This is a genomic window from Acetobacterium sp. MES1 (genome assembly GCF_002237635.1).
Classification (GTDB): domain Bacteria; phylum Bacillota; class Clostridia; order Eubacteriales; family Eubacteriaceae; genus Acetobacterium; species Acetobacterium wieringae.
This window is the reverse complement of sequence record NZ_MJUY01000002.1, coordinates 1-57,671: the sequence shown is the minus strand read 5'-3', so window position 1 is coordinate 57,671 and position 57,671 is coordinate 1. Positions and strand designations below refer to the sequence as shown.

Genomic DNA, 57,671 nt, shown 5'->3' with positions numbered 1-57,671 from the left:
ACCACATTGCCAGGTTCGGCCGAGGCTGTCTTCCAGATGGAAGTCAATTTTAGGGCCATAGAAAGCCCCATCGCCAGGGTTTAAGCGATAGTTGATTTCTTTCTTTTCCAATGCGTTTCTTAAAGCATCGGTAGCGATTTCCCAGACTTCATCGGAACCAATGGCTTTTTCCGGCTTGGTTGATAATTCGACCTTATAGTTAAAACCAAACACCCGGTAAACATCATCAGCCAGATCAATCACCTTGATGACTTCGGCTTCGATTTGTTCGGGTGTCATAAAGATATGGGCATCATCCTGAGTAAAGTTTCGCACCCGCATCAAGCCATGAAGCGCCCCATGTAGTTCGTGGCGGTGAACCAGACCCAGTTCGGCCATCTTTAAGGGCAGATCCCGATAAGAATGGCCTTTGCGTTTATAGACCAGCATGCCGCCGGGGCAATTCATTGGTTTTACCGCATAGGAGGCGTCATCTATTTCAGTAAAATACATGTTTTCCTGATAATGATCCCAATGGCCGGAACGTTTCCACAGATCGGCATTTAAAATGATGGGCGTTTTAATTTCCTGATAGCCCCGCAACTGATGTTCCTGTCGCCAGAAATTCTCCAGTTCGTTGCGGATAATCATCCCCTTGGGGTGGAAAAATGGGAAGCCCGGGCCTTCTTCCTGAAGCGAGAAAAGATCCAGCTCTTTTCCCAACTTACGGTGATCCCGTTTTTTGGCTTCTTCCAACCGGGTTAAGTAGGCTTCCAGTTCACTTTTTTTAGGGAAGCTGATTCCATAGATCCGCTGTAGCATTTTATTTTTTTCATCTCCCCGCCAGTAGGCACCAGCCAGACTGAGCAGTTTAATGGCCTTAATCCCACTGAGGTTTTGAATATGGGGGCCAGCACACAGATCCGAGAATTCCCCCTGTGAATAGAAGCTGATAATGGCATCTTCCGGGAGGTTTTCGATCAGCTCGGCTTTGTAAATTTCGCCTTCAGCATTAACTTTAGCCAGCGCCTCATTACGGCTTAACTCGTAACGGTTGATTTCCAAGCCTTCCTTAACGATCTTGCCCATTTCCTTTTCAATTTTTTCCATGATTTCCGGGGTGATAATCACATCCACATCAATATCATAGTAAAAACCGTTCTCAATCGCCGGGCCAATGGCCAGTTTAGCTTGAGGATAAAGCCGTTTAACCGCCTGGGCCAGAAGATGGGAACCAGTATGCCAAAAGGCGTGCTTACCGCCCTCATCTTCAAATTTCAGCAGATTAAGGGTGGCGTCTTCATTAATGACCTGGCGGATATCAACAACCTCACCGTTTAGTTCTCCAGCCAGGGTATTTTTAGCTAATCCCGGACTAATATCATTGGCCACTTCAAGCACTGTAATTCCGGGTTCATAAGTCTTTATGGATCCGTCTTTTAACGTAATAGTAATCATTTTATTCTCCTTTGTTTTGGCGTTTATTTTGAGCATTCAGGGAATCTTAACGATCCGACTGATAAAACCATTTTAAATTAAAAAACAAAAAAGCCCCTTTGTCAAACAAAGGGACGTCTCAACGCGGTTCCACCCAATTTGATTCATTTTCATGAATCCACTTAAGTTCTGAATAACGGTCAGCACCGTAAAACCTTACTATATTGAAAGTACCCAAGGTAACATTTCAAATTATTTCAGGCTTCGACTCCAAGGTGGTTTTCAATTATCTGTTGTATAAGCAATTACAGCCAGGTTGCCTACTCTCTGAAACATCGGGATAACTTACTCGTCCTTATCAGCGTCTTTTTTTTATTTTTATTGTCTATCAGTATAACCTTTATCTAGCCGGGAATCAATACTTTTCAGAAAATTTAATATTTTATTCAACAACAATGTGCGATCCCGTTGCTGAAAAGACCACTAATCCCGTTTGCTCTGCTGTTGATAACGGCGCTCCGGAGAGGCTGCTAATAAAGGCTGCTGAAAAATATTGAAACTTGACCTGAGTATAAATCTTTTTAGGTGCCTGATCAATAAAATCAGACAGATATTTCTCAATATTCTGCGGCTCTTTTAAAAACTCAAAGATCCATTCTTTATCTGGAGTCTGATCACACATACCCATTGGCATTCTGAAATTTCCCTGGGTGAGCCAATCGTATCGAAGACACTCGCCAATCTGATCGACCTTTTTGTGATCCCTGAAAAATTCGTGCAAAATAGCAAAGAGTTGTTCCTTTGATTTGCCCACATCATAATAGCCCTGATCTTCCCAATGACAGGAAAACGCTTCAAAAAAATCAAAGGGCGTAAGAAAAATCTTGTCCGCAAAAATATAGTTCATGCTTTGTTTAAAGTCGCCACTATTGTAGTACCGATCGACTAATACTTCAATTTGACGTAATTGATAAAGCTCTTCCGCGCTAATATACTTATTTGAAATAATTTCATAGGGCGGAAAGCTGGCATACTGATACTGATGAATTAGCGCCTCGCTGCGAATCCGGGTACCTTTTAAACATTTAAGAAAGCCCACCTGCAGCATATCTGGGGCAAGAGCGATCACATGATTAAAGGATTCCTTGAAACTATCGTAGTTCTCAAAAGGTAAGCCGGCAATCAGATCCAGATGAATGTGGATATTCTGTGGCATTAGCAGTTTTTTTACATGGTCACCGGTTCGGGTCACACTGATTTTTCGGCCAATGGCAGCCAGGGTTTCCGGAGCCGTACTCTGGACGCCAATTTCAAATTGAATCAATCCCGACGGGGCCGTCTTAAGTAAATTAATCATCTCGTCATCAATCAAGTCGCCGGTCATTTCAAAGTGAAAATTTGTTGGCCCGCCACGCTTAATCAGATGGGCAAATATCCTTTTGGCCCGACCGACGTCGCAGTTAAAGGTGCGATCCACCAGTTTGACCTGCTTGACCCCCACCGCAATAAAGAAATCCAATTCTGCAAAGACCCGATCCAGTCCCAGCAAATTTAACCCTTGCTTAGCCGAAGACAAACAATAGGAACAACAAAACGGACAGCCCCGCATGGTTTCGTAGTAAATGATCTTATGCTTAAGGCTTGCCATATCCACATTACTATAAGGAAACACCAATTGACTTAGGGGTACCGCTTCAGTATCAGGATTTTCGACAACCTGCCCCGCTGAACTGCGATAACAAAGTCCCGGAATTTTTTTGAGGCCTTCGTGATAATTACCAGACTCCAGTAGCGCTTTTAGTTTGGCTTCCCCTTCGCCCTGTATAATCCGGTCACAAAAAAGATAAGCCTTTAGCAGCGCCACTCCATCAAAACTAACCTCGGGGCCGCCAAAAATAATCTCAACCTGGGGTTTCGCTTTTTTAATGACTTCTGCCAGCTTAACTACCATCTCCATATTCCAGATATAGCAGGAGAAACCAATTCGTCTGGTATTTTGATCCAGAAGCAACTTAACAATCCGATGAAAGGGATCATTAATTGACATTTCTACAATTTCGACATCAAAATTCGGCAGCTGCGCTTTTAAAGAACGCACCCCCAAATTCGTATGGATATATTTGGCATTAATAGCGACTAGGACAAGATCTTTCACGGTAACCTCCAGGTCTTCAGGGATTTAAGTCTGGGAATAAGTTAATAAAAAAATTCTTTGCTGCCGAGTTTTTACACCTCTTAATACTCTGCTTAGATGAATAGAAGCAGACAGTACCGTTTGCCCTGGATAGTAATTATCCAGCGTAAATGGCAGCAACGCTCACCGCAATTAAATAAATCAAACGATATTTGTTATACATTAAAGCGGAAAAAAGTTACGTCGCCATCTTTCATGACATACTCTTTACCTTCTACTCGGGTCACGCCACTTTCTTTGGCTTTTACTTCCGAACCGGCTTCAACCAGCTGATCGAAACTGGTGATTTCAGCTCGAATAAAACCCCGCTCAATATCGCTGTGTATTTTTCCGGCAGCCTGGGGTGCCTTCGTACCTTCGGTAACTGTCCAGGCCCGAATTTCCTGGGGGCCAGCGGTTAAAAAAGTAATCAGCCCCAGCAGTTTATAGCCAGAGCGAATAACCTGATCCAGGCCTGATTCGTCCAAACCCATATCAGATAAAAACTCCGTCTTTTCGACTTCGTCAAACTGGGCGATTTCTTCTTCAATTTTAGCCGATATTTTAATGATGTCTTTATGACTGCCGGAGTGGTTTTCCCGCACTGTTGCTTTTAAACGGGTTACCATATCATTATCTTCATGGAGATCATCTTCAGAAACGTTGGCGATATACAGTACCGGCTTGATGGAAATCAGCTGAATGGTTTGGATAAATTCCCATTCATCCGCAGAAAAATCCTCATCATTGGGCATTTTGCCACCTTCTAGGATTTCCCGCAGCCGCATCGCCACCTCAATATTTGCCTTTTCCTGAGGATTGGTCTTGGCCAACTTTTTATTTTTTTCTATCCGTCGATCCAGCATTTCAATGTCAGCAAAGATCAATTCCAGATTAATGGTTTCCAGATCATCAATGGGATCGATTTTTCCTTCCACATGCACCACGTTGTCATCTTCAAAACAACGAACCACATGGACTATGGCATCAACTTCCCGAATATGTGAAAGAAACTTGTTGCCCAGCCCTTCCCCCTTGCTGGCGCCTCGTACCAGACCAGCAATATCCACAAATTCGATGGTGGTGGGAATAACCTTTTTAGAACTGTACATTTTTTCCAAAATCGCCAGACGGGGGTCCGGTACAGTGACAACCCCGATATTGGGATCAATCGTACAAAATGGATAATTAGCAGACTCTGCTCCGGCCTTGGTTAATGCATTAAATATGGTGCTTTTCCCAACATTGGGTAAGCCAACGATTCCTATCTTCATTATTACCTCTTTCTTATTTTCGTCTAAAACATTTCTCCTGACATTTAAAAAGGTGGGTTTTCCCGTTCCCTTGGAACAAGAAATACCACCATTTCAAATTTGGTCAGCGCTTTTTTGTAAACAGACGTCTATCGATTGACAACAGTGTTTTTCCATAATTTTTCGAGATTATAAAACTCCCGTTCTTCAGCATGGAAGATATGGACAATCACATCGTAGTAGTCCAGCAAAATCCAGCGGGCTTCACGTAAACCTTCAACCCCTTTAGGAAAGATCTCCAGTTTTTGGGCCTCATACTCAATATTTTCGGCGATCGCCTTGACCTGTCGCTCAGAGCTACCACTGGCAATAACAAAATAGTTAGCAATGGAGGTCATCTCCGTAACATCGATGACTTCAATATCATCGCCATTTTTTGCTTCAATCCACTCTTTAATCTTTTGTGCAAATTCATCTGGATTAATAATGATCACTCACTTTCTTTTTTTAATTTCTTGATTACTTTTTTTTATAGATTTCTGGTTTTAATCAGCAAATCATTTCGTGCTTCAAGGGTATGCTTATGAAGCAGCGCACCAATTTTTACGACATGGCAGATACAATTGGATAATGCCAGTATAACAGCCTGATCAAGATCTGTTTTTGCTGCCGCTCGAATGGCCTCAACCCCAGGAAAAGATCGGTCTTTTTCGATATAATCAGCCAAATAAACAATCTTGTCCAGGGTGCTCATTTTCTTACACCCGGTGGTGTGATAACACACCGCATGTTGAATCGCCACATCGGTGATTCCATAGCGTTCTTCAACCAATACCGCACCCACCGGGCCATGAAGTAATTGGGGATCATGGCGACTGACCCGGTCGACTTTAATCTGATGCTTTTTGGCATAGCCGAGAAGCTTTTCGTCCGGCATATTTTTGGCACAGTCATGCAGTAGTGCCGCCAGTCTGGCCTGATTAAGGTCAACCCCAAAACGACTCGCCAGTTGTTCAGCCGCCGCAACCACGTTAATCGTATGGCGAAAGCGTTTTGGACTCAGCTTATTTTCAAGATCTGTAGTGATCTCAGTCCAGTTCATGTTGATCCCCATGTGTCCCATTCGGCAAATAGAGGCCCTGGTCGTGGATATAGGCTTCCACCGGATCGGGTAAGAGGTACCGGATGGAATAACCATTCTTAATCCGGGAGCGGATATCGGAAGAGGCGATGTCCATTTCCGTGGCGTAAAGCTTAAATATCGATGCCCCATAAATCTCCTGAAGTTCTTTGATCCGCATATCCAGGCGATCATGGCTATAGCCCGGGCGGAAGGTGGTAATGAACTTTACCGACTTAAGTAGCTCCGGCGCACCCTTCCACAAGGTAATCTCAAACATTAAATCGGCCCCGGCAATAAAATAAAAATCACAGTCCGGGTATATTTCTTTAATGCTATTAATCGTGTCAATGGTATAGGTGATGCCACTCTGGTCGATTTCATGGGTTAATATCTCAAAACGATCGTTGCCGGCAATGGCCAGTTCCACCATTTTTAACCGGTGTTCTCTGGCAATTTCATCTTGCGATAATTTAAATGGGTTATTCCCAGTGGGAATAAACAAAACCTTATCCAACTCATATTGATCCCGAGCCGACTCTGCCAACAGCAGATGACCCGTATGGATGGGATTAAAACTTCCTCCCAGAAGACCGATTTTTTTCTTCATCTCAAACCTTTACTTTTTATGAATTAGTGAATTTTCGTGATGGGCTTAATGATTTTTTCTTAACCCGTTTGATGGGTTTTGCATTTTTAGTGGGAACCTCAATTTTCGTTTTTAATAAATTCTTTTTATAAAGAATAAATTTGTTACCGATGGTGCAGACAATCTCCGCTTTGGTGGCAGCGGCCAATTCCCGGGCGACGTCACCAACTTCTTCCATGGAGTTATTCTGAACCTTTCCCTTGATTAACTCCCGGGCAATGATGGCATCTCTAGTCTGCACAATAACTTGCTCGGTAACGCCTTCCTTGCCAACGAAAATGATATCAGGGATATCCATGGCCAGCTTTCTTAAATAACTTCTTTGTTTACTTGTTAACATTTTTTCTCAACTTTCTACGACGCTATTATAGCATATTATTATGGGCAAAATCTATTTAAAATACTCAAATTCGATGTCTTCCAACTGAACGACATCCTCATCCTGAATGCCCATTTTTTCCAACTCTGCAAATACGCCTTTATCTTTTAGCACCCGCTGGAAGAAACCAACTGAATCCAAATCTTCAAAGTTAACGGATGTAATCAGTCGCTCCAGGAAATCGCCTTTAACAATATATAAATGATCACGTTTTTCAACAGTAAATTGTTTTTCCATAAAGTCAGGGGTATAAACGGATTCAGTCTCTGGTTCAATGTCAAAAATCGGTTCAACCTCACCGATTTCATCCAGCAAGGTTATCGTTCGGCTAAGCAGTTCGTTAAGCCCCTGGCCGGTTACTGCTGAAATTACAAAAACCTCGTAACCGAGTTTTTCGAGTTCGGCTTTGAGTTCAGCTGTTTCGCCAGCATCAGCGAGAAGATCAACCTTGTTCAAAGCGACAATCTGCACCCTCTGGGCTAGTTTTTCATTATACTTTTCCAACTCTAAATTAATCGCTTTAAAATCTTCCAGGGGATCCCGGCCTTCACTGCCAGCTGCGTCCAACAGATGGATCAGCAGCTTGGTTCGTTCCACATGACGGAGGAACTGGTCACCCAGTCCGGTTCCTTCATGAGCGCCCTCGATCAAACCGGGAATATCGGCAATCACAAAGGGATCAAAATTTCGCCATTCAACCACCCCCAGATTAGGGACAATGGTGGTAAAATGGTAATTGGCAATTTTGGGTTTGGCTTTGGTGATTACCGAGAGCAGTGTTGATTTCCCAACATTGGGAAATCCAATCAGACCCACATCAGCCAGCAGTTTCAGCTCAAGAATAACAGTTCGTTCCTGACCTTTTACTCCACCCTGAGCAAAACGAGGTGCCTGTCTGGTAGCTGTTGCAAAATTCATATTTCCACGACCACCCCGGCCGCCTTCTGCTACCCGGTATTTTTGTCCGTGTTCGGAAAGGTCGCAGATAATCCGTCCGGTATCCTTATCTTTAACAATCGTTCCAACCGGAACCTTAATGATCAGGTCTTCTCCGGTTTTACCGGTGGAGCGGCCGCCGGTGCCGTTTTCACCATTTTCTGCCTTGTGTTTTCTTTTATATTTAAATTCCATCAGGGTTCGAAAACCATTATCGGCCATAAACACAATATTGCCGCCATGACCTCCGTTCCCGCCATCGGGACCGCCGTTGGGGACATATTTTTCGCGCCGGAAACTCATTCCGCCATGTCCACCATTACCAGCCTTCAGAATAATCTCTGCTTTATCTACAAACATTGCTACCTCGCTTTTTTAGGGTACTTACCCGAACAACATAAAAATAAAACCTCTTATCTTGTCAAAACGAGCATAAGAGGTTTTATGGCTGTATTATTTTGTCACTGAGAAACTAGATGGCTTCCCGAGGATAAATACTTACTTGTTTTTTATCTCTGCCTTTTCGTTCAAAACGGACAATTCCATCTTCTAAAGCGAATAATGTATCATCGCCGCCTTTTCCAACGTTAGTACCAGGGTGAATCTTGGTTCCTCTTTGACGAACTAGAATATTTCCTGCCAGTACGAATTGACCATCGCCTCTTTTTACGCCAAGACGTTTCGATTCGCTGTCTCGACCATTTCTTGAACTACCAACCCCTTTTTTATGGGCAAATAGTTGAAGGTTCATTTTTAACATGTTGTTCACCTCCTATTTATATACTTCTTCAAACTGGATATAATCTCCATAAGCTTCCTTAATCCCCCGGATTCCCAGAAGATAAGTCGAAATAAGTGTTTCTGTTTTTGATTTCGTTGGTTCATCATTGATTTCGGGAATGATAAAACGGATATAGCCCTCTTCGATCACTTCGCCAAGATCTTTTCGCCCAACAATTTCGGTAAGTCCGTTTAAAATGCTGATGGTTAAAACCGAAACAGCCGCACAAACGATATCCTCGCCATGATCGGCAAAACCGGCATGACCAGACACAATTATTTCACTTGCTTTATTATGCTTACCACAAATCTTTACTGAAATCATAAATGCCTAGGCTTGAATGCCAGTAATTTTAACTTTCATGAATGGTTGTCGATGACCTTGTTTTTTCCGATAATCTTTTTTAGATTTATACTTGTAAATAATAACCTTAGGTCCTTTGGCAACTTCCAAAATTTCTGCTTTAACAACAGCATTTTCAACCACTGGCGTACCAATGATCATTTCGCCATCTTTGTTAACTGCTAAAACTTCAGTAAAAGTAATTTCTTTTACATCGGCTTCAGTGAAATTGATTTTTTCAATTTGAATCACATCATTTTCCTGAACGCGGTATTGTTTACCACCTGTTTTAATAATTGCATACATAGTTCTACACCTCCTCATACCAGACTCGCCACAAAAGGTGCTTTCGACTTAAAACCTTGTGTGTGCGGCTACATAACTTTATAAATATTAACACGGTGCGTTACTAAAGTCAATCAAAATATTAACAATGTTCATTTGACATGATAATACACCTAAAAAAACTGAAATCATTTATTTTATTTGGGGGTTTTCTCGTATGATGGGTATAATAAAATAAATTGAGCTTTAGGAGGAAAATGAAATTGCAAAAAAACATGCCTAGAATAAAAATTGTAGCTGTTGTTTTATTAGTTATCCTTGCTATGGGATTCATAATCTATAATTTTTATCCAATGATCAATCAAAACATGCAAAAGGATAAAATAATTGCCGTCGCCAAAGAAAACCGTACCGAGATTGCCGATCGAATTGATTTTAATGCCTTGCTGTCCATCAACCCCGATACCATTGGCTGGGTGCAAATCGAAGGGACACCCCTTGAATATCCGGTTACCCAAACCACCGATAACGATTTTTATCTGTCTCATAATTTTTTAAAGGAATCATCCTTCGAGGGCGCCATCTTCCGGGACTACTTGAGTGATCCGGTGACAACCCGGAATCACGTACTCTATGGTCATTATATGTCAGATGAATCGATGTTTGGCAGCTTATGGAATTATCAGGATCAGGCCTATTTTAAAGCCCATCCGGTGATTCAGTTTGATCAGCCTGGCAATCCCGGGGATTGGGAGATCTTCTCGGTTTATATTACCGAAGCCGAATACGATTATCGCCAGCCCAGTTTTTCAAGTGACACCGAGTTTATCAACTATATGAATCGGCTCAAAGCCCGTTCACTGTATGATACCGGTGTGGTTGTTTCCCCGGACGATGAAGTGCTGACCCTGTCCACCTGTATCTACACCTTCGATGATGCCCGCTTTGCGGTGCATGCCCGAAAAATCAAGTAAACATAAAAGTGTCCGCAGTTTGGATCTCGTTGAGAACATCCATTGACTGCGGACACTTTATTACATTTTAAGCACAGTTGCTATTCGTTATCAACAACTGCCTTTTTTCCCAATTTTCGCAATTCGCGTTCCGGCTTGATTACTTTATCTTCATAATCAAAACACTCTTTGGCAATGACATTACTTAAAACCAGTAATGAGATCAGATTAGGAATTGCCATTAATCCATTCATCGTATCCGAGAAATCCCAGACAATCTGCAGAGCAGTGGTGGCGCCGACAAAAGCAATTAAGCTGTAAAACAGTCGATAAACTTTCACTGCCATTGGCGCTTTAATCAGATATTCCAATGATTTTTCACCATAATACTCCCAGCCCAGAATTGTTGAAAAAGCAAACAGCATAATCCCAATGGTGACGATGTAGCCCCCGATCGGACCTAATGCTGATTCAAAGGCGGCAATCGTTAACGCTGCCCCACTGAGCAGTTTTCCGGCTTCGGTCATGGTACCAAGCATACCGGAAGAAGCAATTACCAGACCGGTAATGGAACATACAACCAAGGTATCGAAGAAGGTCCCAGTCATGTTAATGTAACCTTGACGGGAAGGATGATCCGTTTTAGCAGCGGCTGCCGCAATTGGCGCCGAACCTAAACCGGCTTCATTGGAGAAAACCCCCCGGGCAACCCCCCAACGCATGGCACTGAGCATGCTGGCAATCACCGTACCGCCAACCCCACCAGCCACCGCTGTGGGTGAAAAGGCCATTGTAAAGATTTGAGCCAGACCGGCAGGCAGGTTTTCAAAATTAATAATAATTACTAATATACCGGCCACAAAGTAAAAGACTGCCATAAAGGGAACAATGACACCACAGACCCGACCAATGCTCTTAATCCCACCTAATAGCACCACAATAGCTAAGATTGTAATGACTGCTCCAGTAACCCAAGTAGGTATGCCAAAGGTTCCAACTACAGCACTGGCAATGGAATTAGCCTGGGTCATGTTACCGATTCCAAACGAAGCGATCACTGCAAAGGCTGAGAACAGTACCGCCAGAATTGACCCGATCGTCTTATTCTTGAAACCATTTTTCATGGCATACATCGGTCCACCGGCCATTTCGCCTTCTTTGTTGGTTTCCCGGTATTTAACCGCCAGAACACTTTCGCCATATTTGGTGGAAAGACCAAACAAAGCACTGATCCACATCCACACTAACGCTCCGGGTCCTCCCAGAACCATGGCGGTCGCCACCCCGACAATGTTACCGGTACCAATAGTTGCTGCCAGCGCCGTCATTAAAGATTGGAAGGGTGAAATATCCCCGCTCGATTCTTTTTTTGCCGGATCCTGTTTAGCAAAAACCGATTTCAATGCATAACCCAAGTTTCGCCATGGCAGAAACTTTAACCGGACTGTCAAAAAGATCCCGGTTCCCATCAGTAACGCCAGCATTACAGGTCCCCAAACAAAATTGTTGACAGCTGCAATAATTTCCGAAAAATTCATCTTAACCCCCTTAAAATTATAGTGGGATCATTTTATCATTATTTATCTTGCTTCACAATACTAAACATTCTAAATGACAAGTATTTACCTTAAGCCTATCTTAAGCCCAGGCAAGAGGTAATTATTGTCATTTCCATAGATATTTTAACCCAATCCGGAAGCACTGCCCGGTAAATCACTCGAATTCAATTGAGCACTTGGATTAGCGACGCAAAGAGTTGATAGGTTTCCGGCGCAAACCAGAGTTTAAGTTCGGTTAGCAGAGCTTCGTTTGAATCACTGCAATGGATCAGATTGTTACAGCAGCGAGCTTCCCGGTCGGCATTCTCAAAGGAATCGGTTCCCAGATCACCCCGAATCGTTCCCGGTTCAGCCCGGGCCGGGTCGGTGGCGCCCGTTAATTCCCGGGCATTGCCGATGGCATTTTCCCCGTCCTGACTAAGAATAATGGGCATCATTGCTTTCCCAGCAAAAGCTGTGATGGCCATTTTTTTAAACGATTCTCCCAGTTTTTCAACTACGTGGGCGTAATGGGTTAAGATCAAGTCGTCACTGACGCTCTTATATCCGATCATCTCGATCCTGAAGTCATGCTCGATAAACCGTTTTATAATCGGTTCAACTAATTCCGTCTCCAACGCATCGGGTTTCATAATAATTAATACATATGATTTCATTGCAAATCCTCACCTTCTATGTTTTGTAGTTATAAAGTATAATACAATTACTGGATTAACATTTTTATACTAAAATAATTAATTAACCGCAAAAAACGCTGAAGCCGATCCCACAATAAATGCAGAACCGGCTTCAGCTTTCGATTTCAGATGTCATTCCTTTTGGACTCACCCCTTTCATTTCACCAAAAATCCACTTCTTCACTTTTCTAAAAGTAATAAACGCTTAACTGGCAAAATTCTTCAGGATAGTTTTTTATTCAATTCAAATTTTTACCGTTTCAGTGGCAAATCGTCATTTCCATTATGTGGTTAATTATCGTTGATCCATTATTATTTTTATGGTCACACCACTTAAAAAGTGATGCTCACGTCCATAATTAAATACCGATCGCCAATTAATCAGGCCATCAATGTCGATGCCGCCTACCCAATTTGGTTTTAAGAACTGCTGCATCTTTGGAAATGACAATCGATAAAATCTTATTCATCCATTCGGGTTATTTTAATTTTTATCTCTAAACAAATCACCGTCTTTCTAATCTTATCGGCTGTTAAGGTTTATTTACTTTTCAATGATCTTATTAATCAATTGTGAAAAGGATCGTGTTGATCTTTGATTTAGCTAAATTATAGCACGTTTCTTTGAAATGTAAAGGCATTTTTTGTAAACGTTTTTATTTCTTTTGTAAACCTTAAGCATCGGCTTTAAGCAGCAGTTTTTCCCGATGTAATTCGATCGTCGGATCGATCACAAAAACCGCTCTGATTTGATCGTTGAAACTCGCTAAGACCTGTTCCGGCTTGACACATTGCTGCTCGATATAAATCAGCGTCATCTTTACATTGACATGATCGATTTCGGCGTCTGCACATACCGAAATCGATTCAATAAAGGGTCGGATATTTTTTTGTACATATTTTCCTTTTTTATTTCTTTTCTGGATCAAAATCTGTGGAAGTTCCAGATACATGCGCACAGATGCTGCCAATTCGTTTAAATCCGTTTCTGGCATGACCTTGATGCGAATCCGATAGTCACTTTGATAAAGCGATGCCGACAGGGATTCGACCCCCTCACCGCAGATTTTTGCAGCAATAATTTCAAGACCCTTCGGTAGTGCCTGGTTCATCCGGTGAATAAAGGTGTCCACATCGATGTCCGTAGATACAATCACCTCACCATACTCCGCGTCACTGGTTAAACCCACCGACATCGCCAGCGCAAATGACATCCGGAGATGGGGGTTAAAACCCTGGGAGTATGCAACCGGGATATTCGCCCGGCGAAACGCCCGTTGAAACAATCGTTGTTGATCCAGATGGGATAAAAAACGCAGCGGGGTTGAGCGTTTAAACTGATAATGAATTTTAACCATTGCATTTCCATCCTTTCTTGAATTCCATAATGCCGCAATTCGAACATGCATCTGGACAAAACGGTGTTGTTAAAGCTGTCTCGGCTTTTTTTGCTTCGGTTTGTAAAAAGTCCTTGGTAATGCCAGTATTGATAAAATCCCAGGGCAGAATTTCTTCGTAGTCCCGGTTTCGTAAAGCATAAAAATCCGGATCAACCCCGGCCTCGTCAAAAGCATCCATCCATTTTTGCAGATCAAAGCATTCGCCCCAGCCATCAAAGCGGCAACCTTTTTGATGGGCTATCTCCAGCACCGAACCTAAACGACGGTCACCCCGGGCAAAGACTGCTTCCAAGAAGCTAACCCCGCTGTCATGCCAGCTGTAGGAAATCTTGCGATCTTTAATACTGGCTTTTAAATGACGTTGTTTCTGTTTAAATTCTTCCCGGGTATTCTGGCCCATCCACTGAAAAGGTGTAAATGGCTTGGGCACAAAGGAAGAGGTGCTTAAAACGACTTTCAAACTTTTGTTGCGGACTTCCCGATCAATTTTAAAGTATTCATCAACAACTTTTTGCCCTAAATCCGCAATGCCTTCGATATCTGTCAGCGTTTCCCCCGGCAAACCAATCATAAAATACAGTTTAACATGTCCCCAGCCCTTTTCAAAAGCCGTTCGTACCGTGTCAAGCAGGTTTTCCTCAGTAACACCTTTATTAATGACATCCCGCATCCGTTGGGTTCCAGCTTCTGGTGCCAGCGTCAAACCGGTTTTGCGAACTTTCTGGATTTCTTCCAACATCTCAATGCTTAAGGAGTCAATCCGCAGTGATGGCAAGGAAATACTGACTTTTCCATCCGCATAATCACAAACCAGGTTTTTAATCAGGGCTTCAATTTCGCTGTAATCACCAGTACTGAGCGATGACAGTGAAACCTCATCGTAGCCAGTGGCGTCGATCAGCGCTTTGATTTTTGCCTGGATAGTTGGCACGGTTTTTTCCCGGGTCGGGCGGTAGATCATCCCAGCCTGACAAAAACGGCAACCCCGGCCACAGCCTCTGAATATTTCATAACTGATCCGATCATGGACAGTTTCGGTATAGGATACTACAATTTTTTCCGGGAAGTAAGCCTGATCAAGGTTTTCAATAAATTGCTTGCGGATCGTTGGTGGTGCTTCTTTGACAATCGGGGAAAAGGCGGTAATTAGCCCGGTTTGCTTATCATAGCTGACCGCATAAAATGCCGGGACATAAACCCCGTCAATCTGAGCTGCCCTTTTTAGAAAGTCCTGGCGGTTACCACCAGCTTTTTTCCATTCCCGGTGGGCAGCCATAATTTTAAGAATCACCTCTTCCGCTTCACCAATGACAAAAAGATCAATAAAATCAGCCAGTGGCTCCGGGTTATAGGCGCAGGGGCCCCCGGCCATCACAAAGGGCTCGTCTTCCTCCCGCAAAGCGCTGCGCAAGGTGATCTTTCCTAATTCCAGCATGTTTAAAATATTACTGAAGCTCATTTCATATTGCAGTGTAAAGCCCACAAAATCGTAGACGTTCAAGGGCAGCATTGATTCCAGGCCATATAATGGCAAATCATGCTGACGCAACTGTTCTTCCATATCTACCCAGGGCGCAAAGACCCGCTCACACCAGACATCTTTTTCTTCGTTGAGTAACCCATAGAGTATTTTCATGCCCAAATGAGACATTCCCACCTCATAGGTGTCCGGGAAAGCAAAGGCAAAACGAATCATCTCCGGACTCGGAATCTTATGGACTGCGTTCACCTCATTACCAAGATAGGTGATTGGTTTTGTCACCAGGGGCAAAATATTTTTTTCGATATAATTATTCATTCATTTCCTCATATTTATAATTTTTAAACTGCCTAACTCATTTTAGCACACCTTATCTTACATGATTCTTATCAGCTTGTACAGTCCCCGTCCCAGAATAAATATTCAGTCCCATCGCCCCGCTCCAACAATTATTCTAAAAAGCGCATTTGATTAACGCAATCAATTATGATAGACTACACCCTGTTTGAAAAATTTAAGTCAGGTAATATCAAACGGTGAAACGTATTTATGAACTTTTTGCAATTATCTGAAATATTATGTTTATGAGAGGAGAAAAAATTGTTTGAAACAGTCGATGTGGGCATTTTGTCCATTATTCCACCAATGATTGCCATTGTTCTGGCGTTGATTACGAAAGAAGTTATCTCCGCCCTGCTAATCGGAATTCTATCCGGAACCCTAATCTATGTCGTCAGCATTGGCGGCGGTCTGGTTGAAATGGGTACGGTTGCTTTTGGCCTGATGGCTGAAACCGTTGGTGAACCGGGCAAGTTTAATATCATCTTATTTTTGGGGCTGCTGGGAGCCCTGGTTTATGTTGTAACCATTGCCGGAGGTTCTCGGGCTTATGGCAACTGGGCCGCCACCAAGCTTAAATCCCGCCGCAGTGCCCAGCTGGCCACCAGTGCTCTGGGCGTTATTATTTTTGTGGATGATTATTTTAACTGCCTCACCGTTGGCACGGTTATGAAACCGGTCACTGACAAATATCAGATTTCCAGGGCCAAGCTGGCCTACATCATCGATTCCACCGCAGCGCCAGTTTGCATCATCGCCCCGATTTCCAGTTGGGCGGCAGCTGTCGGCTCAACACTATATGAAACGGGAGCTTTCCAAAATGAACTGAGTGCTTTCGTGGCAACAATCCCTTACAATCTTTATGCATTGTTAAGTATCTTGATGGTTGTTATTATTTCTATTACCAATCTGGATTTCGGATCAATGGCCCGGGTTGAACAGCGAGCCACCGAAACCGGCGAACTGGGTGCCCTGGATACAGAACTGGAAGAAAAAATTCTGATGGATGGCAAGGGCACAATCTGGGATCTGATTATTCCAATCAGCTCACTGATTGCCTTTTCGATTCTCTCGATGCTCCAAAACGGTGGCTACTGGTCTGGTGAAGGCTTAACTTTATCGGAAGCCTTTGGCAATTGTGATGCATCTGCAGCACTGGTAATGGGCGCCTTCTGGGCCTTGGTTGTGACCTTTTTGCTGTTTATCCCCCGTAAACTGATTGATTTTAAAACCTTTATGGGAGGCATCGGCGAAGGAATCAAAACCATGGTTCCGGCCTACATTATTTTAACCCTTGCCTGGACCATCGGTGCCCTGTGTCAGGATCTGCTCGGTACCGGCCTCTTTATTGGCGAACTGGTTAAATCCAGCAGTATTCCAGTGGGGCTGATTCCAGCTATGATTTTCCTGGTTTCGGCCCTCTTGTCCTTTTCCATCGGAACGGCCTGGGGTACCTTTGGGATCTTCATTCCGATTGTCGTCATGATTTCCCAATACACCGCCCCGGAACTAATGGTCGTAACTTTGTCAGCAACACTGGCGGGATCCGTCTTCGGCGACCATTGTTCACCCATTTCGGATACAACCATTCTTTCTTCCACCGGGGCTGGCTGCGATCATATCCAGCACGTTTCAACCCAGATGCTTTATGCCCTGCTGGTGGCATCCTGCAGCTTTATCGGTTATCTGATAGCTGGTTTGAGCTATGGAAATCTTCCGCTGACCTGGTTAACCTCAGTCGGACTACTGATGGGATCGCTCATCGTCTTCCATCGGATTTCCCAAGCCCGCATCACAAAGCTGGATTTCTCCACATCGAATTGATACTGTCCATTTCAAATGTCCGCCATTTAGCAATAAAATGGCGGACATATTTATTCTACATCAAACTATTTCCCAGATCAGTTCGCCTTTTCGTTGTTGCAAAGCTTCAGTAACCACCCCATTTTCTGCCACTTTTTCCAAATATTGATGAACCCGCGCAAGCTGATCCGGATTATCTAAAACGGCAAGCTCCCGGCTATAAATCCCCTTTGCTTTTTCCAGTGGGAAAACTCGCTTGTGAAGCCCCGTTTCGTATGTCAGTTCCGGGAAAATACCCTTTGTCCATAAAATATTAAAAATATAGTTCAGCTTATTAAACTGGCGGATATAATGTTGATCTGTTAGTGTGTAGAGTGTTTCTTTCAGACAACTATGTCGTTCCACAAACGATGACAGATAACAAAAACCTCTGGAGGAGCCAATCATTTTATAAAGATGATCCGGTTTGCAAATCGCCGGTGACATGCTGGCAATCACCAGATCAAAAGATTCTAGGTAGTGAAAGCTGTCCCAATCCGAGAGAATAAACTCGGTATTTTGTAACCCCGCAGCTGCGGCATTTTCTCTGGCATAGTGCACCATCTTTTTAGAAAAATCCAGCCCCACCACTTTTTTTGTTTTTTTTGCCAACTCAACTGCAAATTGTCCCGGCCCACAACCGATATCCAGGACGGTTGTTTCACTCGTGATAATCCCTTTGTCAATCAAGGCCTGAACCTTGTCTTTACGATTTAACTGAGCGTCTCCGGTTGACGATGAAAGATTGTATTCCTCCGCCCGAAAGTCCCAAAATTCTGCAGTTGGTTCTTTTTTCTGGTTGTCACTTAACCAGAGCTCCTCAAAATATGCTGTTTTAAACTGCATCCGGCATTCGTCTCCTTATTTAAATTTAATGTAATTATCGATTAATAAAAAATAACCCTACCAGGCAAAGAGCAATACCTACCAGATGATTGGTGGTCAAAACCTCCTTGTATAGCAAGATACCAATGGGAATCAGTAAGATCGCCAATGAGATATTGGCAACCAGCGACCCCAGGCTAATATTCCAGCCAGCCCGATAGGCGGTTATGTAACCAAATTCCAGGGCGACAACCGAAATCCCCAGGGCAAAACTGGTCCAATTCAGTCGTTTAACCGACTGGACGATTCCTTCTTCCAAGCCATTGGCCAGCATCAGAATCAACGTCAATAACGCTGCCACCAGATACGTAACCAACAGTGATAAAAAAGGATTGACCGTCTCCGGTGTCGATTTCGTGCAGATGTTATAAAACACATTGGCGGTTACAATTAATAGAATGGGCAGATAATAGGTAAGTTCATTCAAAGCTCTCAGACACTCCCCTTCCTTATAATTTTTGTATGACTGCTCACAAACATGGAGCGATTCCCAAGCGCTGTTATGCACCTTTTTATGTCCAGTGCTGTTTAACGGCAGCTCTTAAAACCCGAAAATTCGGATAGGGCTTTTCAATGTGCAGTAACCGCTTGATCACCAAAAGCTCTTCCTCGGTTAGATCAAACTGTTCAATTCCGCCGTTATTGAAACTTGCTGTAATTTCCTCGCAGCTTAATGCCAGGCGCATAAAAACATCACCGATCCCCCAAAAATCCGGATTAAAGTGCGTATCAAATGACAACATCTTTCTGGCCGAACCAAAATCAATCAGAGACAGCTGATCACCGGTCCATAAAATATTGTCAGCTTTAATATCCCGATGGCTGATGCCAAGGTCTGCCAGATAATCCATAACCGCAATTAATTGAAAAAAAATAATGGCGATTTCGCTTTTACCAAAGGCATAGTCACACGCAAGCCAATCCTCGAGGGTCTGCCCCGGCATTTTTTGCATCACCAATCCAAAGCAACCATCCCGATCAATGACCTGGATCAATTTGGGAATGGCTGAATGGTCGATGGTTCTAAGAAACTTAATTTCCCAGTTCAGTTTTCTTTTGCGGCGCTTGACATCATTGGGGTGAAATATTTTAGCAACGTAGTCCTGATCTTCCCGGGATATCAGATAGCTGCATCCAAAGCGCCCCTGACCCAGGAGTTTTACCAGTGCAAACCCATCAAGCGCAAGCGCGCCCCGGAGGGTAGTGAGCCGACTACCATTCGATCTCGTCAACAGATAAGGGCTTTTCATTGAGATAACTCTTCTGAACCTGACCATTTTTCATGATAATAACCTTATCGGCCATCGGCGTAATGGCTTGATTATGGGTGATCAGAATTACCGTCATCTTTTCTTTGCGGCTGGTTTCCTGGAGCAGTTTTAAAATATTCTTGCCGGTATTATAATCCAGTGCTCCGGTCGGTTCATCACAAAGCAATAGTTTGGGGCGTTTAGCCAGAGCTCGGGCAATCGCCACCCGCTGCTGTTCGCCTCCGGAAAGCTGCGAAGGAAAATTTCCCAGTCGTTCTGCCAGGCCGACACTTTTTAAAACTGTTTCGGCATCCATCGGATCATGACAGATCTGGGTCGCCAACTCGACGTTTTCAACCGCCGTGAGATTTTGAATCAAATTATAAAATTGAAAAACAAAACCGGTGTCGTAACGCCGATATTCGGCCAACTCCCGACGGTTTAGGGCCGCAACATCTTTTTCGCCAACAATCACCTGGCCTTCATCACAATCGTCCATCCCACCCAGGATATTAAGAACCGTTGTTTTACCAGCTCCGCTGGGGCCCACAACCACTGCAAATTCGCCCTCATCAATAAAAAAATTGATCCCGTTAGCGGCATTAATGGTTACCTCCCCCATATGATAGCGCTTATGTACATCTTTAAATTCAATAAAATGTTTCATCTTTTTTGTCCTTCTTCAGTTAATTGAGGCACCGCACCCCTTGCAAACAATTATAGCTGCTACCAGTATAGCGAATAAACCTCTCAAAAGCCAGTCTGCTCGAAAAAAAAGAAAGGTTTCCCTTTCTTTTTAGTTATTTTTTGGCTGGTTCCCACTTGCAGCGCACCGGGGAGACAATAGCTTCTTCTTTTTTTAGCTGTTTGAAGGCTTTATCAACTTCTTTACGATCAACCTTCAAGGCTTTTTCAACTTCGCCAGCAGTCATCGGCGCTCCATGCTGTTCCATACAAGCTAAAATTTTATCCTTCAGTTCCATATTTGCCCTCCAAATTCATTCATTCTTATGACAAATTTTAACAGCTCATCCTTAATTTGGGTTTTAATTTGGCCAATTGCTGACCGCAGGTGGTGCTTAATTCTCGCCCACTGCGATAATTGAAGCCTGGCTTAGTTTTTTACTTTGTATCCCTAATATGTGGTTCAGCACCAAAGCAATGGCAGCGAAGACTATAATTACAATAAAGGTCGAACTATAGCTACCGCCAGAGTTCTGCAGTAAATAACTGGAGATCATTGGTCCGATAATAGCCGCCGGTACCAGTAAAAAATTGGACAAGCTGAAATTAAGGGGATAATTTTTTGAACCAAAACTGGAATTGATCACCACCGAGGATAAAGCTGGCACGCCACCATAGGTAACCCCAACCGATAAAAGCCCGATAAAGATGAAAATAACATTATTCATCGTGGCACCCATAAACAAGAAAACGCCAGCAACCAGCAGAAGTATGGTATTGATTCCCATAGCCTTCGCTCTGCCCATTTTGTCAAACACCGTTCCGATCACAACACGACCGCCACCATTAAAAACGGATACCAACAGCCCCAACTGGGCCGGTGCACCAAAGGCCACCGCAATGGTTGCTGCACTCCCAATAATCAGCAGTCCCGATGCGGTAATCATAATCCCCCAGAAGAAATAAGTCCAGAATACGCCGGTTTTTAACATTTCTCTGGCTGTATATTCTTTTTTCTGGCTGGTCTCACCCGCAACAGCTACCGCTTTTTTGGGCGCAGTTACCGGTTTTTTTATAAAGAAGGAGCCCAGAGCCATCACAATTGCTCCCATGATCGCCAGATAAAAGAAAGTGTTCAAAACGCCGACGTCGCCAATTAGAGAACTGATCATCGTTCCCAGAATCAAACCGCCAAGTCCAAAGCCCATTAATAAAATTCCTGACGCCAAACCAGCTTTTTCAGAAAACCAGGGTACAACCGCACTAATAATTGAGTTATAGCCCATACCAACGCCGGTTCCGCAAAGTACCCCATAAAAGATATACAACATCATCAGACTTTGTTCTGGTTGACTCGGATCGATTTTCGAGACCCCGAAGAAACCGATAAACAACATCGCTGCCGCAATCAGAACAATGGTCCGGTTTTTGATCAAGCGGGTTAATTGTCCGCTGACAAAACCACCAATACAAAAAAAGATAATTGAGATGGTAAAATTTAGTGATAAGTCTGTTACCGTCCACGTTTCAAAGACCTTGTTCAGCGGCGCCCTAAAAATTGACCAGGCATACAATAATCCCAGAAACAACAGCATGATGGTTCCAACACACAGGTAGATCCACCGTTTTAAATTCTCATTTTTCATCATTTCCCTCTGCTTCCAAAAATTTTCTTGCTTTATTGTATCAGCTTGCTAAAGTAAAAACAATCATAAATACCAGTAAATCATGCATTTCTTACTGGTTTTCATGATTCCACTGGACAGCATGTTTTAAAAAGATTAAAATATACACTAGTTACAATGGAAGCGTTCATTACGAACGTGACGTAAAATTTTCGTTCCGTTTCTGATTAACTAACTATCAAAAGGCATGACAGGAGGAAATCATGGATTTATCATTCTTTATCGGTCCGTTACTGGGCGGCATCATCGGACTGATCACTAACGGCATCGCGATTCGGATGCTCTTTCGCCCCTTAAACGCCATCAAGGTATTCGGGTTGACCTTGCCCTTTACCCCGGGCTTAATCCCTAAAGAAAAACCCCGTATCGCCAAATCACTCGGGGACGTGGTGGCCAACAATCTGCTTAATGAGGACGTCATCAAAAATGGTCTGCTGTCCCCGGAAATGGACGACAAGATCACCATCGCCGTCAATGGCCTGATTGCTAAAAAAAGCACCAGCGACGAAACCCTGCGGGAGCTGTTTTACTCGTTTTCCGGCGCCGAACGCGGTGCGCTGATCATCACAGATGTGACAAACAAAGTGGTCGGTTTCTCTTATGAACGGATGGTCAAAATGGAACTTGGGCCGCTCTTATCAGAAATCGCCGTCACCGAAATTGTCAGCAATCTCCAAGGTTCAATGTTTGCGATGCTGATCAATGAAAATCTGATCAGTTCTGCCAAGGTTAAAATGTCTGAAATCATCGAACGGATGGTGGTTGAAAAAGGCGAGAGTATTCTCGATAACATCTTTGAAAAAGAAAGCACCAATCTGCTCGATAAACGGCTTTGTGACCTTTATCTTGAATACGAAGACCGGATTCCGGAATTTGTCGCCTGGGTTATTTCGACCTATCATCAACTGATCGACAAAAACATCGGCATCTTAATACACGCCCTGGACTTGTCAAAACTGGTTGAAGATCAGATTAACGGCTACGATGTCCTGACTTTTGAAAAAATGCTGTTGGAAATCATGCGTAAGGAACTCAATGCCATTGTCTGGCTGGGCGGATTATTGGGTTGTATCATGGGCCTGGTGATGTCCTTTGTCTAGGGAAGCAAACAGGTTGTCTGAATTTAAAAAACTACCATGGGCTTCGCTGTCGGTTACACCAAACAATTTCTACACTAGGGCGCACAACACTTTCTTGTACTGTTCACCGACACGTTACGAAATAGTTTGTTCGATTCTTTCAAATTTCGCAATCAATTAGGATAGATATTAAAAAGGAGCTAAAAATGACTAAAAAATTAGAAATTAATTGGGATCAATTGGGATTTGAATATATCAAAACGGATTATCGCTATCTGTCGTTCTGGAAAGACGGGCAGTGGGATGAAGGGGTTTTGACTGAAGATAATGTTTTGCATCTGGGTGAAGCAGCTCCCTGTCTGCATTATGGGCAGCAGTGTTTTGAAGGACTGAAGGCCTATCGGACGAAAAATGGCGAGATTCAGTTGTTTCGGGTTGACCAGAATGCCAAACGCTTTCAGGATTCCTGCCAACGGCTGTTAATGCCGGTAATTCCTGAAGAGACCTTCGTCAAAGCCTGTCTCGAGGTGGTTAAGGCCAATGCAGCCTATATTCCGCCCTATGGTACTGGCGGCTCGCTGTATATCCGCCCGATGATGATTGGGGTCGGTAACAGCATGGCGGTTAAACCAGCCAATGAATACATCTTTACGGTTTTCTGTATGCCCGTCGGCGCTTACTTCAAAGGTGGGCTGACACCAGTTAATTTTATGGTCTCCGACTATGACCGGGCAGCCTGCAACGGCACCGGCCAACAGAAGGTTGGCGGCAACTATGCGGCCTCGATGCTGGCCCATGAAATTGCCGTTAAGAACGGCTTTGCCGATTGCATCTACCTGGACCCGACGACGCACACCAAAATTGAAGAGGTCGGCGCCGCCAATTTCTTTGGCATCACCAGAGACAATCGCTTTGTCACCCCCGACTCCCCTTCGATCTTACCCAGCATCACCAAATACTCGCTGCTGTATCTGGCCGAGCATGTTTTAGGGATGGCCGTATCCGAAGAGGATGTTTTCATCGACGAGTTGGATATCTTTGCCGAAGCCGGCGCCTGCGGCACTGCTGCGGTAATCACCCCCATCGGCGGTATCTTCCATCACAACCGGCTGCACGTTTTCTACAGCGAAACCGCAGTCGGCCCGGTGACCAAAAAACTCTACGATACCCTCAACGCGATCCAACTGGGCGATCTGGCCAGTCCCGAAGGCTGGATTACCAAGTTATAAAGGGTTTATTTTTGCTGTGCGGGTCGCTTCTTCTTTTTCTTTTTGCGAACCGAATAACCGAAACTGCCGACCTTTTTGCCCAGACCAAAGTATTCACCATGGACGTAGGCCAGGAGGTCAGCCCGATCGAGATGGAGTTTTCCATTGTCATCGATAAGAGTGTCCTCCACATGAACTGCCTGAATCTCGGCCATAAACATGTCGTGGGTGCCCAGCGGGATGATTTCTTTAACATGGCATTCCAGACTTAAGGGGCTAGCGGCCAGCATCGGACACTTTACTGTATCTCCGGGGATTGCGGCTAAGCCCATCCGTTCAAATTTATTGATCTCCCGGCCGGAGCGCACCCCGCAGAAATCGACGGCATTGACCAGCGCTACAGTCGACAAATTGATGGTGAACTCCCGAGTGGCGGTAATGATTTCATAAGATAAGCGACCGGGCCGCAGCGAAATATAGGTCATCGGCGGTTTGGTATTGAGAACCCCGGTCCAGCCCACCGTTATGATATTTTCTGATGCGGCCTCGCCACAGGTTACCAACACCGGAGGTACCGGGGCCAGTAATACCGATCCCGGCCATTTTGTTTTACTCATTGCATTTTCTCCTTTGTCTGCGATAAGATCATTATAGCAGTTTTCCCATCCTTATGGCAGAAAATCATCGTCAGCCGGGCCCAAGACTGCTGAAAAGCATCGATTAAACCATTTAAGTACAATTTTTCTTGCAATTTCTTTGCTAAGCCGATAGTATTATAATTAGAAAAGACAGTGGACAGGAGAAGTATGAAAACAGAATTATTATTTCTAATTAAACGTCTATGTGATCTTGAAGAAGAATTCATGGATTTGACCGAAGAAGAAAAAGAAATTGTCGTTACTACCGCCGAAAGCATGACCGGAAGTCTGGTCTTTTTATTGGAAGCGCTTGAAGATTATTCCATGAGTGGTTTTTACGACGAGGATTGAAACCAACTGAAAAAAACGAATAAGGAGGTAGTTCGATGAAAGTAGCCGCTTTTGTATCCAGTATGGTTGCCCTGGTAATGGGCGCCGCAGCTCTGACCTTAAGTATTATTGCTGTTTCAAAAACTGCCCGTTAGCGGCAAAAGAGCAACGCTTTAACAGGTTGCTCTTTTTTATTGGCGATAAACTACCGTACCGATCAATTATCAGTCGGTAAACTCGACGATGACTTGATCGATATCCCAGAGGGATTCGATTTTTTCGATTGCATCTTCTTTGATGGCGTTGGCAAACTGATGGGTTTCGGGGAGATCGATGACGATCCGAACCACGCCACCGGTGATATCAATTTCCTTGACCAGATGAGTAGCCACCATATCCAGGCCTTTGATCGGATTCATGACCTTCTTTAAGCGTTTTCTGACAATTTCTTCGGTAGTGGCGACCTTTTCAGTAACCAGGCCGTGCTTTTCTTCATAATTCTGAATTGCCGAGCGCAACACCTCCACTGCCAGCACCGAGCAATGAGCCTTGATTTTGGGCAGCCCGCCCAGGGCTTCCGAGGCTTCCTGCCAGGTAATATTTTTGGCTTCATCAATGGTTTTGCCTTTGGCCAGTTCGGTAATAATCGAACCGGTGGCGATGTTTGAGGCACAACCGTAAGATTCAAATTTGATATCATCGATCTTCTTGGTCTCGGGATCGACCTTTAAATAGAGTGACACCATATCGCCGCAGGCCGGACTGCCTTCGGTTGCTTTGCCATCGGGATCTTCAATCCGCCCGGTATTGCGGGGATTCTTAAAATGTTCCAGGACCAGATCGTTATAAGGACTTGCCATTGTTATTTCCTCCTATTCCTTTCCCAGGGGACTGATTTTTCTCAGGTTCTCAACCACCTTTTTCAGCGTTTCCACCACAAAAACCACCTCTTCCATGGTATTGAAGCGACCCACTGTCATCCGGATCGAGCCGTGAGCCCGCTCATGGTCACCACCGATGGCGGCAATCACATGACTGGCTTCCAGGGAGCGGCTAAAACAAGCCGAACCGGTGCTGACGGCAATGCCATACATGTCCAGATGAAGGGTGATCGATTCCCCCTCCACATAATGGAAGGTGATATTGGCATTTTGGGGCGTCCGCTGCCGGGGATGACCGTTTAGGATAACATCAGGGATCTGCTCGCTCACCATGGTGATAATGTGATCCCGCATTGCTGCCAGCCGGATGTTTTCATCCGCCGTCACCAGTTCCGCCGCTTTGGCAAAGCCGACGGCACCGGGAATGTTATCCATCCCGCCGCGGAGATCAAACTCCTGAAAACCGCCATCCATTATTTTAGCCAGAGTGGTGCCTTTTTTTACATAGAGTCCACCAATCCCCTTAGGACCATGCAGGGTATGAGCCGAGACGGTGATCAGATCAACGGCAATGGTGTTGACATCCAGAGGCACACGCATAAAGGTGTGGGTGGCGTCAGTATGAAAGAGTGCCCCCTGATCATGGCAGATTTTGCCGATCGCATTGATATCCTGAAGGGTGCCGATCTCCTGATTACCATGCTGAACCGAGACCAAAATGGTTTCCGGGCTGATCAGCGCCTGGAGTTTTTTAAGATCCACCAGACCATCCCCATCGACGTCCAGATAATCGACGGTGAAGCCTTCCTTTTCCAGGGTTCTGGCGCTGTACAGCACTGGAAAGTCTTCAATTTTGGAGACGATCAGGTGTTTACCTTTTTTTGCCCCCAAAGCCTTGGCAACCCCTTTTAAGGCCAAATTACTGGACTCGGCACTGCCGGAGGTGAAAATAAACTCCTGGCTGTTGGCGCCCAGGGCCTTTGCAAGCCTAGTTCTGGCATCATCCAGGGCTTCTTTTGCCTCAACCCCCAACGAATAACCAAATTCCGAGGTCGCCACCGAGTAACGGTCAAAATATAGCGGTTTCATCACTTCCAGCACCTGCTCATCCAGCCGGGTAGCGGCGGCATTATCCAAATAATACACGTTTTCCATGAGTCCCCCCCTTAGATAAACAAGGTAATCGCTGACTGTCGGGCTTCCTGGATGTAGGTTCCGACGGCCCCATATTCGTCAATGATGTCTTCGATCAGATCGGATCGTTTTAAACCCATGATGTCCATGGTCATTTCACAGGCGATGATTTTGCCGCCCAGTTCCTTAAAATCAGCCATCAGCCGTTCCAGGGAAGCGACATTATTTTTTTTCATCCGTCCCAGCATCATCTTTTTTCCCAAGCCCAGAAAATGCATTTTCGATAAAGGCCCTTTTTCCAGGCCGCCTTTTTTCAGGCGCAGCAATCCCCAGAAGGTAAAATACAGGGATACCTCCATCCCCATCGCCAGTGAGCCATTGGACACAATCAGAGCACTATACAGTTTATCCATATCACCACTCTGAACAATAATGGTTGTTTTGTCCGCCATGAAAAAGCCTCCTTTACTTTTGGATTTTTATGGTCCAGGTGCCGTCCTGTTCTTCAATGCTGGTGACTGCCAGCGACAAAGCATCGGCGGCCATCGGGATTTCTTTTTTCGAGGCGGCATTGTTCCCGGTAATCGCAATGACATCCCCCGGTTGCGCCCTTCTGACGGCTTTACGCATTTCTACCAAAGGAACCGGACAGGTTTCGCCTCTCACATCAACATAAATTTCTGCCATGTTCTTGCCTCCTACTCAAATTTTTATTCACTGCTGCTGTGCCTTTCCGTCGTTTTCTCTTTTTTCATACCCCATTATGAACAACTTACTTGAATATTCAGTAAAAAGCATAAAAAAGCAGGCCGGCGGATCGTCCGACGGCCTGCTGAGGTTGCTGTAAGATACTGTACCGACCAATTGTCGGTACGGGGTTAGTTTATTAGCTCGTTCTTTCTCTTACTTTTTATTTTTAAAGCGCTCGAGAAACCGGGTTGAATATGCCAGGGTCTTGGTGGGGCAGCTGTCGACACAGTGACCGCAACCGACACAGCGCAGCTCGGATACCGGAAGGCCGGTGGCGGCACGGGATTTTAAATCGATGGCCATTGGACAGGCAACGTTGCAGCGGCCACATTGGATGCAGTTGCTCTGATTGGTGGTGATCTGCTGACCAACCAGCTTGCCAAGCAGGCCCACCACCGTTCCCAGAGGGCAATAATAACAGTAGCCGCGACCGCAAAAGGCGACCCAGAAAAACATCGCCATCAACAGTTCAGCGGCGAGGTATTTATAGGTTTCGATTTTTGCCACTGTCTCGCTGTTGGCCAGCGGCAGACCCAACAGATAGAGCACCCAGTAGACGGTAAAACCGATGGCGACTGCCAGAAACAGCCAACGCAGGATGGCAAACACTTTTAAGCCGCGGGCCTTAAGCTTTTTCCGGGTTCCCAGCAAGGGCATTACCGGATCAAAAACCTCACTGGCAAAACCATTGAACAGGCACAGTGTCGCGCACTGCCAGCGCCGTCCCCAAAGCAGCGTTCCGACCAGAACAACGATGGTGATAAGCAGATAAAAGGCCAGCGCCAGCGCGATGCCAGTGAGGCCAAAGACCGGCAGGTATTTGAGATAAAAGGCGGTGTTGGGGTCCATCAGTTGTAAGGGGATGGTGGTCCAGGGAAGTGGCATCGCAAAAAAGTAAAGTTCCTGATTATCTAAAAGAATCGGGCCAACAATATGAACGACCAAAGCCATCACGATAAAACCGGTCAGATTGCGTTTGCGCATCTCAGTCCGCCCGGATGCGCCAATAATCCGCAGGGTCAGAAAGCTACCAATAACAATAAAACTGGTCTTGACCCAGTTTTCATAAAAACCCCACAGCCAGGCGATAAAGGCGGCCACTTCCGGGGTAGCCCGACTGACATAGCCGAAATTGAGCCCGGCAATGATCAGGCAGAGGATGATATACACCCACAGGATTGCTTTGAGTGCTTTTATTTCACTGGAGGCTTTTGTTTCGCTAGAATTACGGTGACTCGCCATGGTTCTGGTCCTCCTCGATAACTATAATTTTTTCTTAATTATAAACTTCTTTCACGATAAACACAAGAATAGTCATGATACGAATCAGAAATAGCTGCTTGACTGCCAGCATCAAAATCGGTACGATAAGTTATAATTTAATGATTAAATAAAAATAGGTAATTGCGAAATGAAAAAACACCGAACAATGGTTGCTTTGAGTGCAGTTTCCACAAACAATTTTGTAACGTGTAGGCGAACAGTTCAGAGAACTGTCCGCCGTACAGTGTAACAATTGTTTCGTGCGAAACTGGGCGCAAAGCTCACGGCTGTTTCGCAATTACCTATTAAATAAAAACAAATGGAGGAAACAAATGCGACGTAAAAATCGGGAAGTAACCAAACTAACGGAGATTATTGAAATTATTAACGGCTGTAAGGTGTGCCGGCTGGCCATGGTGGACAACGGCCAACCCTATGTGGTGCCCCTGAATTTTGGCTATCGCCAGGATGATTCCGTCATTACCATCTTTCTGCACTGTGCCAGGGAAGGCCGCAAAACAGAGATCCTGAAACAGAATAACCAGGTCTGTATCGAGATGGATCAGATGAAAGAGCTGATCAGCGGCGAAAAGGGCTGTGATTACAGCTGCTATTTTGAAAGTTTTATCGGCACCGGTCAGGCGGTTTTTCTGGACGATGCCGCGGCAAAGGCTGAGGCTTTACAGGCGATTATGAAACAGCAGACCGGCCGGGACGATTTCAGCTTTGATCAGCAGATCCTCGAGCAAACCTCCGTGATTGCGGTTGAACTTCGCCGTTATTCTGGCAAACGGCACTAATCGCGGGATCAATCGCTTTCGATCGTTTCAGCCGTAATGTTTTTTAGCTCTGGAACAGGTATTTTGCTGGCGCTCGCTGGCGATTTTTGGGTGGCGATGAGAATGCCGCAGACGATCAGGATCATCCCCAGCAGATGACTGAGCTGGATTTTTTCATTGAGCAGGATGGCAGCCAGAATAATGCTGCTGACCGGCACCACGCTAATGAAGATCGCCGCGTTGCTGGCTGCAACTTTAGCAATCCCCCGAAACCATAGGACATACGATATAAATGAGACAAAGATCCCGTAATAGCCAATACACAAAATAGTCTGAAGCGACATTTTGGCAAACGGATAGCCCCAGGCGTCGTGGATGGCAAGGGGCAGTAAGCAGATAAAGGCCATTCCCGCCACCAGTGTTGTCCGGTATACCGGGGACATCGGGATGCACTTTATTTTACTGAGCACCGAAAATAAGCCCTCGCCAATAACGGCAATCAGAATCAGAAAATTCCCCAGCACCGAGCTGTCAAGGGTCCCTTCCGCAAAATAGGTGAAGAGGTTGATACAGAGTAATCCGACAATAACAAACGCCAGACCGATGGCGTTATTTTTTGAGATCTTCTCTTTCAAAATAAAAAACGCCAGAATCACCACAATGGCCGGTCCAGAGCTGGAAATTAAACCGCTGTTAGCGGCTGATGTCAGCTGTAGCCCCCAGAAAATAAAGACCCGGTAGAACACAATCCCGGCCAGGGCTTGACCCAACAATACCACCACGGATTTTTTATCCAGGCGGTGGTGTTCTTTTTTAATCACAAAGGTGACCAGCAGCAAAAAGACCAGCCCGATGGCAATCCCCAGTTCGGTGGCCAAAAAAACCGGCACCCTTGCCACCATCATTTTACTGACCACAACCGCACTGCCGGCGATTGCCATCGCCACTGTCAAATCCACATAGGCGCGGAGTTTTTCTCCCATAATAATCCTCTTTTCTCTTTTATATGATTATGATAAAATCTTACCCGATTGATGTGGTTTGTAAATAACCACTTAAATGGTTTTTTTAGCAAACCACTTTTGGAGGAACGCAATGTGGATTAATCTTGATAAAAAGAATGACCGCCCCTTGATGCGACAGCTTTATGAGCAGATCAAACACCTGATTTTAAACGGCCAGCTGGCACCGGCCGAGAAGCTGCCATCAACCAGGCAGCTGGCCACTGATCTGGGGATCTCCCGCAGCACCGTTCTGGAAGCTTACAATCAATTGATTGCCGAGGGCTACCTGATTGGAAATCATGGATCGGGGACGGTGGTCGCCAATGGCATTGATGTATTTTCGATCCCCCCGGACACCGCTACGAAAAAATGCGCTGCCACGATGATCGCAACAAAAGTACCGCCATCCGCAGTGATTGATTTCCAGTCCGGCGTCATTGATTCGTCCCGGTTTCCGCTGTCGGCGTGGAAAAAAGCCTATCAGCGCAGTCTTGATCAGATTCCTGAAGCCGCTTTTCGTTATCATCCCAGCGCCGGGGTGATGAGGCTGCGCCAGACGATTGCCGCCTATTTGCGACGCACCCGGGGACTCACCTGTCATCCCGACCAGATTATGATCGTTTCTGGCTCGACCCAGGGTCTGGCCCTGATCGCCGCGTTATTTCAGGATCAGCGGCAAGCGGTCCTGATTGAAGATCCCACCCATCCCGGATTGCGCCAGATTATTGAGCGCGCAAAACTCCATTTAATTGGGATCCCGGTGGATGATCAGGGTCTGTTGACTGATAGCCTCAACGCCCATCCGAACCCGGCCTTTGTCTATACGACCCCTTCCCATCAATATCCGTTGGGTGGCATCCTGCCGATCCAACGCCGTCAGAAACTGATCCAGTATGCCATCGCCAATGATACGTATCTGCTGGAGGATGACTATGACAGTGAATTCCGCTTTGAAGGCCAGCCGGTTTCATCCCTTTATGAGCTAAGTCCTGACCGGGTCATTTACCTGGGGACCTTCAGCAAGATCCTCACCCCGGCTATCCGGTTGGGGTATCTGATTCTCCCGGATCAACTGATCGAACCTTACCTGGAGCTTAAAAAATATTCCGACGTTCATACCGAAGCCCTGACCCAGTACGCCCTGGCCGAATTTATTGAAAGCGGTGGGCTGGAAAAACACATCTGGAGGATGAAAAAAATCTATGCTAAAAAACGCCAGCACCTGATCGCTGAATTATCCCGTTGTTATCCGGCTGAATTTGAAATCAAAGGCCATGCCGCCGGGCTGCACATGGTTGTCCGTTTTAACGGCGTTGTTTTTGCTCCCCCACTGATCGATCGCATTAATGCCCATCAGGTCCGGGTCTATCCCATTGAAAACTACGTTTTTGGCAACACAACACCCTACGGCAGCGACATCCTCCTCGGCTACGCTCACCTAACCTTTGCCGAAATCACCACCGGCATCACCCGATTCTGTACTGCCCTGCGGGAACCGGGATCTTGAGCACAAAAAAGACACTCTTACGAGTGTCTTTTTAAGATAGCTTCGAATCTGGTTATTTTTCGACAGCATCGATGGCGGAGTCGGCATCCGTTACGGTTCCTTCCGGGGTGGATGGCGACAGGGTCATGAAAAAGCCGTCGGTTTGATCGACAAAGGCAGTGGCGCTGTCAAAGCTGACATCAAGCAGATGGCCGCCCTTGCTGCGGTCATCGGCGATAAAATGAAAATGGTAGCCTTTGACATTCAAGCCGCCGATATCGGCCGGGCACCACAAGCCGACCAGGGTACCGCTGATCTTTTGATAGTCAAAGATCGACTGGTTTTTGACGGCTTCAGAAAGCACCGGATAAGGTTTTATCTGGCTGGGCACCGAACGGGCTTTGATGGTGTTGAAGGTGCCGTCGATCCGGAACACATAGAAGGCCTTCGGGTCGGTTATCATTTTGTCCAGTTCCTGCTCCAGGGCTTCCAGACTGGCGGTTGGTCCCAGTGATTTAGTCGCATCCTCGTCAAAGTAGGTAACTGCGGCAAAGGGGGTGGTATCGGTGTCTGGAACTTCCTCCACGGCACCGCTGGCCTTGACCTTGTAGACCGTATTGTCGATCATCACCAGCTCGCCATCCAGGGCGTTGAAGGTACCGATGCCGACATCGCCATGCTGCTTTAATTCCCCAAAAGTCATAAAACCATCGTAATTCCCGGCCAGCAGGGAATTGATCGTCGATGCCTGGAAGAGGGTCTCCTCTTTAGCTGCGGCAGCCTCGCTGCTGGTGTTAGTGGTTGCGGCGGCACAACCGGCCAGCGTCACTATCCCCAAAACCGATAAAACAATTGCGGTAATTTTTATTTTCATAACACGCTCCTCATTTTTCAATCTAAGTCCGATTTTACACCCCCATCACCTCGGATGCAATGGAAACTTTTGGGGATTTTAACTTACGCCGCCTTCACCTGAACCAACCTATCCGTACATAGGGCAGTATTCCGGATTGACGGCGATTTAACGCAATGTTAAAATGAAACCGTGGTTGAGCTTAGGGCTTTTTTTCTACGACAAAAGCCTGACAACTGCAGAGGAGGCATCATGATTACCTTTATTATCGGACTATTAATTTTAATTCTAGGCGGGTTTTTCTATGGCAAACTGGTCGAAAAGGTGTTTGCCCCGGATACGCGCCAGACGCCGGCGATCAGCCAGGCCGATGGGGTCGATTTTGTGGCCATGCCCAAATGGAAAAACCAGTTAATCGAATTGCTCAACATTGCCGGGACCGGCCCGGTGCTGGGACCGATCCAGGGGATTCTGTTCGGCCCGCTGGCCTTTATTACGATTCCCATCGGCTGCGTTCTGGCTGGCTCGGTTCATGATTACTTCAACGGGATGATCTCGATCCGCAACGGCGGCGCCCAGATGCCCCGGCTGGTGGGCAAGTATCTGGGCCCGCAGATCAAGCGTTTTTATACCCTGGTGTTGTGGTTGCTGCTTTTTCTGGTGGGGGTGGTGTTTATTTACACCCCCGGCGATCTGATTGCCAGGGATATTCTGAATAAGGATGCCGGTGCCCAGAACACCACCATCTGGATCGTTTATGCGGTCATTTTTGGTTATTATTTAATCGCCACCTTCTTCCCCATCGATAAAATAATTGGCCGGGTCTATCCAATTTTTGGGGCTATTCTGATCATTTCAGCGCTGGGGGTTTTTACCGGCATCATGATGGATGGTGGTGTCAATCTCCTGAACCTGTCCTGGTCGACCCTGCCCCAACATCCCCTGGGTCAGCAATTTATTCCGGTCTTCTTTATTACCGTCGCCTGCGGCATCCTCTCGGGCTTTCACGGCAGTCAGTCGACGCTGATTTCGCGGACTGTTACTGCCGAAAAAGAAGGACGCGGGACCTTTTACAACATGATGATCCTGGAAGGCTTTATCGCCATGTGCTGGGCGGCCGGGGCGATGGTGCTGTTTAGTCGCGGTGTCGATTTCAGTACCGGCGCCACCGCCATGGTGGGCCTGATCTCCCAGGAATTTTTGGGCCCGATTGGGGCGTTTTTCGCCATTCTCGGGGTTATCGTACTACCGATTACTTCCGGCGATACCGCCTTTCGGTCGCTGCGACTGATGGTCGGAGAAGCCTTTAACATTGATCAGACCGTCATCAAAAATCGACTGCTGACAACTCTGGGAATTTTTGTCCCAGCGGTTGTGATTCTGGTTTTTGCCAAGACCGCCCCCAATGGGTTTAATCTATTATGGCAGTATTTTGGTTTTACCAACCAGTTTGTGGCGATCTTCGCCCTGGCGATGGCGGCGGTTTATTTAATGACTGAACACAAGATTTTCTGGATTACCCTGCTCCCGGGGATGTTTTACACCTTTATCGTGATCTCTTATATCTGCCATGCCCCGATTGGTCTGGGTCTCGAACCCCGACTGGGCCCGACGATAGGCATCAACCCCAACAGTTATATCCTCTCTTATCTGATTGGCGCCGCGGCAGCCATTCTCTACATGGTGCTGGTTTTAAAACAGGGCCGAAAAGGTCTGGATCAGCTGCCCCAATAGAAAATATAAACCAGTACCGACAAAATCCCCGTCGCATCTCAAGTGATGCTGCGGGGATTTTTATTGTAGCGGCTTGGTGAGTAGATTGTGGTTGTAAATCACGGCGATTTCGGCCGGTTCCAGCGGTTTACTGAAAACATAGCCCTGAATTCCATCACAGTCACTGTTTTTGAGAACGGCAACTTTGTCCCACTCTTCAATACCCTCCGCCATGATTTTTAAATTGAGACTGTGAGCCAGCAGGATCAGGCTTTCTATCACCTTGATCCGGTTGCCCTGTAAAAACTGATCACTGATTGATTTATCCAGTTTTATTTTGTTGACCGGCAGATATGTCAGACAATTCAGCGATGAATAACCGGTGCCAAAATCATCCAGGGCCACTGCCAGCCCGGCATCTTTAAGCCCTTTTAGAAACTCCTTCGTCTGGCCATCGTTTTCCATCAAGATGCTTTCGGTAATCTCAATCTCAATAAACCAGGGCTCGACATGATGCTGATGCAGCAGTGTGATGATATAGCCAACATACTCTTTGTCCTGCAACTGACGATTGGAAAAATTGATGGCTACCGGTTTTTCCGCCAGTCCCTGATTGCGCCAGCGGGCAATCTGGGCCACCGCTTCCCGGATCACCCAGCGGCCGATCTCACTGATCAGGCCGGTTTCTTCGGCTACCGGAATAAACTGGTCCGGACCGAGGCGGCTTTCTTTGATTCGGAGCAGGGCTTCAAAGCCGCTGATCTGACCACTGTCCAAATCCACCTGGGGCTGATAGACCAGTTTAAAACCGTCGCTCTTTAATGCCGCTCTGAGCATCGCTTCAATTTCGATTTTACGGCTCATGGCCTTTTTCAATTCCTGATGATAATACATATAGTGATTTTTGCCCCGGTTCTTAACCTCGTACATGGCTGTATCGGCATTCATAATCAGCTGATCCATCGCACTGCTATCATAGGGATAGCAGGAAATACCCATGCTGATACTGACAAAAACTTCCCGGCTGTCGAGCCGGAAGGCTTCATCGAAAGCGCTCAAAATCTTATTGGCATAGGCTTCAATATCGGCCTGATGGCATTTATTGGTGATCAGGATCAGAAATTCATCACCGCCGAGCCGACCCACCATCATGTTCTCGTCAGCGATTGACTGCAACCGGCAGGCAATCAGCTTGAGCAATTGATCCCCAAAGAGATGGCCCAGGGTGTCATTGATACTTTTAAAATTATCAATATCCAGGAGCAGCACCGCCCCGGTATGGCCAGCCGCCAGTTCTTTTTCCAGTTGCACCAGAAAGCTCATCCGGTTGGGCAGCTGGGTTAAAAAATCATGTCGGGCCAGATGCCTTATCTGTTCTTCCTGAAGTTTGAATTTAGTATTGTCCAGCAAGATCCCGTGCAGCTTGCAGAAATTGCCGTCTGCCGATTTGATCCCTTTGCCACGGATCAGCAACCATTTTTGCTGTGTGTCGTCGCCCGCCGTCAGTACCTGAATATTGATCTGGGCTGATTTACCCAGAAGGTAATTGCTGACCTCTGTAATCAAACGCTCACGATGACTGGCCTCCAGAACGACATCCATCCAATAGTGGACATGACAATGGTTACTGAGGATTCGATTGATAATCCGGGAGCAGTCCCCAGCAAAAGAAACCGTTTTGGACGTGAGATCTACCTCCCAGACCGCACTGTTGGTGCCCTCAATGGCCAGCTCAAACTTCTGATTCAGTTCGCCGACTTCCCGGTCATGCTCGGCCATCACTTCATATTGCCGCCGCAGGGTTCCTTCCATCGTTTCCAGTTCTTTGTACGTCGCTGTAAGCTTAGCATTGCTGGCCACCAGGGCTTTTTGGATGCTTCGGCGCTTCAGATTATCATAAATTAATAAAAGCGTTACCAAGGTCAGAAAGCTGACAATAATGGCAGTGGCCCAAATCAGGTTGCGATATTTATCCAGTGGATGTTCGGTTTTATTAATCAGCACCGCATCAGTCGGAATCAGGTGATCCGGAATCTGATAGTGCTTGATCAATTCATAATCGAAGATGTAAAAATAGGGGGTCTCTTCAACCATTGGGATGGATGCGACCGGGGTTCCTGCCAAAATGTCGCTGACCAATTCGGCCGCTGTTTTGCCCAGGGCCTGATAATCCACCATTTTTCCGCCGATCAGTCCATAACCGACGCCTCCCACCGAAGCCCGATAAACGGGGATCTGGGTATGCTGGTTCAGAAAAGCTGCCGCTTTTTCAAACTCCATGTAAGCCCCGGTCTTGTCCGGGTTCATATCCAAAAATAGTAAAATGGTGTCATCCCCCAATTTCTCCAGTTCTGTCCCCAGCTCATCAAAGCTGTAGTTGGGCGTATTGAGGGTGGAAAAGGTCAGTTCCGGAAAGCTCTGGCGTAAGGATTTAAACTGCTGACGGTTGCCCTGACCAGTCAGAGTTTCATCGGCAATCCCTACTACCTTGGTAGCCCGGGGGTTAAAGACCCGGGCGATCTCCAGCGTTTCTTTTATCGAGATCCGCTCAATAATACCGGTGATGTAAGGATCGGCCGCAGCTTGTCGGGCCCGGGTTTCATCGTTTACACCAAGAAAAACAATCGGGATCTGAGAAAACAATTCGGCCTGATGGTCGAGGGCAAACTGAAGGGCATTGTCATCTCCTACAATCACCGCATCATAGGGTGGCAGCTGGGCCAATTTGAATTTCAGACTCTGATAAAAAACCTCTTTGTTCTCCGGAGTATCGAGGCGTTTGGTATCCATATATTCAATTTCCAGTTTGATCTTTTGTTCGTCAAATACCGATCGGATGCCCGTTATCTGGTCAGGAACCGAGACAAAGCTTTCACTGTAGGAGCTGATAAAAAGCACCGACTTTTCGTCCTCGGCGCAGACAAAAAAAGTTGGCCCAAACAGTATCCCGGTTGCAAACATCCAAATCAGGAGCACGCTTACATGGATGACAGCTTTAGCTGATTTTAATAAGTTGCTGCGATAACTGAGTTCATGGTTTGGCATTGACCCCTCCGAAAAAACTAGCATACTTCAACACGATTGCGGCCCTTTTCCTTGGCCAGATAGAGGGCCCTATCGGCCCGGGAAACGATGGACTCCGGAGCGGTATCATTTTTGTAAGCTGATACCCCAAGACTGATTGTCACCGCTCCCGCAGTTGCAAAAGAATGGTTAGCAACTGCCTGGCGCAGCCGTTCGGCCAACCTGGCGGCGTCCATCAGGCTAGTATCCGGCAGAATAATCAAAAACTCTTCGCCGCCCCAGCGCCCCACCACATCGCCATGCCGGACCGTTTCGTTGAGGAGTCCAACCAGCTCGATTAAAACCCGATCCCCGACCTGATGGCCATAGGTATCGTTGACAAGTTTGAAGTGGTCAATATCCAGAATGATAATCGCAAAAGGAGCTGAGCCGTTTTGGGCCCATTTGTTGTGATGTTCCAGGGTCTCATCCAGCTTTAAACGGTTGAAGCTCTGGGTCAGCTTATCGGTAATTGACAGCCGTCTTATTTCTTCCTCCATTAGTTTTCGTTCGCTGATATCCCGGGTAACCCCCAACATCCCGACAAAGCGTCCATCTTCGCTGTATATTCCGGAAACAGTCGCTTCAGTCCAAACCGTGGTTCCATCTTTGCAGGGTTGTTCCAATTCCCCGCGATAGACTTGAAAAGGCAGACCATTCTGAACCGAATTAATGGCCCGAGCCAACCCCTCATGCATCTGAACCAGTGATCCTGGACATAAGACTTCTTCCTGGGACTGAGCCATGACTTCTTCAACCGTATAGCCCCGGAGTTTTTCCACCGAAGGGCTAATGTAGGTGAAACGCCCGGTCAGATCCATGGTCCAGATGACATCTGCTGCATTGTCTGCCAGCAACCGGTGGCGCTCTTCACTCTGCTGCAGTTTCGCTTCAATGGCCTTGAGTTGAGTGATATCCCGGATTACGCTGAGAGCGTGGGGCATCCCGTCAATGCTGATTTTTTTCGATGACACCAGACCAGTATGTTGTTCATTGTTCTTGCCATAAAAACAGACCTCCAGATTCTCAACAAAGCCATTGGCTTCAAGGGTTTTAATGAAGCTTTCCCGTTGGCTGGCATCAATACAGAGATCGCTGATATTAAATAAACCGACGGTCAAATCCGCATCGGTAAATTTTGTGGCTTCCATAAAAGCCCGGTTATAGGCAATCAGGGTCCCATCGGCGACTTTGGTAATCACGGTGGCATCGGGAATAGTCTGAAACACCATTTCGAAATGAGAACGGGCTTCTTCCAGTTCATGAATGGACGACTCCAGTTTTTCGGTCATGCTGTTAAAGGCCTCGGAAAAATCGCCAAGAAAATGAACCCGCTGAGAAAAGTCGCCTGACGCAATGGTTTTGGTGATCCAGGTCAAATTCCTAAGCGAAGCCTGAAGGTTTTTTAAAGACCCCAGCACGTAACCCCGGCCGTTGATATCCTCAGACAGATTTCCGTTGCCAAGAGCTGTTGCCGAATTCCTGATGGTTTTGATGGTTTGATCAATTTCTAAAAAAGAGTCATCGTTGCTGATGTTTTCAGGGGGAATTACGCTGACTCGAAGGTCATTTAACAGGGCTTTAAAATATTCTAAAATGGATCGTGCGTCTTTACTGATCATTGCTGTTTTGTCAGCTCCCTTCATGCTATAGCTGGCTAATTATGTCTTATTGCTCGATTGCTTTGGCATGGAAACGACAAGTGCGATCCCCAGTGCACCAGCAGTCGATCTCTTTAACAACAAAAGGTTTACCAGAAAAATTTTCCAGCAGGGCCGAGATAAACCCTTCATCATAGGTACAGATCTCGTAACTATCCTCCGGCAAGCCGGAGCAATCGAGATCTTCGGAAACCGTCAAAATCAGTTCACCTTTTTCCATATCCGCTTCTTCCACCCGCAAAATACCCATACCCAGGTCTTTCAGCACCGTTTTAAGCTGACTAACAAAATGATTGAGATCATCGGTTTTCGTAATCATATGCTGATAGAAGGCATTACCAGCCAATTGTCCAGCCTCATAAAAAATTTGATCGGTTTCCTCAACCCCAACATGTTTTTCGATGATGTCTCTGAAGGTAAATTGCATCAGTCGATACACCTCAACCCGGGTGGTATTCCCCAAATTTGGACGTCCTACACCAATATCTCCCAGTAACTCCCAGGAAAATTCATATTTTCCAGCCAATTATGATGCCCTCCACTTCACGCTTCTCAATTACTAACCCACCTGTTTTGCGGCAATCGTAAATTGATTTAATTTCCTTATTTTACCACGTTAACCCGGGATCTTGTCAAGGTGCTTTAATTGGCAGCAGATCTATTTTATCGATATCGATTCTTAATTTTAAACATCTGCTATTTTGTGCAAACGATTCGTTAAAATGTTGACTTGACAATTAAAATTTCTTCCGATAAAATAGATAGCATGCTAAGTAATGGAGACGTGATGAAAACAGATCAATTTAATTTTGGTGGCTTTGTTAAACAATTGAATAACATTATGGAAATGCGCTTCAATCATTCGTTAAAACAATGGGATCTGACCTCGTCCCAATTTTCGGTGATTATGTTTCTGCTACACCATCAGGGTCAGGCAATCAACCAGAAGATGATTGAAGAAGCTTTTCGCCTCAAAGGTCCCACCGTTACCGGGATCGTCAAGCGGCTGGTGGAAAAAGATTTTATCCAGCGCCGACCCGATCCTTTGGATCGCCGGATTAATTATCTGGAGCTGACAAAAAAGGGTCTGGAACTGGAGTCGCTGGTTTGTACCGAGATCACCCGTCTGGAAACTGAGACCCTCCGGGGCATCTCACCTGAACATCTCGACCTGCTGGAGTCGCTCCTGCATCAAATTTTAGAAAACATTACCAACCAATGATTCACAGAAAGGAATTATTTTTATGAAAAACGATTTATTTGAAAAGTACCCCATCCCCAAGGCGGTGATGACCCTGGCCATTCCCACCATGCTAAGTATGCTGGTGACGATTGTCTACAACATGGCCGATACCTATTTTGTCGGTCAAACCGGTGATGCCAACCAGGTGGCCGCCGTTACCCTGACCATGCCGATCTTTTTTCTGCTGATGGCCTTTGGTAATATTTTTGGCATCGGCGGCGGCTCCTATATTTCCCGGCTCTTGGGGGAGCACCGGATTGCGGATATCAAGCATACCTCCTCCTTTGCCTTTTATGGCTCGATCGCCCTGGGCCTGATCGGAATGGTGGTGTTTCTGGTCTTTATGGATCCAATTCTGACCATTGCCGGTGCCAGCCCCAACACCATCGGTTTTGCCCGGGACTATCTGACCATTGTCGCTTATGGCGCCATCGCCATCAGTCTGCAGAATTCACTGGCCCAGATTGTCCGCTCCGTTGGCGCAGCCAAAGAATCGATGATCGGGATGATGATCGGAACCATCGTTAACATCATTCTTGATCCGATTATGATTCTCTCCATGGGCATGGGCGTGGCCGGAGCAGCCTGGGCCACCGTGATTGGAAATGCCTGCGCTGTATTATACTTTATCTACTATATTTTTAAACACAGTGATGTGCTCTCCATCGCCCCCCAGGATTTCCGGATGGAAGGCGCCATCGCCAAAAATACCTTTGCGATTGGGATTCCGGCCTCTGTCAATAACATTCTGATGAGTTTTTCAATGATCATGTTAAACAGCTATGCCTCCGCATATGGCGATACCGTCATTGCTGCCCTGGGTGTCTCTGGCCGGGTCTTCTCCATTGTGGTCATGCTGGCACTGGGTCTGGCAATGGGTATTCAGCCCTTTATCGGCTACAATTATGCCCAGCAGAACTATAAACGGATGAATGATGCCATTAAATTCACCGGGGTTGTCGGAATGATCATGGGCACTGTGGTCATGATCGTCGCAATCCTTTTTGCCGCCCCGATTGTTACCTTCTTCATCAATGATCCGGAGGTCATCACCATTGGTGCCACCATGCTGATTATTCAAATGCTGGTCAGTCCCTTTCTGGGCCTCCAGTTTATCGTCACCACCGTCTATCAGTCGCTGGGCAAAGCCATCCCTTCGCTGATTCTGACTATTTGCCGACAGGGTCTAGCCTTTGTCCCGATTCTGATTCTAGGTTCCACGCTGTTTGGTCTGCAGGGGATCATCTGGGCCCAACCGCTGGCCGATGTTGTCTCAATTATCCTGGCCATTTCAATGTATACCGTCACCTACCGTAAACTTCGGGCCAGCAAAACCGAACCGATTTCCATGGCAATGGAAGACGGACTGGCCTAAGCCATCAAAAAAGCGCCCCTAAATCGGGCGCTTTTTTAGTTCGCTGGCACGGAGCCGGTGTTCCGTGTGAATCATTCCGATATTGGTTGTCATGACGTTGCCGGTGGTGGCCGGATAGTCCAGAAAGATGGCGATGGTTACGGCCAGTGCCAGCCCTTCCAAAGGAATCCCCAGAAGGTTGAAAACGATGGTGAAAAGAAAAGCCCCCATCCCCGGCGAAGGTGGCACCGCCACCGAAAGAATCATACACAGAATCACGACCGGAATCGTATCCGGCAATGAAAAGCCGATTCCATAAATATTACCAATAAACAAGGATGTCAATAACAGCATCGGAATGGCGTCCTGCTTGTTAAACAAAACCCCTACCGGAATCGAAAAATTGACGACGTAGTCCCGGATTTTCTGCTTGCCAATTGCCGTTGCGGTATGACTGACAAAGGTGGCGCTGGAACTGGCGGTTGAGAAGGCAATCAGCAGAAATGGTGCTGCTGTTTTTAAATACGACACAGGGCTTATTTTTTCATAAACGGCTACACTCAATAGCATGAACACATTAATTATCAGAAAAGCAATCAGCAACAATACAATCAGCCAAACGGCTCCCAGTAGCGCCGCCCCTTCCCCGGAAATCATCATATTCAAAATACTGATAAAAACCACCACCGGCATCAGGGCACAGACGGCGTCCAGGATGGTTGAAAAAATCAGATTGGCTTCGGTAATAATCCGGGTAATTTGCGGAAAGCGGCCCTTTAAGGTCAACATCACAATGCCACCAATAATGGCCAGAAACATGATTTGCAGGGTATTGCCATCGATAAATGGCTGAATAATATTGGCTGGAATAATCCCGAAGACCATCTCCCCAATCTGGTTCCACAGATCCCCCTGACCAGCCTGACTGGCTGACCCGGTGTTGCCCAGCAGAAAAATCTGAGCCATTCCCAAAGAAACCGCTGAAGCCAGAAGAATTACTGCCATTGACCAGGTCAGCAGCAGGCGGAAAATCCGTTTCATTTGGGCCAGGTTATCCATATTGACAATACTGCCGATGGCGGAAAAAAACAGCACCGGTATTACAATGGCGTTGAGAAAACCAAAAAATGTACTGCTAATCGGAGAAAGAATCCCGGTACCCACTTGCTTGCCCAGCTCAGGTGCCATCATCTGGATGAAAAATCCGGTCAGAATCGCACCAAGCAGGGCGATGGCTGTTGTCAATGCCGGGTTTAATGGTTTTTGTTTTAGCGTATAAGAAACGTTATTACAGCCCTTTTCGTAAGAATAGGTTACGGATGACAGTCCAATTAAGATATTCTGTCCGATCCGATTGTAGTCAACTGCTTCTCCCTCCGGTGTTTCCGGCAGGGTCAGCGGATTTTCCGGATTACCCCAGTAATTCAGCGTTAGGCTAATGGTTTTAAAGCGCTTCTGAATCGACAACTCAAAATGCGCCTGATCGCTTGCCCGCTCACTCCAGTAAACAATGGCTTCTTCCACAAAAAGCTGCGCTTTCATGTTATCGGTTTTGGGGCACTTGTATTTTTGCAAGAGCTCCGAAACAAAGACGTTGGCTTCATCGAGACTGGCCAGACTCAGTGGTAATATCTTTTTTACTTCCATGGTTCCCCCTTATGCATCGATCTTCTGACTGCGTTTGTGTAAACCATGCCACTGATATACTCTCGGGTTAGGCTGGTGTCAAACCTGAAATTATCTGGCGCTGGCATAAAGAACACACGGTATTACTTATACCGTGTGCCTTTCACCATGATAAAAAATTGTCATGCTCATCAAATGGTGAAATAATAGTCTAAGATTACCACCATTATACCACTTGACGCATTCTGCCGTCATCATAATTTAACTGCCAATTTACCCCAAATTTATCGACCAGCGAACCATAAACCTTACTCCAGAAGGTTTCCTGCAGTTCGGTTTCGACGGTTCCACCATCTTTTAATTTATAATAAAGGCCTTTGATCTCATCCAGGTCGTCACTGAAAATGACCAGGGTCATCTTTTCTTTTTGATTGTCAGGTGATTTTGAGGGTATATCCGAGAGCGACACCCGTAGTTCATCGGTCTCAAGATCCGCACGAATAGTCACTTTTTCTGCCGGATCAGGATTGCCCGGTTCGGGCAGGGTTTCATCAAATAATATAATTTCAGCCTGATCAGTGCCAAAAACGTCGGCATAGAATTCCACAGCTTCCTGACAATTTCCATTAAAACTAATATAGGGTTGTACCTGCATTTCTACACTCCTTTTTCGTTTAGGTGCACCCTTTGCTAAAGAATACTTGGGATTACACCGGGATCTCCGTTTTAATCAATTTTACAGCATCATGACACTCTGTTACATTGTATAGCCTTATTTTTACGATTTAAACGGTTTCGGGTAAATTTTTTACAAATTTCTGTAAAATAAAATTGACCTGATGCAAATCTGCTGTTATTGTTATAAGGGTCATAAATGGAGCTTTATTTTCGTTCATTTCTGCCTTGTTGCAGACAACTTGATAGTCAGTTCTGCAATCTGTAATTTTTAGAGGGAGGATTTCTTGTGAGTATTATTTTTTTAATCATCGGCCTCGTATTATTAGTTAAGGGTGCCGATTTTTTTGTGGAGGGTTCGTCTTCCATTGCCAAGCGCTTTAACATCCCCAGTATGGTCATCGGTTTGACCCTGGTGGCTTTTGGCACCAGCGCCCCGGAACTGGCAGTCAGTGTGTCCGGATCCCTGAATCAGGCCAATGGGATTGTTTTTGGGAATGTGGTGGGTTCCAATATTGTCAACATCCTCTTTATTCTGGGTATCTCAGCCTTTATTTCCCCCATCAGCATCAAATCAAAAACGATTTTTAAAGAGATGCCTTTTGCCATCCTGACCACCGTTGCCTTAATGCTGATGGTGATGGACGGGCTGATCAACGGTGACCCGATCAGCGTGGTTTCCCGTTCGGAGGGCTGGATTCTACTGCTCTTTTTTGCCATCTATCTGTATTCGATGGTGGAAATTGCCATCCTGGGCAAAGAAGAATCTGAGGGCGAAATACTTGTGCTGCCAGTTCCCAAGAGTATTCTCTTTACCATCGGCGGTCTGGTCGCCGTGGTTTTTGGCGCCGATCTGGTGGTTAATGCGGCCATCGAAATTGCCACCATCCTGGGCATGTCTGAAACCGTGATTGGTTTAACCATCGTTGCCATCGGCACCTCCCTGCCGGAGCTGATCACCTCAGTAGTAGCAGCTAAGAAGGGCGAAAACGATATTGCTGTTGGTAATATTGTCGGTTCTAATATCTTTAATGTCCTCTTTGTTATGGGGGTTTCCGGGGTTATCTTCCCAATTGAAATCGCCACCGAAAACTATGCCGATCTGTGGATTTTGCTGGCGGCCATGATTATCGTCGTTCCGATGATGTACACCTCCAAGAAAATCAGCCGCTGGGAAGGGGCCGTCATGATGCTGGGCTATGTCGGTTATTCGGCCTTTATCATCATGCGGGCGATTTCCTAGATCTTTATTGCTTACTGGCACTTAAAAAAGCACTCGCAATTTTGCGGGCGCTTTTTATAACACTATGCCTGGGCTTCATAGCGCAAGATCAGCTGATCCATGGCAGCCAGGGTGTCTTCTTTGGGTAACACATAGGGACTGCCCGGCAGACTTGAGAAAAAATCGTCAAAGGCGGCCACAATTTTTGCTTCTTTTAATTTAATCGTCTTAAAAATCTGCTGATCGGCTTTTTGATAATGCAGGATCAGATGCACCAGAGTTGCTTCATTTACAAATTCAACTGCTGAATTAAGGACAATCTTTTTTTCATCGAAGGCGTAGGTTTTGCGGGCATCAGCGGCAATATCCTGGCGCACCTGTTTGGTCAGCATCAGGCGTTCGGCTGGCGTAAAGGGATGACACACTTCCTCCGGAAAATACATATTGCCCGTATCCATAAAGGTTTCCAGATTGTTTAATGAAAAGACATTGATCATGGCACGGTTTTCCGCTTTAAAATAATCGTAAAAGCGATTGGTGGCCGATACCAGATCATCATAGAAGGGCAATTCCCGGCGAACCTTGTCGGCTACCATCTCGTGAGTGGCGTAGTAGGCAAAGCAGGGCAGCGGTTCAATAACCTGACGGATCCGATAGGTCGTATCCAAGGAGTAGATGGCAAAAAGATCCCGACTTTCTTCAATAAAGGGCTCGGACTGCAAAAGGATGGTAACAAAACCCTTCTGGTAGAGATCATAAAGCTCTGAATCGCGATAGCGGATGGCCCGACAAAAATCCCGGGAAATCACAATGACTTCCTCCGATGTGAGCATAAAATAGGGAAACAGCACATTGATTTCCTGACTCTTCCCAACTGCCTGATAATAATAGTGGGAGTGATAAGTAATATTATCAAGCAACGACAGACCTATCAGAGTTTTAAGGGTACCAAGGCCCGGATCAGCAAGGCTTTCGTCACTGACTTCCGGAAAACACTGAACATCCTGCAAAACCAGGTATTTTGCATTTCCCAGCATTTGCTGAAATATATGCGCATAAACCCGTTCAAAATGACTGGGAATCGAAAGTTTCAGATGCGGCTCCTCCTGGCAGAAAAGCTCCCGATCGATGCTGTTTTCGATAACGCTCTGGACGGCTTCTAATCCAGTCACAATCTGAATTTTTGCTTGTTCCCCGGAGCCGACTAATGCGCAATCCGGAGCTTTTAATTCTTTTGAAAAAGGAATGTGATAGCTGGTGAGTTCAAAGATGACGGCCATCAGCTCCACAATTTTTTGACGATTATAGTAACACCGTTCGCCGACCTGGGTAATTTCTTGCAAGGCCTGCAATTCTTCGATTTCAGTCGTTGACAGACGCAACGCTTTACATAAGCATTCAAAAACTTTAGGAGTAGGCAGCCGCTCACCAGATTTTATCCGCTGCAACGTGGTGCGATTGATTTTCCCCATCTCCGCCAGGGATTGTACGGTTTCGCCACTTTCGTCAATTAATTCTTCGATTTTTTTACTAAAACGTGTCATCGGCTACTCCAGTTTCTGTATTTTTTGTCTCTCTCACTCTTATTATAGCCGTGTTGGAGCCAATTGCAAGATGTGGCATTTTGTGTGCCAGAATATTTTGCCCTTTTATAAATCTTGTCGGATCCAAAATGGTTAAGCGATCGGGTTGCGACCGATCATAAAAAAAGAGTACTCACACCACATATCGGGTGAGTACTCTTTTTTATTTATTTTTATGTAATTCACTTATCTAGGCAATATTGCAAACAATGCGACTCGCCCAGGCAATCGCTTCCCGGTAGTCGTGATAAATGTGGTAATCCTCTATTTTTAAGAATTGAGCCAATTCTTCGACCAGACACCATTCGCCCTTTTCATAGGCCACCATCAAGGCCTGAATCGGAAAAAGAACGCCCTGCTGGTTGATCAGGGCCTCTAAAATCGCTTGCGGCAAGGCGATCCCCGCCAAGACCACATCCATTGGTTGATCAAGAATCGCATCCAAAACGCTAAACAGTCCCATCAGAGCGGCATCATGTTCCCATTCATGCATTCCCGAGCGTTTCGCCAGTGACTCGGCAAAGCGGGTACGAATCAGCGATAGTTTGATCAGTTCGGTGGGTTTGTCTTTGCTGACTTCATGAATCATTAAAATACTGATCCAGCGTTCAAATTCACGCAGGCCAATATAGCTTAGGGCAAACTTGATGGAGCAAATCGATTCACTGCCAGCCCGAAAACTGGCCAGTCGGAGCAACCGATAGGTCAGGGTCACATCCTGTTCGATCAACTGGGCCAACCGATCAAAGGAGGGTTCATCCGCATTTATTTCAGTCATCAGCTGCAGATACTGCAGTTGCGAGGGGGTGGCCCGGAAGGTACGTCCAGCAATGTGCGGTTTGCTGAAAAAAAAGCCCTGAAAGAGGGTAAACCCCAATTCCTTTGCTTTTAGAAATTCATCCCGGGTTTCCACCTTTTCAGCCAACAGTGTTTTCCCCTGAGCCAGACCCGCCAGAATATCATCGGTAATGGTATCAAGCGGCGTGACCATCAGGTCATACTTGATAATATCCGCCAATGGCGTCAGGGGGTAGGTCTGATAGGTCTGGGCAAAATCATCCAGAGCGATGCTGTAGCCCTTGTCTTTGATAGCCGTAAGCCGCTCAACCAGATTGCGGCTGACTTCAATGTTTTCCAGCATTTCCACGATCATCCGCTCGGGGTCAATCAGTTCCACGGCTTCGGAATGAATAAATATTTCATCAAAGTTAATAAAGGCAAACTTATCTTCAACGAGGTTTTCCAGTCCCGATTCAAACAGACCGGTGATGACCATGGCTGTTGCCCCCTGAGACGACATGCCGCCAAAATGGGTCGAGTGGTTGTGAAGCCGAAATAAAAGCTCATACCCGTACACGTCCAGCTGAGCGTTGAAAATCGGTTGTCTGGCAATAAACATAAGGCCTCCTGGGTCTCTTTATACTGGTGTAAAATTATAAATGTCCGTTCCTGTTCAATATGTTTATTGTAACACTATGTTTCATCAAAAACAAGAATTTTCACACCCCCAGGCTGTTATTTTTTTGCACATGTTTTCTTTCTGCTGCCAATTATTGCAACAAAAAAATGGCGCAACTGCAGCTGGCCATGTTTTATTGAATCGGTTATCTACTTAAAATTTTTCAGGCGATGTTTAAAATGATTTCATTGGCCCAGGCAATCGCTTCCCGGTAATCGTGATACAAAATGTACTCCTCGATTTTTAGCTCCTGCGATCGTTTCAGGGTGGTTGCCCAGTCACCTTTTTCATAGGCCAGCATCAGTTGGTAAATCGGGTACAGCACCCCCTCACCCTTTATCAGTGCGTCGAGAATGGCCGGTGGCAAGGCAATGCCCGCCAGTGCTTCATCCATGGTCTGGTCGAGAATCCCGTCGAGAACGCTAAACAACCCCATCATTGCCGCCCCATGCTGGGCGTTGTAGGTCATCAGCGCCCGTTTGGCCAGGGTTTGGGCAAAACGGCTCCGAATCAGAGCGATTTTCATCAACTCTGCGGGTTTTTCCTGGCCCAGATCCTGAAGCATCAGAATATTGAACCAGCGCTCAATTTCGTTAAGGCCCATATAGGTCAGCGCATTGCGGATCGAACTGACCAGATCGTGATTGGATCGGATACTGGCCATCCGCATGACTCGATAGGCCAGGGTGACATCCTGTTGAATCAGCTCAGCCAGGGCATCATAGGAAGGGTCTTCTTTTTTAAGCTCCTCAATCAATCTGAAATACTGAAACTTGGTCGGCGATTTATTAACCGACTGACCAGCAATCACTGGTTTGCTGAAAAAATAACCCTGAAACAGGGTAAAGCCCATATCACGGGCCTGCAAAAATTCATCCCGGGTTTCGACCTTTTCGGCCAGTAACACCTTGCCCTGAGCCAGCGCATCGGCGGCATCGCTGGCAACGCTTGCCAACGGGGTGGCGATCAGATCGTACTTGATAATGTCGGCCAGCGGACTCAGCGGATAATTTTGGAAGGTTTCTTCAAAATCATCCAGCGCAATCTGGTAGCCCTTCTCCCGGATTGATTGAATCCGGGCAATCAGGCTGTCATCAATTTTTACTTTCTCCAGCATTTCCACCACCATCTGATCCGGTTTGATTAATTCCAGAGCATCGGAATAGATAAAAATCTCGTCAAAATTAATAAAGGCCCGCTTATCCTCAATGATGTTTTCAATTCCCGCTTCATAGAGTCCGGTGAGCACCGCTGCGGTGGCTCCCTGAGAGGAAATTCCACCAAACTGACTGGACTGGCTGTTGAGCCGAAACAGCAGTTCATATCCATAAACGTCCAGATCCACGTTAAAAATCGGTTGTCTGGCAATAAACATCTGCGCTCCCCCTTAAACGGTGTCAGGTCGGTCATCTGATACCCGAATTTTTAAAACCTCTTGTCTCAATGATAGCATCATCCCGACCAATTAACAAGTGAAAACGATTGACATCAACTAAATAAACCGATACCTGTCCGATACCTGTCGATCAATTGTCAGCCAACTGCTTTACCGTTGCGAAATTTACCTTTATGCACCAGTCGGCCGCTGCGATCATAGGAACGCCCTTCCCCATGCCAGACGCCATTGACAAATTCGCCCTCATACTTTAGCTGGCCATTATCGTAATATTCTTTACAATGGCCGGTAGGCACCGACGGATCCTTGATATTTTCCTGATTCGTGGACAGCCGGGCAAAATTGCCCTCGCATTTTAGTTTGCCATTGGCGTCAAAGATGCGTCCCTGACCGGAGGCGTAGCCATTGGCAAAGCTCCCGATGTATTTAAGCTTGCCATTTTCTTCGTAGAGTTTCCCCTGACCGGAGGCCAGACCATTGACAAAGTTGCCTTCGTATTTAAGGAGGCCATTGGGATAATATTCTTTGCCGGGGCCTACCTGGATGGTGTTGACAAAAACCCCAGTTGAGGCTAGCTGGTTGTTTACATAACGCTGGCCGATTAGGCGGTTGCCCTGATAATAACCGATGATATAGCCGTCCCGGCAGGGAACTTTGACCTGTGGCTTTTGGTCCTGACGCTCTTTTTTTTGCCGGGATGACAGATAAAGCCAGAGGATAAGGCCAGCAATGCCTACGAGAAAGAGAAAGAGGATGCCGCCCATATGCTTACCTCCTTGTTTGGATTTATAAATAGGTCATTACAAAACTGCCGTGAGCTTTGCGCCCCGTTTGTCTTTATTATACCCCGGTTTGCGCCACTATCACAAGCGGCTTTGTCAAATTGGGATCGGCCGCCGGGGCATATTCGGCCAGTAGGGCATCCAGTTGTGCCAGGGTCGTCTCAGTGGGCAGTACATAATCGCTGTCTGGCAGACTGAGAAAAAACTCTTTAAATGCGGCAATAACCAAAGCTTCCCGGAGTTCGATGGTTTTATAAACGATCCGGCCAGAAATACGATAGTGCAGCACCAGTCGCAGACAATCGCAGCTCTCATAGATAAACTCCACCGCCTGGTTTAAAAAGAGTTTTTGATCATCGACAGCAAAGAGCCGCCGACGCTCAAAAAAAAGATCATCCCGAACCTGCTGTAGAATCATCAGGCGTTCTGATGGGGTTAGCCGATGATAAATTTCTTCCGGGAAAACCAGATTGCCATCATCCATAAACTGCCTTAAGTTTTTTAATGAAAAAACATTCAGCATCCCCGTGCTGACCTGCCGGAAGTAATTAAAATAGCGGTCAACTGCCTCCAGCAAGGGTTCATAATAAGGAAAGTCTTTATTCAGCTTGGCTTCGAGCAGATCTCGATCGGTGTAATAGGCAATACATGGCAAGGGTTCAACTACCATTTCTACCTTAAATTTTCGATCCAGGTCAAAAACCGCAAAGAGATTATTGCTTTCCAGAATGAAGGGCCGGGTCGAAGCCAAAATTTCTGCAAAACAGTCGCTGTAGAGACGTACAAAGGCCGGATCGTGATAGCGCACCGCCTGACTTAAATCCCGGGAAATGGTGATGACTGCGGTGGATGTTATGATAAAATAAGGAAACAGAGCACTCATTTCCGGGCCACTGACACCCGTGTTTGTCTCAAGCGTATAACTGTAGGACGAATAATTGACGTTGTCCAGCAGTGTCAGGGCGATCAGGTGTTTTAGCGCCCCCAGCATCGGGTCGGCAGCGGTGTCGCTCGCTTCTCGGCGCAGGCACAGAACATCTGCTAGATCGAGTATTTTTTTGTTGCCCAGCAACTGCATAAAAAGATAATCATAAACCGCCGAAAAGGTATAGGGAATGGTCAGTTTAATGGTTGGCTTAGCCTGCTTGCTCAACTCCTGATCAATGCTTTTTTCAATCAGACTCAGCACCTGTTTTTCGCCGCTAACAATTTGCATGGCCGAGGCCCGCTCATCCGGGTCGTTTTTATCATCCCGAGGCTTAAGCTCTTTGGAATAGGGAATTTTGTATTCAGTTAATTCGGAAATGGTTTCGATCAGCTCAATAATCTTCTGGCGGTTGGCATAGATCCCTTCGCCCACCTGGGCGATTTCCCAGAGCTTTTCCAGTTCAGCGGCCTCTGTCGGCGAAAGCCGCAGCACCCGAATCAGCTTTTTTAGCATCGCTCGAGTCGGTAACCGTTCGCCCGACTTGACCCGCTGCAGGGTAGTACGATTGATATTTCCCATTTCTGCCAGTGCCAAAACGGTTTCACCGCTTTCACTGATTAATTCGGTGATTCTCTGACTCAGTAATGACATAAGACCTCCCGGAAACAGGCAAGGTTGCCTATTTCGACTTTATTATTTTTTCTTAAAGAGTTACATTCAATTAACTCTGCTATTATTCACGTTGTCTTTGCCCATCATAATCGTTTTACGATGGACTGACAAGTGTAATATTTTGTGATTGTGACAAAATCGTCAATATGACAATTGCATGCGTCATTAAATAAATGTTGGCTGTTTTGGCCAATTTTGCTGGTAATTACCGGGCAAAATCGATATAATAGATACGGCTTCTGCACAGTTGTTAGAAATGATTCGTGATTCGCTAAGGATTTTGGCAATCATTTTTTATCATTTTTCACAAACTATTTAAAAAACCTGTCCTTTGTAAATCACAGCGGTCATGCAAGTTGTGTGACGATCCTCTGGGTTGGACTTGTGACTGCCCTAACAACTGGTCAAGCAAAAAAATAGAAAAGAGGAAAAAGATGGACGAAGAAAAAATTCTGCTGGATAACAACCCGGCTCCCCTAACAGGGCTGACGGGGCTGCGAGAACGACGGGTGATCAAAAAACACCTATCCACGAGGCTTTTGGGGTTCACTCTGGCGATTCTGGCGGTGGCTGTCATCGCCCTGGGTATTTTGTCGTACTCCATGGGCTCAGCGGCTCTGCTGGAACAGGCCAATGCCGATGCAAAGAAGTACACCGATGAGGGGGCTTCCCACGTTGCGGCCATTATTGCCGGGAATCTGGAAACCCTTAGTGAGGTCAGTAAACGAAACGGTATTGCGTCAATGGATTATAATACCCAAGTTGCGGCCCTGGCTGCTGATGTGACTGCCCTGGGTTATGAAGACATTGCCGTGATGAATATGGATGGCCATGCCAAATATCTGGCTGGTGGCGGCGAATTTGATGCCGCCGGACAGTACTGGTATGAGAACGGCTTTAAAGGCGAAACCGCCGTTTCGGATGTGGCCATCAGTAAGGTGACCCTAAAACCAGTGGTCTTTGATGTCGCCCCGATCAAAAACAACGGCCAGGTCGTCGGCCTGCTGGTGGGTCGTCGGGATCCCACCTTTTTAAAAGACACCACCAATGCCATGGGTGACGGCGAGCGTCAGTACGGCTTTGTGGTCAGTGCCGAGGGCGGCTTTATGGCTCACCCCGATGATGCTGTCATTCTGGAACAAACCAACGTTTTTGCCGATATGGAAAATGACGGCATCTGGAAGGATTTCGGCCGGGCCTTTATGGAACTGGGCGCCGGACAATCCGGAATGCTTAACTACACCTTAAACGGCGACAAAAAAATCGGGGCCACCGCTCCGATTCCCGGTACCAACTGGAACCTGATCATCGCTCAGTACGAAAGTGATGTCCTGGCGCCGATGAACCATTTACGAACCATCACCATATTAATTTCACTGCTGGTGCTGGCGCTGGGTGGTGCCGCCGCCTGGTATCTGGCCAAACGGATTACCAAACCGATTGTCGATTTAACCGGCCTGGCCGATCAGATGGCCCTGGGAGATGTGGATCTGGAAATCACAGCGAGCAGCGAAGACGAAATTGGCGCCCTGATGGATTCCTTTGCGACCATCATTGAGAGTCGCCGGGAACAGGCCGAAGCGGCCCAACGTTTAGCAAAAGGTGACTTTGCAGTGGCCATTGTACCCCAGTCCGACAAGGATGTGCTGGCCTATGCCCTGCTTGATATGGTTGCTGCAATGAATGCGGTCAGCGATGACATCAAAAAAATCGGTGCGGCTGCCCAGGATGGACAACTGAATTACCGCGGCAATACCACCATCTACAACGGTGCCTTCAAGGATATGATTATCAGCCTCAACAACATGATCAACACCTTTGTCAAACCCCTGAAGGTAGCCAGCAAAGCCATCGAACGGATTGGCAACGGGGTCATCCCGCCGCCCATCACCACCGAATACAAAGGCGATTTCAATACCTTAAAAACCAATATCAACGCCTGTATCGAGGGTCTGGGGGCCCTGACCGAAGGGAATCAAGTGCTGGCGCTGCTTTGTGCCAATGATCTGTCCCAGAAAATTGACGGTCACTATCAGGGAATTTATCAGGAAATCGGGGAATCCATCAATGGCGTTCACGCACAGATGGTCCATATTGTCGAAATTGCCAACAACATCGCGGCCGGAAATTTATGCGATCTCGATGGCCTAAAAGCCATCGGCCAACGCAGCGACAACGACACCCTGGTGCCCAGCTTTATTTTAATGATTGAAAGCATTGCCCTGCTGGTCGCCGAAACCCAGACCATGACCCGAATGGCGGTCGCCGGTGATCTTGATAACCGGGGGGATGCGACCAAATTCCAGGGTGAATACGCCAAGGTCGTCGAAGGCTTTAATCAGACCCTGGATGTGGTGATCGAGCCGATCAAGGCCGCTTCAGCCACCCTCCGGGAACTGGCCCAGGGGAATCTCCATACCCAAATGCAGGGTGACTTTAAGGGCCAGCACGGCCAGATTAAAGAGGATATGAACCAGACCATTACCTTCCTGAAGGAATATGTGGAAGAGATAACCCAAACGCTGCAAGAACTTGGCCGAGGTAACCTCAATCAGGAAATAACCCGCCACTATCTGGGCGATTTTGAGGCCATTAAAACGGCGCTTAATGAAATTACCGAAAACCTCAGTTCCACCATGGCCGACATTAACAATGCCGCCGGTCAGGTCGAAAGTGGCGCCCGGCAGATTTCAGATGGCGGTCAGGCGATGGCCCAGGGAGCCACGGAACAGGCCTCGGCGATTCAGGAGCTGACCGCTTCCATCGACGAAATCGCCCAGGAAACCAAACAGAATGCGATCCGGGCCAATGAAGCCAACCAGCGCTCCATTGAGGTCCGCAACAACGCTGAAATTGGCAATGTCCGGATGAACAACATGGTCACGGCGATGGTCGATATCAACAGCTCCTCCCAGAGCATTTCCAAAATTATCAAGGTCATTGATGACATCGCCTTCCAGACCAATATTCTGGCGCTCAATGCGGCCGTTGAAGCCGCCCGGGCCGGACAACACGGCAAAGGCTTTGCCGTCGTCGCCGAAGAAGTACGAACCCTGGCCGCCCGGTCAGCCGAAGCCGCCAAAGAAACCACCGGCCTGATTGAAGGCTCCATCGACAAGGTGGCCATCGGTTCAAAAATTGCCGATGAAACCGCCGAAAGTCTGACCGAGATTCTTTCGGCGATTGAGAAAGTCACCTCCCTGGTGGGCAACATCGCCCGGGCGTCAAACGATCAGGCCTCGGAAATCGCCCAGATTACCAAAGGCATCGAACAGGTCTCCCAGGTGGTTCAAACCAACTCCGCCACCGCTGAGCAAAGCGCCGCCGCCAGTGAAGAACTGTCCGGCCAGGCCGAAATGCTAAAACAGATGGTGGGCGCCTTTACCATCAAGAACAGTGGCAGCCACACTGCCCCAACCCAACCGGTCTTTGAACCGGAACCAGCCCCCGTCCCTGAACCCCGGATTGAGCTGGATGATTGGGACAATGACAAGTATTAAAATCGTAATCCCCGCTTAATACCCACACCAACCGCATCCGTATCAAACACGTGGCGGTAAGGCGGTAGTCTTAATAAAACAACGCTGTCACTCCCCCAGGATTGCGGCGTTGTTTTTTTATTTAGAATGACTCTTGATTTAGCCAGCAATACGGGTTATAATTTTATCATGTCGACTTTTATCGACACTCATGATATATCACACAACATTTTTACACCAGGAGGGTTTACGATGGCAATTGTATGGACAAACGATTTATCAGTTGGGGTGAACAGCATTGATGCCCAACATCAACAATTATTCAAAATGGCCGATGAACTTTTTGAAGCCGGTAAAACTGGCAAAACTAAAGAAAAAATTGGTGAACTCCTTTCTTTTCTGGATAGCTACACTAAACAGCATTTCAGCGATGAAGAAGCGTATATGAAAAGTATCAACTATCCGGGCCTGGCTGAACAGCAGGCGGCGCACAAAGCTTTTGTCAATGAACTGACCAAACTCAAGGCCGAATATGACAAATCCGGCGGTAATATCGCCGTGATCATTGGCGCTAACCAGATGGTGGTTGACTGGCTGACCAAACATATTTCCGGCATGGATAAAAAAATCGGTACCCACGCTTAAATGCAATAAAAAGCAGCGATCGTCGCTGCTTTTTTTGACATTTTTTATCATCCCAAACAAGGTGTCAATGCCGGGATCAGTACCGCTGACTGTTTACATATAATACTGGTAAGTTGCCGTTATTTTATGGGCTGGTAGGCAGATCAAGCCATTGCTTCGTTTATAGTAATTGAACAGTTCATGCTCAATTTTTTGGGCCTGCATCGGCTGATAAAAATAATAGCCCTGAATTTCCTCGCAGCCGTGCTGTTTTAGAAAGAGCAGCTGCTTTTCCGTTTCAACCCCTTCGGCAATGGTTCGACAGCCCAACTTGAGCCCCAAAACAATGGTCGAGACAATAATCGCTTCATCTTTTTCATTATGACCGATACCATCAATAAAGGTTTTGGGAATTTTGATCCGATCCATCGGCAGCTTTTTTAGATAGGAGAGCGATGAATACTCGGTTCCGAAATCGTCAATGGCAATCGCCATGCCCATGTCCTTGATCTGTTTGAGCTGATTAAGCATCAGGGTCGTATCTTCCATGAAAATGGATTCCGTAATCTCCAATCAGCACCACCCGTCTAACGGGTGGTTTGCTCTGAGGCTATAAGCCTCTGTTACCGGCCGGCGCCTCAAGACGCTGGCCTTCACTTCGTTCAGGCTCTATGGCCTTTGCCACTTTTGCTTGCCCC

At 46.4% G+C, this 57,671-nt stretch carries 53 protein-coding genes and 2 other annotated features (1 of these 55 running past the window's edge); of the genes, 13 read left to right on the top strand and 40 right to left on the bottom strand.

Annotation, left to right across the window (positions count from 1 at the left end; all coding sequences use genetic code 11):
• The 11 genes from thrS to rplU form a co-directional block, all read right to left on the bottom strand.
• Positions 1-1,437, bottom strand: partial view of a threonine--tRNA ligase gene (gene thrS / locus BI182_RS00275; RefSeq protein WP_070371436.1) — the 5' portion only. It extends 480 nt beyond the left edge of the window; only the first 1,437 of its 1,917 coding nucleotides appear in the window; the start codon lies at positions 1,435-1,437; its stop codon lies beyond the left edge, outside the window.
• Positions 1,438-1,543: 106 nt separating this feature from the next.
• Positions 1,544-1,787, bottom strand: a binding site (T-box leader).
• Between the two features lie 71 nt (positions 1,788-1,858).
• Complete coding sequence (locus BI182_RS00270; RefSeq protein WP_228879863.1) at positions 1,859-3,571, bottom strand: B12-binding domain-containing radical SAM protein; 1,713 nt, start codon at positions 3,569-3,571, stop codon at positions 1,859-1,861.
• Positions 3,572-3,765: 194 nt separating this feature from the next.
• The gene (ychF, locus tag BI182_RS00265) at positions 3,766-4,863 is read right to left on the bottom strand and encodes a redox-regulated ATPase YchF (RefSeq protein WP_286804726.1); all 1,098 of its coding nucleotides are present in this window, start codon (positions 4,861-4,863) and stop codon (positions 3,766-3,768) included.
• Between the two features lie 128 nt (positions 4,864-4,991).
• The gene (gene rsfS / locus BI182_RS00260; protein ID WP_084633633.1) at positions 4,992-5,336 is read right to left on the bottom strand and encodes a ribosome silencing factor; all 345 of its coding nucleotides are present in this window, start codon (positions 5,334-5,336) and stop codon (positions 4,992-4,994) included.
• A 35-nt stretch (positions 5,337-5,371) separates the two neighbouring features.
• Positions 5,372-5,944: a bis(5'-nucleosyl)-tetraphosphatase (symmetrical) YqeK gene (gene yqeK / locus BI182_RS00255; protein WP_070371439.1), complete on the bottom strand. Its 573-nt coding sequence runs from the start codon at positions 5,942-5,944 to the stop codon at positions 5,372-5,374.
• Complete coding sequence (gene nadD / locus BI182_RS00250) at positions 5,931-6,572, bottom strand: nicotinate-nucleotide adenylyltransferase (protein WP_286804723.1); 642 nt, start codon at positions 6,570-6,572, stop codon at positions 5,931-5,933. The genes yqeK and nadD overlap by 14 nt, the downstream gene beginning before the upstream one ends.
• Before the next feature lie 16 nt (positions 6,573-6,588).
• Entirely contained in the window at positions 6,589-6,951 is a 363-nt protein-coding gene (locus BI182_RS00245; protein ID WP_070371441.1) for a YhbY family RNA-binding protein, read from the bottom strand.
• Between the two features lie 51 nt (positions 6,952-7,002).
• The gene (gene obgE / locus BI182_RS00240) at positions 7,003-8,286 is read right to left on the bottom strand and encodes a GTPase ObgE (RefSeq protein WP_070371442.1); all 1,284 of its coding nucleotides are present in this window, start codon (positions 8,284-8,286) and stop codon (positions 7,003-7,005) included.
• Between the two features lie 112 nt (positions 8,287-8,398).
• Positions 8,399-8,686, bottom strand: a complete 288-nt coding sequence (gene rpmA / locus BI182_RS00235) for a 50S ribosomal protein L27 (protein WP_070371443.1) — start codon at positions 8,684-8,686, stop codon at positions 8,399-8,401.
• A gap of 12 nt (positions 8,687-8,698) precedes the next feature.
• Positions 8,699-9,031: a ribosomal-processing cysteine protease Prp gene (locus BI182_RS00230; protein WP_286804718.1), complete on the bottom strand. Its 333-nt coding sequence runs from the start codon at positions 9,029-9,031 to the stop codon at positions 8,699-8,701.
• A gap of 6 nt (positions 9,032-9,037) precedes the next feature.
• Positions 9,038-9,355: a 50S ribosomal protein L21 gene (rplU, locus tag BI182_RS00225; protein ID WP_070371445.1), complete on the bottom strand. Its 318-nt coding sequence runs from the start codon at positions 9,353-9,355 to the stop codon at positions 9,038-9,040.
• A gap of 11 nt (positions 9,356-9,366) precedes the next feature.
• Positions 9,367-9,435 (bottom strand) — a sequence feature (ribosomal protein L21 leader region).
• 156 nt (positions 9,436-9,591) lie between these two features.
• On the opposite strand from rplU, the gene srtB reads away from it, so the two are divergent.
• Entirely contained in the window at positions 9,592-10,308 is a 717-nt protein-coding gene (srtB, locus tag BI182_RS00220) for a class B sortase (protein WP_070371446.1), read from the top strand.
• Positions 10,309-10,388: 80 nt separating this feature from the next.
• Here srtB and BI182_RS00215 read toward each other — a convergent pair whose 3' ends face one another.
• The 4 genes from BI182_RS00215 to BI182_RS00200 form a co-directional block, all read right to left on the bottom strand.
• Positions 10,389-11,825, bottom strand: a complete 1,437-nt coding sequence (locus tag BI182_RS00215; RefSeq protein ID WP_286804714.1) for an alanine/glycine:cation symporter family protein — start codon at positions 11,823-11,825, stop codon at positions 10,389-10,391.
• Between the two features lie 185 nt (positions 11,826-12,010).
• Entirely contained in the window at positions 12,011-12,502 is a 492-nt protein-coding gene (locus tag BI182_RS00210; RefSeq protein ID WP_286804712.1) for a nucleoside-diphosphate kinase, read from the bottom strand.
• Between the two features lie 695 nt (positions 12,503-13,197).
• The gene (locus BI182_RS00205) at positions 13,198-13,881 is read right to left on the bottom strand and encodes a TIGR03936 family radical SAM-associated protein (protein ID WP_286804710.1); all 684 of its coding nucleotides are present in this window, start codon (positions 13,879-13,881) and stop codon (positions 13,198-13,200) included.
• Positions 13,874-15,721, bottom strand: coding sequence for a TIGR03960 family B12-binding radical SAM protein (locus BI182_RS00200; RefSeq protein WP_286804708.1), 1,848 nt, complete (start codon positions 15,719-15,721; stop codon positions 13,874-13,876). The genes BI182_RS00205 and BI182_RS00200 overlap by 8 nt, the downstream gene beginning before the upstream one ends.
• Before the next feature lie 282 nt (positions 15,722-16,003).
• Here BI182_RS00200 and BI182_RS00195 point away from each other — a divergent pair, with 282 nt between their 5' ends.
• Positions 16,004-17,566 carry a Na+/H+ antiporter NhaC family protein gene (locus BI182_RS00195; protein WP_353744723.1) on the top strand — a complete coding sequence of 521 codons (1,563 nt, stop codon included), beginning with the start codon at positions 16,004-16,006 and terminating at the stop codon, positions 17,564-17,566.
• 60 nt (positions 17,567-17,626) lie between these two features.
• On the opposite strand, the gene BI182_RS00190 is transcribed toward BI182_RS00195, so the two are convergent.
• From BI182_RS00190 to BI182_RS00165, 6 genes are all read right to left on the bottom strand, one after another.
• Positions 17,627-18,430: a class I SAM-dependent methyltransferase gene (locus tag BI182_RS00190; protein WP_286804706.1), complete on the bottom strand. Its 804-nt coding sequence runs from the start codon at positions 18,428-18,430 to the stop codon at positions 17,627-17,629.
• A 34-nt stretch (positions 18,431-18,464) separates the two neighbouring features.
• Entirely contained in the window at positions 18,465-18,896 is a 432-nt protein-coding gene (locus BI182_RS00185) for an EamA family transporter (protein WP_228879880.1), read from the bottom strand.
• An 85-nt stretch (positions 18,897-18,981) separates the two neighbouring features.
• A complete protein-coding gene (locus BI182_RS00180) occupies positions 18,982-19,719 on the bottom strand; it encodes a protein kinase family protein (RefSeq protein ID WP_187389308.1) in 738 nt (245 codons plus the stop codon).
• Positions 19,682-20,386 (bottom strand): ABC transporter ATP-binding protein, encoded by a 705-nt coding sequence (locus BI182_RS00175; RefSeq protein WP_148638235.1) that lies wholly within the window; start codon positions 20,384-20,386, stop codon positions 19,682-19,684. Before BI182_RS00175 ends, BI182_RS00180 begins: the two co-directional genes overlap by 38 nt.
• A gap of 133 nt (positions 20,387-20,519) precedes the next feature.
• Positions 20,520-20,702, bottom strand: a complete 183-nt coding sequence (locus BI182_RS00170; RefSeq protein WP_148638236.1) for a transcriptional regulator — start codon at positions 20,700-20,702, stop codon at positions 20,520-20,522.
• Positions 20,703-20,798: 96 nt separating this feature from the next.
• The gene (locus BI182_RS00165) at positions 20,799-22,052 is read right to left on the bottom strand and encodes an MFS transporter (RefSeq protein WP_250935989.1); all 1,254 of its coding nucleotides are present in this window, start codon (positions 22,050-22,052) and stop codon (positions 20,799-20,801) included.
• Positions 22,053-22,291: 239 nt separating this feature from the next.
• Here BI182_RS00165 and BI182_RS00160 point away from each other — a divergent pair, with 239 nt between their 5' ends.
• Positions 22,292-23,188, top strand: a complete 897-nt coding sequence (locus tag BI182_RS00160; protein ID WP_286804700.1) for a DUF445 domain-containing protein — start codon at positions 22,292-22,294, stop codon at positions 23,186-23,188.
• A 167-nt stretch (positions 23,189-23,355) separates the two neighbouring features.
• Complete coding sequence (locus BI182_RS00155; RefSeq protein ID WP_286804788.1) at positions 23,356-24,396, top strand: branched-chain amino acid aminotransferase; 1,041 nt, start codon at positions 23,356-23,358, stop codon at positions 24,394-24,396.
• A gap of 5 nt (positions 24,397-24,401) precedes the next feature.
• On the opposite strand, the gene BI182_RS00150 is transcribed toward BI182_RS00155, so the two are convergent.
• On the bottom strand, positions 24,402-24,992 hold the full coding sequence (locus BI182_RS00150; protein WP_286804699.1) for a flavin reductase family protein: 591 nt from the start codon (positions 24,990-24,992) through the stop codon (positions 24,402-24,404).
• 189 nt (positions 24,993-25,181) lie between these two features.
• Between BI182_RS00150 and BI182_RS00145 the strand changes: the two genes are divergently transcribed.
• Positions 25,182-25,364, top strand: a complete 183-nt coding sequence (locus BI182_RS00145; RefSeq protein ID WP_250935983.1) for a hypothetical protein — start codon at positions 25,182-25,184, stop codon at positions 25,362-25,364.
• A gap of 203 nt (positions 25,365-25,567) precedes the next feature.
• On the opposite strand, the gene BI182_RS00140 is transcribed toward BI182_RS00145, so the two are convergent.
• The 5 genes from BI182_RS00140 to BI182_RS00120 all read right to left on the bottom strand — a co-directional run bounded on the left by BI182_RS00140 (position 25,568) and on the right by BI182_RS00120 (position 29,350).
• Positions 25,568-26,203 (bottom strand): iron-sulfur cluster assembly scaffold protein, encoded by a 636-nt coding sequence (locus BI182_RS00140; RefSeq protein ID WP_148638238.1) that lies wholly within the window; start codon positions 26,201-26,203, stop codon positions 25,568-25,570.
• A 12-nt stretch (positions 26,204-26,215) separates the two neighbouring features.
• Positions 26,216-27,379: a cysteine desulfurase family protein gene (locus BI182_RS00135; protein WP_286804696.1), complete on the bottom strand. Its 1,164-nt coding sequence runs from the start codon at positions 27,377-27,379 to the stop codon at positions 26,216-26,218.
• 11 nt (positions 27,380-27,390) lie between these two features.
• The gene (locus tag BI182_RS00130) at positions 27,391-27,810 is read right to left on the bottom strand and encodes a DsrE/DsrF/DrsH-like family protein (protein ID WP_286804694.1); all 420 of its coding nucleotides are present in this window, start codon (positions 27,808-27,810) and stop codon (positions 27,391-27,393) included.
• Positions 27,811-27,823: 13 nt separating this feature from the next.
• On the bottom strand, positions 27,824-28,045 hold the full coding sequence (locus BI182_RS00125) for a sulfurtransferase TusA family protein (protein WP_070371461.1): 222 nt from the start codon (positions 28,043-28,045) through the stop codon (positions 27,824-27,826).
• Between the two features lie 216 nt (positions 28,046-28,261).
• A complete protein-coding gene (locus BI182_RS00120; protein ID WP_070371462.1) occupies positions 28,262-29,350 on the bottom strand; it encodes a 4Fe-4S binding protein in 1,089 nt (362 codons plus the stop codon).
• Between the two features lie 353 nt (positions 29,351-29,703).
• On the opposite strand from BI182_RS00120, the gene BI182_RS00115 reads away from it, so the two are divergent.
• The gene (locus BI182_RS00115; RefSeq protein WP_070371463.1) at positions 29,704-30,171 is read left to right on the top strand and encodes a pyridoxamine 5'-phosphate oxidase family protein; all 468 of its coding nucleotides are present in this window, start codon (positions 29,704-29,706) and stop codon (positions 30,169-30,171) included.
• 8 nt (positions 30,172-30,179) lie between these two features.
• Here the strand turns inward: BI182_RS00115 and BI182_RS00110 are convergent, their stop codons facing one another.
• Positions 30,180-31,133 carry a DMT family transporter gene (locus BI182_RS00110; RefSeq protein ID WP_228880145.1) on the bottom strand — a complete coding sequence of 318 codons (954 nt, stop codon included), beginning with the start codon at positions 31,131-31,133 and terminating at the stop codon, positions 30,180-30,182.
• Between the two features lie 112 nt (positions 31,134-31,245).
• Between BI182_RS00110 and pdxR the strand changes: the two genes are divergently transcribed.
• Positions 31,246-32,661, top strand: a complete 1,416-nt coding sequence (pdxR, locus tag BI182_RS00105) for a MocR-like pyridoxine biosynthesis transcription factor PdxR (RefSeq protein WP_286804690.1) — start codon at positions 31,246-31,248, stop codon at positions 32,659-32,661.
• 52 nt (positions 32,662-32,713) lie between these two features.
• Here the strand turns inward: pdxR and budA are convergent, their stop codons facing one another.
• Positions 32,714-33,514: an acetolactate decarboxylase gene (gene budA, locus BI182_RS00100; RefSeq protein ID WP_084633637.1), complete on the bottom strand. Its 801-nt coding sequence runs from the start codon at positions 33,512-33,514 to the stop codon at positions 32,714-32,716.
• 231 nt (positions 33,515-33,745) lie between these two features.
• Between budA and BI182_RS00095 the strand changes: the two genes are divergently transcribed.
• Positions 33,746-35,227, top strand: a complete 1,482-nt coding sequence (locus BI182_RS00095) for a carbon starvation CstA family protein (RefSeq protein ID WP_286804688.1) — start codon at positions 33,746-33,748, stop codon at positions 35,225-35,227.
• Positions 35,228-35,287: 60 nt separating this feature from the next.
• On the opposite strand, the gene BI182_RS00090 is transcribed toward BI182_RS00095, so the two are convergent.
• Genes BI182_RS00090 through BI182_RS00080 form a run of 3 tightly spaced genes read right to left on the bottom strand, consistent with a single transcriptional unit; the run spans position 35,288 to position 40,456 of the window.
• The gene (locus BI182_RS00090; RefSeq protein WP_286804687.1) at positions 35,288-38,251 is read right to left on the bottom strand and encodes an ABC transporter substrate binding protein; all 2,964 of its coding nucleotides are present in this window, start codon (positions 38,249-38,251) and stop codon (positions 35,288-35,290) included.
• A gap of 17 nt (positions 38,252-38,268) precedes the next feature.
• Positions 38,269-39,891, bottom strand: a complete 1,623-nt coding sequence (locus BI182_RS00085) for a sensor domain-containing diguanylate cyclase (RefSeq protein ID WP_286804685.1) — start codon at positions 39,889-39,891, stop codon at positions 38,269-38,271.
• 46 nt (positions 39,892-39,937) lie between these two features.
• Positions 39,938-40,456, bottom strand: coding sequence for a V4R domain-containing protein (locus BI182_RS00080; protein WP_070371468.1), 519 nt, complete (start codon positions 40,454-40,456; stop codon positions 39,938-39,940).
• A 261-nt stretch (positions 40,457-40,717) separates the two neighbouring features.
• On the opposite strand from BI182_RS00080, the gene BI182_RS00075 reads away from it, so the two are divergent.
• Together BI182_RS00075 and BI182_RS00070 are read left to right on the top strand one after the other, a co-directional pair.
• The gene (locus tag BI182_RS00075) at positions 40,718-41,152 is read left to right on the top strand and encodes a MarR family winged helix-turn-helix transcriptional regulator (RefSeq protein ID WP_070371469.1); all 435 of its coding nucleotides are present in this window, start codon (positions 40,718-40,720) and stop codon (positions 41,150-41,152) included.
• Between the two features lie 22 nt (positions 41,153-41,174).
• Complete coding sequence (locus tag BI182_RS00070; RefSeq protein WP_286804681.1) at positions 41,175-42,548, top strand: MATE family efflux transporter; 1,374 nt, start codon at positions 41,175-41,177, stop codon at positions 42,546-42,548.
• An 18-nt stretch (positions 42,549-42,566) separates the two neighbouring features.
• Here the strand turns inward: BI182_RS00070 and BI182_RS00065 are convergent, their stop codons facing one another.
• On the bottom strand, positions 42,567-44,174 hold the full coding sequence (locus BI182_RS00065) for a dicarboxylate/amino acid:cation symporter (protein ID WP_286804664.1): 1,608 nt from the start codon (positions 44,172-44,174) through the stop codon (positions 42,567-42,569).
• Between the two features lie 205 nt (positions 44,175-44,379).
• A complete protein-coding gene (locus tag BI182_RS00060; protein WP_070371472.1) occupies positions 44,380-44,808 on the bottom strand; it encodes a VOC family protein in 429 nt (142 codons plus the stop codon).
• 309 nt (positions 44,809-45,117) lie between these two features.
• Between BI182_RS00060 and BI182_RS00055 the strand changes: the two genes are divergently transcribed.
• Positions 45,118-46,071 carry a calcium/sodium antiporter gene (locus tag BI182_RS00055; RefSeq protein WP_070371473.1) on the top strand — a complete coding sequence of 318 codons (954 nt, stop codon included), beginning with the start codon at positions 45,118-45,120 and terminating at the stop codon, positions 46,069-46,071.
• A gap of 62 nt (positions 46,072-46,133) precedes the next feature.
• Here the strand turns inward: BI182_RS00055 and BI182_RS00050 are convergent, their stop codons facing one another.
• The 5 genes from BI182_RS00050 to BI182_RS00030 form a co-directional block, all read right to left on the bottom strand.
• Positions 46,134-47,594, bottom strand: a complete 1,461-nt coding sequence (locus BI182_RS00050; RefSeq protein WP_148638252.1) for a helix-turn-helix domain-containing protein — start codon at positions 47,592-47,594, stop codon at positions 46,134-46,136.
• Positions 47,595-47,823: 229 nt separating this feature from the next.
• On the bottom strand, positions 47,824-49,032 hold the full coding sequence (locus BI182_RS00045) for an EAL and HDOD domain-containing protein (protein WP_286804647.1): 1,209 nt from the start codon (positions 49,030-49,032) through the stop codon (positions 47,824-47,826).
• A 223-nt stretch (positions 49,033-49,255) separates the two neighbouring features.
• Positions 49,256-50,467 carry an EAL and HDOD domain-containing protein gene (locus BI182_RS00040; RefSeq protein ID WP_286804644.1) on the bottom strand — a complete coding sequence of 404 codons (1,212 nt, stop codon included), beginning with the start codon at positions 50,465-50,467 and terminating at the stop codon, positions 49,256-49,258.
• A 158-nt stretch (positions 50,468-50,625) separates the two neighbouring features.
• Positions 50,626-51,252 carry a toxin-antitoxin system YwqK family antitoxin gene (locus BI182_RS00035; RefSeq protein WP_286804638.1) on the bottom strand — a complete coding sequence of 209 codons (627 nt, stop codon included), beginning with the start codon at positions 51,250-51,252 and terminating at the stop codon, positions 50,626-50,628.
• 76 nt (positions 51,253-51,328) lie between these two features.
• Positions 51,329-52,849 (bottom strand): helix-turn-helix domain-containing protein, encoded by a 1,521-nt coding sequence (locus BI182_RS00030; protein ID WP_286804634.1) that lies wholly within the window; start codon positions 52,847-52,849, stop codon positions 51,329-51,331.
• 506 nt (positions 52,850-53,355) lie between these two features.
• Between BI182_RS00030 and BI182_RS00025 the strand changes: the two genes are divergently transcribed.
• Both BI182_RS00025 and BI182_RS00020 read left to right on the top strand, forming a co-directional pair.
• Positions 53,356-56,370 carry a methyl-accepting chemotaxis protein gene (locus BI182_RS00025; protein ID WP_502691624.1) on the top strand — a complete coding sequence of 1,005 codons (3,015 nt, stop codon included), beginning with the start codon at positions 53,356-53,358 and terminating at the stop codon, positions 56,368-56,370.
• 231 nt (positions 56,371-56,601) lie between these two features.
• Positions 56,602-56,994 (top strand): bacteriohemerythrin, encoded by a 393-nt coding sequence (locus tag BI182_RS00020; protein WP_148638256.1) that lies wholly within the window; start codon positions 56,602-56,604, stop codon positions 56,992-56,994.
• Positions 56,995-57,087: 93 nt separating this feature from the next.
• On the opposite strand, the gene BI182_RS00015 is transcribed toward BI182_RS00020, so the two are convergent.
• The gene (locus BI182_RS00015; RefSeq protein WP_286804621.1) at positions 57,088-57,546 is read right to left on the bottom strand and encodes an EAL domain-containing protein; all 459 of its coding nucleotides are present in this window, start codon (positions 57,544-57,546) and stop codon (positions 57,088-57,090) included.
• Between the last annotated feature and the right edge of the window lie 125 nt (positions 57,547-57,671).

Coding starts and splice junctions, on each gene's coding strand:
- BI182_RS00170 (WP_148638236.1), bottom strand. CDS start 20,702: ATGGAACTGAAGGATAAAATTTTAGCTTGTATGGAACAGCATGGAGCG.
- BI182_RS00210 (WP_286804712.1), bottom strand. CDS start 12,502: ATGAAATCATATGTATTAATTATTATGAAACCCGATGCGTTGGAGACG.
- BI182_RS00120 (WP_070371462.1), bottom strand. CDS start 29,350: ATGGCGAGTCACCGTAATTCTAGCGAAACAAAAGCCTCCAGTGAAATA.
- srtB (WP_070371446.1), top strand. CDS start 9,592: ATGAAATTGCAAAAAAACATGCCTAGAATAAAAATTGTAGCTGTTGTT.
- BI182_RS00030 (WP_286804634.1), bottom strand. CDS start 52,849: ATGTCATTACTGAGTCAGAGAATCACCGAATTAATCAGTGAAAGCGGT.
- BI182_RS00130 (WP_286804694.1), bottom strand. CDS start 27,810: ATGGCGGACAAAACAACCATTATTGTTCAGAGTGGTGATATGGATAAA.
- BI182_RS00125 (WP_070371461.1), bottom strand. CDS start 28,045: ATGGCAGAAATTTATGTTGATGTGAGAGGCGAAACCTGTCCGGTTCCT.
- BI182_RS00115 (WP_070371463.1), top strand. CDS start 29,704: ATGCGACGTAAAAATCGGGAAGTAACCAAACTAACGGAGATTATTGAA.
- BI182_RS00245 (WP_070371441.1), bottom strand. CDS start 6,951: ATGTTAACAAGTAAACAAAGAAGTTATTTAAGAAAGCTGGCCATGGAT.
- BI182_RS00150 (WP_286804699.1), bottom strand. CDS start 24,992: ATGAGTAAAACAAAATGGCCGGGATCGGTATTACTGGCCCCGGTACCT.
- BI182_RS00140 (WP_148638238.1), bottom strand. CDS start 26,203: ATGGCAAGTCCTTATAACGATCTGGTCCTGGAACATTTTAAGAATCCC.
- BI182_RS00160 (WP_286804700.1), top strand. CDS start 22,292: ATGGATTTATCATTCTTTATCGGTCCGTTACTGGGCGGCATCATCGGA.
- BI182_RS00110 (WP_228880145.1), bottom strand. CDS start 31,133: ATGGGAGAAAAACTCCGCGCCTATGTGGATTTGACAGTGGCGATGGCA.
- BI182_RS00050 (WP_148638252.1), bottom strand. CDS start 47,594: ATGACACGTTTTAGTAAAAAAATCGAAGAATTAATTGACGAAAGTGGC.
- pdxR (WP_286804690.1), top strand. CDS start 31,246: ATGTGGATTAATCTTGATAAAAAGAATGACCGCCCCTTGATGCGACAG.
- BI182_RS00145 (WP_250935983.1), top strand. CDS start 25,182: ATGAAAACAGAATTATTATTTCTAATTAAACGTCTATGTGATCTTGAA.
- BI182_RS00165 (WP_250935989.1), bottom strand. CDS start 22,052: ATGATGAAAAATGAGAATTTAAAACGGTGGATCTACCTGTGTGTTGGA.
- BI182_RS00095 (WP_286804688.1), top strand. CDS start 33,746: ATGATTACCTTTATTATCGGACTATTAATTTTAATTCTAGGCGGGTTT.
- BI182_RS00045 (WP_286804647.1), bottom strand. CDS start 49,032: ATGTTTATTGCCAGACAACCGATTTTCAACGCTCAGCTGGACGTGTAC.
- ychF (WP_286804726.1), bottom strand. CDS start 4,863: ATGAAGATAGGAATCGTTGGCTTACCCAATGTTGGGAAAAGCACCATA.
- BI182_RS00085 (WP_286804685.1), bottom strand. CDS start 39,891: ATGATCAGTAAAGACGCACGATCCATTTTAGAATATTTTAAAGCCCTG.
- rpmA (WP_070371443.1), bottom strand. CDS start 8,686: ATGTTAAAAATGAACCTTCAACTATTTGCCCATAAAAAAGGGGTTGGT.
- BI182_RS00090 (WP_286804687.1), bottom strand. CDS start 38,251: ATGCCAAACCATGAACTCAGTTATCGCAGCAACTTATTAAAATCAGCT.
- obgE (WP_070371442.1), bottom strand. CDS start 8,286: ATGTTTGTAGATAAAGCAGAGATTATTCTGAAGGCTGGTAATGGTGGA.
- BI182_RS00215 (WP_286804714.1), bottom strand. CDS start 11,825: ATGAATTTTTCGGAAATTATTGCAGCTGTCAACAATTTTGTTTGGGGA.
- yqeK (WP_070371439.1), bottom strand. CDS start 5,944: ATGAACTGGACTGAGATCACTACAGATCTTGAAAATAAGCTGAGTCCA.
- rplU (WP_070371445.1), bottom strand. CDS start 9,355: ATGTATGCAATTATTAAAACAGGTGGTAAACAATACCGCGTTCAGGAA.
- BI182_RS00070 (WP_286804681.1), top strand. CDS start 41,175: ATGAAAAACGATTTATTTGAAAAGTACCCCATCCCCAAGGCGGTGATG.
- BI182_RS00035 (WP_286804638.1), bottom strand. CDS start 51,252: ATGGGCGGCATCCTCTTTCTCTTTCTCGTAGGCATTGCTGGCCTTATC.
- BI182_RS00180 (WP_187389308.1), bottom strand. CDS start 19,719: ATGAAAAGCCCTTATCTGTTGACGAGATCGAATGGTAGTCGGCTCACT.
- BI182_RS00060 (WP_070371472.1), bottom strand. CDS start 44,808: ATGCAGGTACAACCCTATATTAGTTTTAATGGAAATTGTCAGGAAGCT.
- BI182_RS00230 (WP_286804718.1), bottom strand. CDS start 9,031: ATGATTTCAGTAAAGATTTGTGGTAAGCATAATAAAGCAAGTGAAATA.
- BI182_RS00040 (WP_286804644.1), bottom strand. CDS start 50,467: ATGTTTATTGCCAGACAACCGATTTTTAACGTGGATCTGGACGTTTAT.
- BI182_RS00200 (WP_286804708.1), bottom strand. CDS start 15,721: ATGAATAATTATATCGAAAAAAATATTTTGCCCCTGGTGACAAAACCA.
- BI182_RS00065 (WP_286804664.1), bottom strand. CDS start 44,174: ATGGAAGTAAAAAAGATATTACCACTGAGTCTGGCCAGTCTCGATGAA.
- BI182_RS00135 (WP_286804696.1), bottom strand. CDS start 27,379: ATGGAAAACGTGTATTATTTGGATAATGCCGCCGCTACCCGGCTGGAT.
- BI182_RS00190 (WP_286804706.1), bottom strand. CDS start 18,430: ATGCAGTTTAAAACAGCATATTTTGAGGAGCTCTGGTTAAGTGACAAC.
- BI182_RS00175 (WP_148638235.1), bottom strand. CDS start 20,386: ATGAAACATTTTATTGAATTTAAAGATGTACATAAGCGCTATCATATG.
- BI182_RS00205 (WP_286804710.1), bottom strand. CDS start 13,881: ATGGTTAAAATTCATTATCAGTTTAAACGCTCAACCCCGCTGCGTTTT.
- BI182_RS00075 (WP_070371469.1), top strand. CDS start 40,718: ATGAAAACAGATCAATTTAATTTTGGTGGCTTTGTTAAACAATTGAAT.
- BI182_RS00020 (WP_148638256.1), top strand. CDS start 56,602: ATGGCAATTGTATGGACAAACGATTTATCAGTTGGGGTGAACAGCATT.
- budA (WP_084633637.1), bottom strand. CDS start 33,514: ATGAAAATAAAAATTACCGCAATTGTTTTATCGGTTTTGGGGATAGTG.
- nadD (WP_286804723.1), bottom strand. CDS start 6,572: ATGAAGAAAAAAATCGGTCTTCTGGGAGGAAGTTTTAATCCCATCCAT.